Origin of the sequence: Streptomyces sp. NPDC059248, from assembly GCF_042753905.1 — a bacterium.
Classification (GTDB): Bacteria; Actinomycetota; Actinomycetes; order Streptomycetales; family Streptomycetaceae; genus Streptomyces.
In genome coordinates this window covers 1-56,497 of the sequence record NZ_JBHYZV010000022.1, presented here as the reverse complement: position 1 = coordinate 56,497, position 56,497 = coordinate 1, and the positions used below count along the sequence as shown (strand labels likewise).

At 72.1% G+C, this 56,497-nt stretch carries 51 protein-coding genes, 1 tRNA gene and 1 riboswitch (1 of these 53 cut by a window edge); of the genes, 19 read left to right on the top strand and 33 right to left on the bottom strand.

The features are described 5' to 3' along the window. The 14 genes from ACFXG1_RS12085 to ACFXG1_RS12020 form a co-directional block, all read right to left on the bottom strand. Window positions 1-971, bottom strand: partial view of an NAD(P)/FAD-dependent oxidoreductase gene (locus ACFXG1_RS12085; RefSeq protein ID WP_384717888.1) — the 5' portion only. It extends 412 nt beyond the left edge of the window; the window shows 971 of its 1,383 coding nt (coding positions 1-971); its start codon is at window positions 969-971; its stop codon lies beyond the left edge, outside the window. A 433-nt stretch (window positions 972-1,404) separates the two neighbouring features. Then, entirely contained in the window at window positions 1,405-2,319 is a 915-nt protein-coding gene (locus ACFXG1_RS12080) for an exopolyphosphatase (RefSeq protein WP_384717890.1), read from the bottom strand. Next, window positions 2,316-2,912, bottom strand: a complete 597-nt coding sequence (locus ACFXG1_RS12075; protein WP_384717892.1) for a DUF501 domain-containing protein — start codon at window positions 2,910-2,912, stop codon at window positions 2,316-2,318. Before ACFXG1_RS12075 ends, ACFXG1_RS12080 begins: the two co-directional genes overlap by 4 nt. Before the next feature lie 62 nt (window positions 2,913-2,974). Then, the gene (locus ACFXG1_RS12070; protein WP_384717894.1) at window positions 2,975-3,457 is read right to left on the bottom strand and encodes a septum formation initiator family protein; all 483 of its coding nucleotides are present in this window, start codon (window positions 3,455-3,457) and stop codon (window positions 2,975-2,977) included. A 116-nt stretch (window positions 3,458-3,573) separates the two neighbouring features. Next, window positions 3,574-4,854, bottom strand: a complete 1,281-nt coding sequence (eno, locus tag ACFXG1_RS12065; protein ID WP_384717896.1) for a phosphopyruvate hydratase — start codon at window positions 4,852-4,854, stop codon at window positions 3,574-3,576. A gap of 413 nt (window positions 4,855-5,267) precedes the next feature. After that, window positions 5,268-5,981 (bottom strand): transglycosylase family protein, encoded by a 714-nt coding sequence (locus ACFXG1_RS12060; protein WP_384723850.1) that lies wholly within the window; start codon window positions 5,979-5,981, stop codon window positions 5,268-5,270. Window positions 5,982-5,985: 4 nt separating this feature from the next. Next, window positions 5,986-6,166: riboswitch (cyclic di-AMP (ydaO/yuaA leader) on the bottom strand. Between the two features lie 288 nt (window positions 6,167-6,454). Next, the gene (locus ACFXG1_RS12055; RefSeq protein ID WP_384742260.1) at window positions 6,455-7,417 is read right to left on the bottom strand and encodes a transglycosylase family protein; all 963 of its coding nucleotides are present in this window, start codon (window positions 7,415-7,417) and stop codon (window positions 6,455-6,457) included. 142 nt (window positions 7,418-7,559) lie between these two features. Next, entirely contained in the window at window positions 7,560-8,852 is a 1,293-nt protein-coding gene (locus tag ACFXG1_RS12050) for a cytochrome P450 (RefSeq protein WP_384721187.1), read from the bottom strand. 565 nt (window positions 8,853-9,417) lie between these two features. After that, window positions 9,418-10,365: a nucleoside triphosphate pyrophosphohydrolase gene (locus ACFXG1_RS12045; protein WP_384721191.1), complete on the bottom strand. Its 948-nt coding sequence runs from the start codon at window positions 10,363-10,365 to the stop codon at window positions 9,418-9,420. Between the two features lie 393 nt (window positions 10,366-10,758). Next, on the bottom strand, window positions 10,759-11,421 hold the full coding sequence (locus ACFXG1_RS12040) for a SurA N-terminal domain-containing protein (RefSeq protein WP_384719316.1): 663 nt from the start codon (window positions 11,419-11,421) through the stop codon (window positions 10,759-10,761). Window positions 11,422-11,508: 87 nt separating this feature from the next. Next, window positions 11,509-11,964, bottom strand: coding sequence for a GtrA family protein (locus ACFXG1_RS12035; RefSeq protein WP_384719318.1), 456 nt, complete (start codon window positions 11,962-11,964; stop codon window positions 11,509-11,511). A gap of 145 nt (window positions 11,965-12,109) precedes the next feature. Then, window positions 12,110-13,612 carry a serine/threonine-protein kinase gene (locus ACFXG1_RS12030; RefSeq protein WP_384719320.1) on the bottom strand — a complete coding sequence of 501 codons (1,503 nt, stop codon included), beginning with the start codon at window positions 13,610-13,612 and terminating at the stop codon, window positions 12,110-12,112. Then, window positions 13,609-14,313 (bottom strand): hypothetical protein, encoded by a 705-nt coding sequence (locus ACFXG1_RS12025; protein WP_384719322.1) that lies wholly within the window; start codon window positions 14,311-14,313, stop codon window positions 13,609-13,611. The genes ACFXG1_RS12030 and ACFXG1_RS12025 overlap by 4 nt, the downstream gene beginning before the upstream one ends. A 152-nt stretch (window positions 14,314-14,465) precedes the next feature. Continuing rightward, on the bottom strand, window positions 14,466-16,616 hold the full coding sequence (locus tag ACFXG1_RS12020) for an N-6 DNA methylase (protein WP_384742257.1): 2,151 nt from the start codon (window positions 16,614-16,616) through the stop codon (window positions 14,466-14,468). 294 nt (window positions 16,617-16,910) lie between these two features. Here ACFXG1_RS12020 and ACFXG1_RS12015 point away from each other — a divergent pair, with 294 nt between their 5' ends. Beyond that, complete coding sequence (locus ACFXG1_RS12015; RefSeq protein ID WP_384742255.1) at window positions 16,911-18,161, top strand: DUF4352 domain-containing protein; 1,251 nt, start codon at window positions 16,911-16,913, stop codon at window positions 18,159-18,161. 86 nt (window positions 18,162-18,247) lie between these two features. Further along, the gene (locus ACFXG1_RS12010; protein WP_384723542.1) at window positions 18,248-19,036 is read left to right on the top strand and encodes a hypothetical protein; all 789 of its coding nucleotides are present in this window, start codon (window positions 18,248-18,250) and stop codon (window positions 19,034-19,036) included. A 10-nt stretch (window positions 19,037-19,046) separates the two neighbouring features. On the opposite strand, the gene ACFXG1_RS12005 is transcribed toward ACFXG1_RS12010, so the two are convergent. Genes ACFXG1_RS12005 through ACFXG1_RS11995 form a run of 3 tightly spaced genes read right to left on the bottom strand, consistent with a single transcriptional unit; the run spans window position 19,047 to window position 21,548 of the window. Further along, window positions 19,047-20,177, bottom strand: coding sequence for a nucleotidyl transferase AbiEii/AbiGii toxin family protein (locus tag ACFXG1_RS12005; RefSeq protein WP_384742253.1), 1,131 nt, complete (start codon window positions 20,175-20,177; stop codon window positions 19,047-19,049). 5 nt (window positions 20,178-20,182) lie between these two features. After that, the gene (locus ACFXG1_RS12000) at window positions 20,183-20,758 is read right to left on the bottom strand and encodes a hypothetical protein (protein WP_384742251.1); all 576 of its coding nucleotides are present in this window, start codon (window positions 20,756-20,758) and stop codon (window positions 20,183-20,185) included. 40 nt (window positions 20,759-20,798) lie between these two features. Next, window positions 20,799-21,548, bottom strand: coding sequence for an HNH endonuclease family protein (locus ACFXG1_RS11995; RefSeq protein WP_384708890.1), 750 nt, complete (start codon window positions 21,546-21,548; stop codon window positions 20,799-20,801). Between the two features lie 145 nt (window positions 21,549-21,693). On the opposite strand from ACFXG1_RS11995, the gene ACFXG1_RS11990 reads away from it, so the two are divergent. Then, window positions 21,694-22,113, top strand: a complete 420-nt coding sequence (locus tag ACFXG1_RS11990) for a DUF4259 domain-containing protein (RefSeq protein ID WP_384708893.1) — start codon at window positions 21,694-21,696, stop codon at window positions 22,111-22,113. 93 nt (window positions 22,114-22,206) lie between these two features. Further along, on the top strand, window positions 22,207-23,361 hold the full coding sequence (gene tgmC / locus ACFXG1_RS11985) for an ATP-grasp peptide maturase system methyltransferase (protein WP_384742249.1): 1,155 nt from the start codon (window positions 22,207-22,209) through the stop codon (window positions 23,359-23,361). Window positions 23,362-23,392: 31 nt separating this feature from the next. On the opposite strand, the gene ACFXG1_RS11980 is transcribed toward tgmC, so the two are convergent. Beyond that, entirely contained in the window at window positions 23,393-23,953 is a 561-nt protein-coding gene (locus ACFXG1_RS11980; RefSeq protein WP_384708902.1) for a GNAT family N-acetyltransferase, read from the bottom strand. A gap of 96 nt (window positions 23,954-24,049) precedes the next feature. Here ACFXG1_RS11980 and ACFXG1_RS11975 point away from each other — a divergent pair, with 96 nt between their 5' ends. Genes ACFXG1_RS11975 through ACFXG1_RS11965 form a run of 3 tightly spaced genes read left to right on the top strand, consistent with a single transcriptional unit; the run spans window position 24,050 to window position 26,210 of the window. After that, complete coding sequence (locus ACFXG1_RS11975; protein ID WP_384708905.1) at window positions 24,050-24,721, top strand: HEAT repeat domain-containing protein; 672 nt, start codon at window positions 24,050-24,052, stop codon at window positions 24,719-24,721. 5 nt (window positions 24,722-24,726) lie between these two features. Beyond that, window positions 24,727-25,740, top strand: coding sequence for a HEAT repeat domain-containing protein (locus ACFXG1_RS11970; protein ID WP_384708908.1), 1,014 nt, complete (start codon window positions 24,727-24,729; stop codon window positions 25,738-25,740). Beyond that, complete coding sequence (locus ACFXG1_RS11965) at window positions 25,737-26,210, top strand: GNAT family N-acetyltransferase (RefSeq protein WP_384708911.1); 474 nt, start codon at window positions 25,737-25,739, stop codon at window positions 26,208-26,210. Before ACFXG1_RS11970 ends, ACFXG1_RS11965 begins: the two co-directional genes overlap by 4 nt. Here ACFXG1_RS11965 and ACFXG1_RS11960 read toward each other — a convergent pair. Genes ACFXG1_RS11960 through ACFXG1_RS11945 form a run of 4 tightly spaced genes read right to left on the bottom strand, consistent with a single transcriptional unit; the run spans window position 26,200 to window position 26,973 of the window. Next, window positions 26,200-26,400, bottom strand: a complete 201-nt coding sequence (locus tag ACFXG1_RS11960) for a hypothetical protein (RefSeq protein ID WP_384708914.1) — start codon at window positions 26,398-26,400, stop codon at window positions 26,200-26,202. The genes ACFXG1_RS11965 and ACFXG1_RS11960 overlap by 11 nt on opposite strands. Then, the gene (locus ACFXG1_RS11955) at window positions 26,401-26,532 is read right to left on the bottom strand and encodes a hypothetical protein (protein ID WP_384708917.1); all 132 of its coding nucleotides are present in this window, start codon (window positions 26,530-26,532) and stop codon (window positions 26,401-26,403) included. Continuing rightward, complete coding sequence (locus tag ACFXG1_RS11950) at window positions 26,529-26,771, bottom strand: hypothetical protein (RefSeq protein WP_384708920.1); 243 nt, start codon at window positions 26,769-26,771, stop codon at window positions 26,529-26,531. Before ACFXG1_RS11950 ends, ACFXG1_RS11955 begins: the two co-directional genes overlap by 4 nt. Beyond that, the gene (locus ACFXG1_RS11945) at window positions 26,761-26,973 is read right to left on the bottom strand and encodes a hypothetical protein (RefSeq protein WP_384742245.1); all 213 of its coding nucleotides are present in this window, start codon (window positions 26,971-26,973) and stop codon (window positions 26,761-26,763) included. Before ACFXG1_RS11945 ends, ACFXG1_RS11950 begins: the two co-directional genes overlap by 11 nt. Window positions 26,974-27,064: 91 nt before the next feature. Between ACFXG1_RS11945 and ACFXG1_RS11940 the strand changes: the two genes are divergently transcribed. The 3 genes from ACFXG1_RS11940 to ACFXG1_RS11930 are packed head-to-tail and all read left to right on the top strand — an operon-like array spanning window position 27,065 to window position 28,334. Continuing rightward, window positions 27,065-27,904, top strand: a complete 840-nt coding sequence (locus tag ACFXG1_RS11940) for a helix-turn-helix domain-containing protein (RefSeq protein WP_384708947.1) — start codon at window positions 27,065-27,067, stop codon at window positions 27,902-27,904. Continuing rightward, entirely contained in the window at window positions 27,901-28,116 is a 216-nt protein-coding gene (locus ACFXG1_RS11935) for a DUF397 domain-containing protein (RefSeq protein WP_384742243.1), read from the top strand. The genes ACFXG1_RS11940 and ACFXG1_RS11935 overlap by 4 nt, the downstream gene beginning before the upstream one ends. Window positions 28,117-28,130: 14 nt before the next feature. After that, entirely contained in the window at window positions 28,131-28,334 is a 204-nt protein-coding gene (locus tag ACFXG1_RS11930; protein ID WP_384742241.1) for a DUF397 domain-containing protein, read from the top strand. Between the two features lie 88 nt (window positions 28,335-28,422). Here the strand turns inward: ACFXG1_RS11930 and ACFXG1_RS11925 are convergent, their stop codons facing one another. Together ACFXG1_RS11925 and ACFXG1_RS11920 are read right to left on the bottom strand one after the other, a co-directional pair. Next, window positions 28,423-29,403 (bottom strand): phosphotransferase, encoded by a 981-nt coding sequence (locus tag ACFXG1_RS11925; RefSeq protein WP_384742239.1) that lies wholly within the window; start codon window positions 29,401-29,403, stop codon window positions 28,423-28,425. Next, window positions 29,363-31,975 carry an ATP/GTP-binding protein gene (locus ACFXG1_RS11920; RefSeq protein WP_384708932.1) on the bottom strand — a complete coding sequence of 871 codons (2,613 nt, stop codon included), beginning with the start codon at window positions 31,973-31,975 and terminating at the stop codon, window positions 29,363-29,365. The genes ACFXG1_RS11925 and ACFXG1_RS11920 overlap by 41 nt, the downstream gene beginning before the upstream one ends. A gap of 144 nt (window positions 31,976-32,119) precedes the next feature. On the opposite strand from ACFXG1_RS11920, the gene ACFXG1_RS11915 reads away from it, so the two are divergent. Further along, on the top strand, window positions 32,120-32,866 hold the full coding sequence (locus tag ACFXG1_RS11915; RefSeq protein ID WP_384708950.1) for an ATP-binding cassette domain-containing protein: 747 nt from the start codon (window positions 32,120-32,122) through the stop codon (window positions 32,864-32,866). A gap of 9 nt (window positions 32,867-32,875) precedes the next feature. Here ACFXG1_RS11915 and ACFXG1_RS11910 read toward each other — a convergent pair whose 3' ends face one another. Continuing rightward, the gene (locus tag ACFXG1_RS11910) at window positions 32,876-33,565 is read right to left on the bottom strand and encodes a nitroreductase (protein WP_384708935.1); all 690 of its coding nucleotides are present in this window, start codon (window positions 33,563-33,565) and stop codon (window positions 32,876-32,878) included. A gap of 104 nt (window positions 33,566-33,669) precedes the next feature. Here ACFXG1_RS11910 and ACFXG1_RS11905 point away from each other — a divergent pair, with 104 nt between their 5' ends. Next, window positions 33,670-34,269, top strand: coding sequence for a TetR/AcrR family transcriptional regulator (locus ACFXG1_RS11905; protein ID WP_384708938.1), 600 nt, complete (start codon window positions 33,670-33,672; stop codon window positions 34,267-34,269). A 58-nt stretch (window positions 34,270-34,327) separates the two neighbouring features. On the opposite strand, the gene mfd is transcribed toward ACFXG1_RS11905, so the two are convergent. The 4 genes from mfd to ACFXG1_RS11885 form a co-directional block, all read right to left on the bottom strand. Next, the gene (gene mfd, locus ACFXG1_RS11900) at window positions 34,328-37,858 is read right to left on the bottom strand and encodes a transcription-repair coupling factor (RefSeq protein ID WP_384742236.1); all 3,531 of its coding nucleotides are present in this window, start codon (window positions 37,856-37,858) and stop codon (window positions 34,328-34,330) included. A gap of 443 nt (window positions 37,859-38,301) precedes the next feature. Beyond that, a complete protein-coding gene (locus ACFXG1_RS11895) occupies window positions 38,302-40,881 on the bottom strand; it encodes an ABC transporter permease (protein WP_384742234.1) in 2,580 nt (859 codons plus the stop codon). Then, entirely contained in the window at window positions 40,878-41,663 is a 786-nt protein-coding gene (locus ACFXG1_RS11890; protein ID WP_384742232.1) for an ABC transporter ATP-binding protein, read from the bottom strand. Before ACFXG1_RS11890 ends, ACFXG1_RS11895 begins: the two co-directional genes overlap by 4 nt. 411 nt (window positions 41,664-42,074) lie before the next feature. Next, window positions 42,075-43,637: an alpha/beta fold hydrolase gene (locus ACFXG1_RS11885; protein WP_384713949.1), complete on the bottom strand. Its 1,563-nt coding sequence runs from the start codon at window positions 43,635-43,637 to the stop codon at window positions 42,075-42,077. A 439-nt stretch (window positions 43,638-44,076) separates the two neighbouring features. Between ACFXG1_RS11885 and ACFXG1_RS11880 the strand changes: the two genes are divergently transcribed. The 4 genes from ACFXG1_RS11880 to ACFXG1_RS11865 all read left to right on the top strand — a co-directional run bounded on the left by ACFXG1_RS11880 (window position 44,077) and on the right by ACFXG1_RS11865 (window position 48,265). After that, window positions 44,077-45,006, top strand: a complete 930-nt coding sequence (locus ACFXG1_RS11880) for an endonuclease/exonuclease/phosphatase family protein (RefSeq protein ID WP_384713955.1) — start codon at window positions 44,077-44,079, stop codon at window positions 45,004-45,006. A gap of 65 nt (window positions 45,007-45,071) precedes the next feature. Continuing rightward, a complete protein-coding gene (gene cseB / locus ACFXG1_RS11875; RefSeq protein ID WP_384742230.1) occupies window positions 45,072-45,839 on the top strand; it encodes a two-component system response regulator CseB in 768 nt (255 codons plus the stop codon). A gap of 5 nt (window positions 45,840-45,844) precedes the next feature. Beyond that, window positions 45,845-47,095, top strand: a complete 1,251-nt coding sequence (locus tag ACFXG1_RS11870; RefSeq protein ID WP_384713943.1) for a sensor histidine kinase — start codon at window positions 45,845-45,847, stop codon at window positions 47,093-47,095. A gap of 168 nt (window positions 47,096-47,263) precedes the next feature. Beyond that, window positions 47,264-48,265 (top strand): D-alanyl-D-alanine carboxypeptidase family protein, encoded by a 1,002-nt coding sequence (locus tag ACFXG1_RS11865; protein ID WP_384713941.1) that lies wholly within the window; start codon window positions 47,264-47,266, stop codon window positions 48,263-48,265. A gap of 106 nt (window positions 48,266-48,371) precedes the next feature. Here ACFXG1_RS11865 and ACFXG1_RS11860 read toward each other — a convergent pair whose 3' ends face one another. The 3 genes from ACFXG1_RS11860 to ACFXG1_RS11850 all read right to left on the bottom strand — a co-directional run bounded on the left by ACFXG1_RS11860 (window position 48,372) and on the right by ACFXG1_RS11850 (window position 52,933). Next, the gene (locus ACFXG1_RS11860) at window positions 48,372-49,385 is read right to left on the bottom strand and encodes a cellulose-binding protein (RefSeq protein WP_384742228.1); all 1,014 of its coding nucleotides are present in this window, start codon (window positions 49,383-49,385) and stop codon (window positions 48,372-48,374) included. A gap of 145 nt (window positions 49,386-49,530) precedes the next feature. Next, window positions 49,531-51,858 (bottom strand): SUKH-4 family immunity protein, encoded by a 2,328-nt coding sequence (locus tag ACFXG1_RS11855; protein ID WP_384742226.1) that lies wholly within the window; start codon window positions 51,856-51,858, stop codon window positions 49,531-49,533. A 7-nt stretch (window positions 51,859-51,865) separates the two neighbouring features. Then, window positions 51,866-52,933, bottom strand: coding sequence for an SMI1/KNR4 family protein (locus ACFXG1_RS11850; protein WP_384720428.1), 1,068 nt, complete (start codon window positions 52,931-52,933; stop codon window positions 51,866-51,868). 350 nt (window positions 52,934-53,283) lie between these two features. Between ACFXG1_RS11850 and ACFXG1_RS11845 the strand changes: the two genes are divergently transcribed. Beyond that, window positions 53,284-53,799 carry a YwqJ-related putative deaminase gene (locus tag ACFXG1_RS11845; protein ID WP_384720425.1) on the top strand — a complete coding sequence of 172 codons (516 nt, stop codon included), beginning with the start codon at window positions 53,284-53,286 and terminating at the stop codon, window positions 53,797-53,799. Between the two features lie 10 nt (window positions 53,800-53,809). Then, on the top strand, window positions 53,810-54,304 hold the full coding sequence (locus ACFXG1_RS11840; protein WP_384720422.1) for an SUKH-3 domain-containing protein: 495 nt from the start codon (window positions 53,810-53,812) through the stop codon (window positions 54,302-54,304). A 412-nt stretch (window positions 54,305-54,716) separates the two neighbouring features. On the opposite strand, the gene ACFXG1_RS11835 is transcribed toward ACFXG1_RS11840, so the two are convergent. Further along, a complete protein-coding gene (locus tag ACFXG1_RS11835) occupies window positions 54,717-56,033 on the bottom strand; it encodes a sensor histidine kinase (RefSeq protein ID WP_384742224.1) in 1,317 nt (438 codons plus the stop codon). A gap of 354 nt (window positions 56,034-56,387) precedes the next feature. Between ACFXG1_RS11835 and ACFXG1_RS11830 the strand changes: the two genes are divergently transcribed. Beyond that, window positions 56,388-56,458 (top strand) — tRNA-Gln (locus ACFXG1_RS11830). The last annotated feature ends 39 nt before the right edge of the window (window positions 56,459-56,497 follow it).

Sequence of the window (56,497 nt, the reverse complement as noted above, 5' to 3'; positions counted from 1 at the left end):
GCGTTCTCGACCCCGGCCTTGCGGGCGGCGACGTCCGGGATCTGGGCGTTGTCGCCCGCGGCCCAGATGTAGTCGGTGCCCTGGACCTGGAGGGTCGTGGCGGTGTCCACGTGGCCGCGGGGGCCGAGCGGCAGACCGAAGCGGGCGAGCGCCGGGTTGGGCTTCACACCCGCGGTCCACACGATGGTGTCCGAGTCGACCTCCAGGCCGTTCTTCAGCACCACGTGGCCGTCGACGCAGGAGTCCATGGAGGTCTGGAGGTAGATCTCCACACCCCGCCCCTCCAGGTGCTCCTTGCCGTACTGGCCGAGCTTCGGCCCGACCTCGGGAAGGATCTTGTCGGCGGCGTCGACGAGGATGAACCGCATGTCCTCGCGCTTGACGTTGTTGTAGTACTTGGCCGCGTCGCGGGCCAGGTCCTCGACCTCGCCGATGGTCTCGGCACCGGCGAAGCCACCGCCGACGAAGACGAAGGTCAGCGCCTTGCGGCGGACCTCCTCATCGGTGGTCGAGTCGGCCTTGTCGAGCTGCTCCAGCACATGGTTGCGCAGGCCGATGGCCTCCTCGATGCCCTTCATACCGATGCCCTGCTCGGCGAGGCCGGGGATCGGGAAGGTACGGGAGACCGCGCCGAGCGCGATGATCAGGTAGTCGAACGGCAGCTCGTAGGCGTCGCCGACGAGCGGGGCGATCGTGGCGACCTTGCGGTCCTGATCGATCGTGGTGACCCGACCGGTGAGCACCTCGGCCTTCGGCAGCACGCGTCGCAGCGGGACGACGACGTGCCGGGGCGAGATGCTGCCGGCGGCGGCTTCGGGGAGGAAGGGCTGGTACGTCATGTACGAGCGGGGGTCGACGACCGTGACGGTCGCCTCTCCGTAGCGCATCTTCTTCAGGATGCGCCGGGCCGCGTACAAGCCAACGTACCCACCGCCTACGACGAGGATCCTGGGACGCTCCGTGGTGCTCATGCCATCGAGTATCCACCCCCCTCGGAGGGGGTGCTCGTGAGCCCCTTCACAAGAACGGTGGGCACCTCTGCTACACTGCGCGGCCCTCGTGATCCATCTGACACGGCGGACGGGGAACGCGGCCGGTGGTTCAGTCGTTGGGCACCCCTCTGAGCTGGCCCCTTGAGCCCGCACAGGGCGTTTGCCGGGCGTCTGGTCCACCCGGCGAAAACGGGCTCAAGTCCCCCACCTCAGGGGCCCGGAGGGCCCTCCGGCCCCCCGGACCGGGCCTTTCGGCCCCCCGGGGCGCCCATCAGGTCGTTTTTCCTTGTGAAGAACTTCACGAAGCTCTTTGCGGACCGCCCGCCGACCGGTGCGCAGGACCGATTTATACGGCCCTTATGTCGGATTTGACCCGTCGGACCCTCGCAAGAGACCCCGTGCCCCGAGAGGGTCAGACCAGCGACCAGGCGATGCCGTCGAGGATGTCGTGCTCGCTCACCACGACCTCCCGGGCCCCGGTCCGCTCCATGATCGCCAGCAGGACGACGGCGCCCGCGACGATGACGTCGACCCGGCCCGGGTGCATCACCGGGATCGCGGCGCGCTCGTCGTGCGTGGCCGCCGCGAGCCGCCGGGTGATGTCGGCGACCGTCTCGTACGGGATCCGGGAGTGGTGGATCGCGGCCCAGTCGTAGCTGTCGAGCCCGAGCGCGATCGCCGCGACCGTGGTCACCGAACCGGCCAGACCCACCAGGGTCGCGGCCCGGCGCAGCGGGACGGTCTCCTCGGCCAGGTCCAGCGCCGCTTCCGCGTCGGCGCGGATCACGGCCAGCTCGGCCGGGGTCACCGGGTCGGTGCGGACATGGCGTTCGGTGAGCCGTACGCAGCCGATGTCGACGGAGCGGGCGGCCTCGACGTGCTCCCGCCCGACGACGAACTCGGTGGAGCCGCCGCCGATGTCGACGACCAGCCGCTCCTCGTGTCCCGGCAGCTCCTTCGTCGCGCCGGTGAAGGAGAACTCGGCCTCCTGCTCCCCGGTGACGACCTCCGGCTCCACCCCGAGGATGTCGAGGACGCCGCGCACGAACTCGTCGCGGTTCTCGGCGTCGCGCGACGCGGAGGTGGCGACGAAGCGCACCCGCTCCGCCCCGTGCTCCTTGATCACCGCGGCGTACTCGCGGCAGGCGGCGAAGGTCCGCTCCAGCGCCTCGGGCGCGAGCCGCCCGGTCCGGTCCACGCCCTGGCCGAGCCGGACGATGATCATCCGGCGGTCCAGTTCGGTCAGCCGCCCGGTGGCCGGGTCGAGATCGGCGACGAGGAGCCGGATGGAGTTCGTACCGCAGTCGACGGCGGCGACCCGGGTCACGACGCGGCCCCCGCACCGGCACCGGACCCACCAGCGCCGGCACCAGCACCGGACTCGGCACCCGCGCCGGCGCCGGCGCCGCACGGCGTCACGCACGGGCCCTTGCGCCACCACTCGGGCAGCATCGCGATCGCCTCGTCGCCCAGCGGGTTCACCCCGGGGCCCGCGGCCAGCGAGTGGCCGACCAGGACGTGCAGGCACTTCACCCGGTCCGGCATCCCGCCGGCGCTGGGGAAGTTCTTCAGCTCCTCGATCCGGTCCCGGCGCGCGATGTAGTCCACATGCGCGGCCCGGTAGGCGGCGGCCAGCTCCGGGTCGCTCGCCAGCCGCTCGGACATCTCCTTCATCACGCCGTTCGCCTCCAGCGTGCCGATCGCGGACGCGGCGCGCGGGCAGGTCAGGTAGTAGAGCGTGGGGAAGGGGGTGCCGTCGGGCAGCCGGGGCGCGGTCTCGACCACGTCCGGCAGTCCGCAGGGACAGCGGTGGGCGATCGCGCGCAGCCCGCGCGGCGGCCGTCCGAGCTGCTCCTCGAAGGCCGCGATGTCCGCGTCCGTGGGGGCGGTGTGCTCGGTGGTGGGAGGAGGGGTTTCCATGCCTGCCTTGGGTCCGGATGGTGCGTACGGGTACTACGGGGGAAGGGGTCGTACGGGACGCGTCACTCACGGTCCGCGGTGTCGACGCCCTCCCAGACGTTCGAGTACCAGGGCCGGTCGCCCGAGCCCTGGTCGGTGCGGCGCCGCTCGGCCGCCTCGGGGTCGATCATCGTGTAGCCGGTCTCGCCGGGCTCCACGTAGTGCAGATGTTCCCGGGCAAGACGCCGGACGTACATATCGTCCCGCAGCCGGGCCTTCTCGTCGCGCAGCCGCTCGACCTGCTGCTCGGCCTCGGCGCGCCGCTCCCGCTGCTCGGCGATCTCGCCCCGCTGGGAGACGTACTGCCGCATGGGGTAGGCGAGGGCGACCACGAGGGAGCAGACGATCAGGGCGAGGAACGCGGCCCGGCCGGTGAGCCGGGAGCGGCGGGCCTGCCGCTTGTTCTGGGAGCGGTAGACACGGGCGGCCGTCTGCTCGCCGAGCAGACGCAGCCTGGTCGCGGTGGAGAACCGGTCACCGCCGGCTCCGGCGCTCTTCCGGGCCATTCCGTCCGCCTCCCCTGCTCCGTCCATATGTGCGTACGTCCCCGGACACGGTACGGGACCGCGGCCGGGGACGTGGCGCACGACGGGCTGCCGGGGCGCCGGTCAGCCGTGCGGCGTCAGCCCTTGAAGCGGGGGAACGCGCTGCGGCCGGCGTACACGGCGGCGTCGTCGAGGATCTCCTCGATACGCAGGAGCTGGTTGTACTTGGCGACGCGCTCGGAGCGGGCCGGGGCGCCGGTCTTGATCTGGCCGCAGTTGGTGGCGACGGCCAGGTCGGCGATGGTGACGTCCTCGGTCTCGCCGGAGCGGTGCGACATCATGCACTTGAAGCCGCTGCGCTGGGCCAGCTCGACCGCGTCGAGGGTCTCGGTGAGGGACCCGATCTGGTTGACCTTGACGAGCAGGGCGTTGGCCGAGTTCTCCTCGATGCCGCGGGCCAGCCGCTCCGGGTTGGTGACGAACAGGTCGTCGCCGACGAGCTGCACCTTGGTGCCGAGCTTCGCGGTGATGGTGTTCCAGCCGTCCCAGTCGTCCTCGAACAGCGGGTCCTCGATGGAGACCAGCGGGTAGGCCTCGACCAGCTCCGCGTAGTACTCGGTCATCTCGGCGGCCGTGCGGGACTTGCCCTCGAACTCGTAGACGCCGTCCTTGTAGAACTCGGAGGCGGCGACGTCCAGCGCCAGCGCGATGTCGCGGCCGGGGGCGTAACCGGCCTCCTTGATCGCTTCCAGGATGAGGTCGAGCGCCTCACGGTTGGAGCCGAGGTTCGGCGCGAAACCGCCCTCGTCGCCGAGGCCGGTGGAGAGGCCGCGGCCCTTCAGCACCTTCTTGAGGGTGTGGTAGACCTCGGTGCCCCAGCGGAGCGCGTCGGAGAAGGACTCGGCGCCGATCGGCGCGATCATGAACTCCTGGATGTCGACATTGGAGTCCGCGTGGGATCCGCCGTTGAGGATGTTCATCATCGGAACGGGCAGCAGGTGCGCGTTCGGGCCGCCGAGGTAGCGGAAGAGGGGCAGGTCGGAGGCCTCGGAGGCGGCGTGCGCCACGGCGAGGGAGACGCCGAGGATGGCGTTGGCGCCGAGGGAGCCCTTGTTGTCGGTGGCGTCCAGGTCGAACATGGCCTGGTCGATCAGCCGCTGCTCGGTGGCGTCGTAGCCGACCAGCTCGGGGCCGATCTGCTCGATGACGGCCAGGACGGCCTTCTCGACACCCTTGCCCAGGTAGCGGTTCGGGTCCCCGTCGCGGAGCTCAATGGCCTCGAAGGCTCCGGTGGATGCACCGGAGGGCACGGCAGCACGGCCGGTGCTGCCGTCGTCGAGGCCCACCTCGACCTCGACCGTGGGGTTGCCCCGGGAGTCGAGGATTTCCCGGGCTACGACGACGTCGATGGACGGCACGAGCATCTCCTTCTGGGATGTGACGCGTGGGATGCGGGTTTTGTTTCGGCCCTTGCGGTCACGAGCCTAACCGGACGGGGGGTGTCGGCCCGCCGATGCCCGCCCCCTGGGACGAAAAAGAGTGCGAAGAATCCCGATGGGCGGCGCACCCGCGCCGCTACCCGCCGGTAAGGGCTCTCACCTGCGCCCCTGCCCGCTCAGACGGGTGTAAGGACCGGCTGTCGGCACGGCCGTCCGGCGCGGAAAAGGGGGAGCCCCGGACCGGCGCGTACGGGGGAAGTCGCGCCGGCCCGGGGCGGGGGCGTGCCCGCGCCGGAGCGCCCGGGGGCGGCTCGACTGTCGGGCACAGGGGGACGGACCCGTGGGGGGTGGGCCGCCGCGGGGACGGCGGCGGCCCGGGGTCCGTACGGGGATCAGCCCAGGTGGAGAAGCTGGCCCGGGAAGATGACGTCGGCGTTGTCGACGATGTCCTCGTTCAGCGTGAACAGCTTCTGCCAGCCGCCCTCGACCTGCTCGGCCTCGGCGATCTTGCTCAGCGTGTCGCCGGCCTTGACCTCGTAGGTGCCGTCGCCCTTGAGGAAGCTCTTGGCCGGACCCTGGGCCTTCTTCGACTCGGCCTTCTTCGGGGCCTCGGCGCGCTCGGAGCGGGTGGTCGGGGCCTCGGCGCGCTTCTCCTGCTTCGGCGCGGCCTGCTGCTTCGGCTGCTCCTGCTTCGGCTGGGCGGGGGCCTGCTCGGCCGCGCCGCCGCCGTACGGGGCGTTGGACAGGCCGACACCACAGGAAGGCCAGGCACCCTTGCCCTGGCCGTCGAGGACCTTCTCGGCGATCTCGATCTGCTGCGCCTTGGAGGCGAGGTGCGCGTTGGACGCGTACGCCGTGCCACCGAAGGCGGCCCAGGTGGACGGCGAGAACTGGAGTCCGCCGTAGTAGCCGTTGCCGGTGTTGATGGACCAGTTGCCGCCGGACTCGCACTGGGCGACCTTGTCCCACTCGGCGGCGGTGGCGGCGGAGGCGGAGGTGGCGCCCATCAGCGGGGCGGCGATGGCGGCACCGGTGATCCCGGCGAAAGCGGCGAACTTGGCGGCCTTGGACGGACGGCGGTGCTTGCCCTTGCTGGCGAACAGCATGACGGATCTCCCTCACCGACGCCTACGAGGTGAGCTGTCGGGTTCGGGCGTGGTGAGTTGCCCGGCCGTACGACCCCCGGGTCGTACGGCTTCACCCCGAGCCGGGTGCCCTTCGCCCTCACGGGCTCCGGACGGGACCGGCACAAACCTGGGTCCCCCGCTCCTGCCTTCGGCGCTGTCGCGACGACTGTTCCCCCCGACCGACGGCAGGATTCGGCGTGACGGTCAGTGGTGCCCGCTTTGGCGAGCGGTCCAGACCGTAGTCACAGCCGTCCCCGTTCTTCAAAGACGGAACATCGGGGTCAAATCACCCATCCCGCCCCTCCGGAACCTTGCGTTTCCGCAGGTGACACACGGAATCGCCGATTCCGGAAGGGCCGGAGGCGCGATCGGGCCGAAGAGACTCATGTCTCACTTATGCGAAACCCGACATTTAGCAGCAAACCACTACGTCAGTTCGGTCTCGCCGGAGGCTACTTCGGCTGAAGATCGAGGCTCTGGCCAGGCAGGATGAGGTCCGGGTCAGCTCCGACCACCTTCTGATTGGCCTCGTACAGCGCCGGCCAGCCGCCGGGGACGTCCCTCTCCTCCGCGATGGCCCAGAGGTTGTCGCCGGAGCGGACGGTGTACGTACCGTCCTTCGGCCCGGCTTCAGCCGTACTGTCCCCACCGGCCTTGTTGTCCGCCATACCCGTCTTGCCCGCGGTGCCCGGGTCGCCCTGGTTCCGCGCGTCGGCGCGCCCGGGAGTGTCACTCCGGGATGTCCGGTCCGGACCGGACATCCGGGACGGGTCGATGGTCTCCACGGCCGACGCGTCCGGGGTCGCCCCGGCCTCGGCGCCCGCGGTGCCCTCCGGGGCGCCGTCCGCCGCCGTACCGGGCTCCTGCGCGGCCGGACCGCGGTGCTTGCCGGTGCCGGACGCCTCCTTCTTCTCCTTGGCGGCGTCCGGCGCGCCCGCGGCGTCCGTTTTCGGCTTCGCGATCCCGGCGGGCTTCCCACCCGCCTCACGCGGCTCCGCCGGAGCGGTCTCCTTGGCGGCGTCCGCCGCACGCTTGGCGGCCGGCCCCGTCGGCACCGGCTCGGCGCCCGGGTCGACCCCGGTCCCCGCGTCGGCCCCGAGCCCGGCGTTCGCCCCGCACGACGGCCACGCCTTCTCGCCCTGCGCCGCGAGCACCTTCTCGGCCACGGAGATCTGCTGCGAGCGGCTCGCCAGGTCGGGCCGGTCCGCGTACTGCGCACCGCCGAAGGCGGCCCAGGTCTCCTGGGAGAACTGGAGACCGCCGTAGTAGCCGTTGCCCGTATTGGCGCTCCACTGCCCGGCGCTCTCGCACTCCGCGACCCGATCCCAGACCGCGGAGTCCGCCGCCGACGCCGAGGTGGCGCCCAGGAGCGGGATCGCTATCGCGGATCCCGTCACCCCCGCGGCGACGACCAAGGCCGGGGCCTGTCGAGGACGGCGATGTCGACCATTCCCGGAGAGCATGCGCACTGCCTTTCGCGTGAGGGCTGGAACGGGGGTGAACGTAGCCGCACTCGAACGTCTGTCACAAGTCGATGCAGCGGAGATCACGCGAACATCACATTTTTGATAGTCCGTCAGTTTCAGCGGGGGTGAACTCCACCGGAAGGGTGCGCAGTCCACGCATGATCAGACCGCCGCGCCATCGCAAATCGTGATGATCCACCGCCAGTTGCAGGTCGGGAAGGCGGCGCAACAGCGTGGCGATCGCGGTCCGCCCCTCCAGCCGGGCCAGCGGGGCGCCGAGACAGTAATGGATGCCGTGCCCGTAGCCGAGGTGCTGATTGTCACGCCGCGCCAGATCCAGGACATCGGCCCGGTCGAACCGCTCCGGGTCACGGTCGGCCGCCGCCAGCACCACGAGAACCGGGTCGCCCGCCGCGACCCGCGCCCCGCCGATCGTCAGCGCCTCCGTGGCGTACCGCCAGGTCGCCATCTCCACCGGGCCGTCGTACCGCAGCAGCTCCTCCACGGCCGTCTCCAGCAGCGCCGTCTCCCCCGCGGCGAGCGACTCCTGGAGACGGGCGCGCTGCGCCGGGTGCCGCATCAGGGCGTACAGCCCGTTGCCCACCAGATTGATGGTCGTCTCGAACCCCGCGAAGAGCAGCACGAAACACATCGCGACGACCTCGTTCTCGGTGAGATGCTCACCGTGGTCGCTCGCCCGGATCAGCCCGGAGATCAGATCGTCCGCGTCCTCAGGGCCGAGGGTCTCGCGCTTGCGGTGGATCAGCTCCGCCAGATATCCGCGAATGCGCTTCACCGACCGGGCCACACCACCGCGGGGCCCGCCGCCGTGACGGATCATCATGCCCGCCCAGTCCCGCAGATCGTCCTGGTCCTCGGCGGGCACGCCCAGCAGATCGCAGATCGCGTAGATCGGCAGCGGGAACGCGAACTCGTGGATCAGATCGGCGCTCCCCCGCGCGGCGAACCCGTCGATCAGCCGGTCGGTCAGCTCCTGCACCCGCGGCTCGAACGCCGCGACCCGGCGCGGTGTGAACGCTTTCACGACCAGCCGGCGCAGTCGGGTGTGATCCGGCGGGTCGATATTGAGCAGATGCGTCATCAGCCCGGCGCTCCGCTCCCCCGGGATCCCCGTCTTCCCCCGGGCGTGCGCGGGCTCGTCGTGATGCACGGGGTTCTTCGAGAGCCGCGGGTCGGCGAGGGCCTGCCGGGCGTCCGCGTACCGGGTCACCAGCCAGGCCTCGACCCCGCTCGGCAGGGTCGTCCGGCGCACCGGCGCGTGCTCCCGCAGCCAGGCATAGGCCGGATACGGATCCGTGGCGAACTCCCAGCTGAACAGCTCGGGCATCCCATCGGGCATCGGTACGTCGGAGGCGGTGCGCATACCGTGACGCTATCCCCCGGGCGGGGTCCGTTTCCGGGTGCGGCCCGGTGAGTGGCTGGTCGCGCAGTTCCTCGCGCCCCTGGATATCGCGGTTCACGTCGCCGGTGTCGTGCAGGGTCTCCGGGTGTCTTGTCGGCAGACCGCTGCTCTGGACCCTGCGGGTCCTTGCTGTGCGCGGGTTGGTCGGGCGTCTCCGGGGTTACCTCCTCGCCATCGGCGGAACTCGGGCCCTTGGCAGCGGTCACCGCTGCACACCGCCGACGGCTGCGGGGGCAACCCCGGAACCACCCTCCTCACGACGATGGACATGACCGGCCGGCCCAGGATCTTCAGGGGCGCGGGGAACTGCGCGACAAGCCCAGGGCGGCCCGCACCCGAAACACAACCCACCCCCGGAAGGGCGACGCCTCCGCAAGGGCCTTGAGGTGGGCATCCAGGGGCGCGGGGAACTGCGCGAACAACCACGGACGGACCGCACCCGAAACACCACCCCGCCCGGAGGGGCGAGCCATGGCCAGGCGGGGCCGGCCCGGGGCGCGGGAAAAGGCGCGGAGCGCAGGCGGCGTCAGGACTCCGCGGCGCGGATCGCGTCGTAGTACGTCCGCGCCGCCGCCCGCAGCGCCGCCTCCGGGTCCACCCCCGCCGCCTCGGCCCCGGCCGCGAGCGCCAGCAGCTCGTACCCCACGCCCTCGCCGGACGGCAGCGCCACGTCCAACCCGCCCGTCCGTACCCGGGACGCCAGCTTCGCCGCGAGCGCAAGACCCGGCTGCCCGAGCGGGATGCCGTCGGTCACGGAGTCGCGCCGCTTCTCCTCGGCCTTGGTCCGGAGCCAGATCCTCCGGACGTCCTCCGGGGTCTCGGCCTTCTCGTCCCCGAACAGATGCGGATGCCGGTTGATCAGCTTCTCCACGATCGTGGCTGCGACGTCGTCCACCGAGAACGGCTCCTCGGGGTCCTCCTCCGCGATCCGCGCGTGGAAGACGACCTGGAGGAGTACGTCGCCCAGCTCCTCCCGCAGCTCGTCCCGGTCGCCCCGCTCGATCGCCTCGACCAGTTCGTACGACTCCTCGATGGCGTACCGGGCCAGATCCCGGTGCGTCGGTACGGACGACCACGGGCAGGTCTCGCGGATCCGGTCCATGATCTGTACGAGATCGAGCAGCCGGGCACCGGGCAGGTCGTACGAGCCGGGCAGCAGCTCCAGATCGGGCACCGCGGTCCGGCCGGATCCGGCGAGCCGGGCGAGCCCGTCGGTCAGCGCCCGGTCGCCCTCGCCCCCGACGAGCACGACGACGGTCGCGCCCCCGGCGCAGATGTCCACGAGGGTGTGCGCGTCGGGCACGGTGATCTCGACGTCGATCCCGGCCTCGCGCAGATACGGCAGCTGGGGATGCCCGGGGTCCCCGCACCACACCCGGTCCGCGGCGCGGAGCGTGCTCCAGGCGTCCCAGGACAGGAGCCCGGGGGCGACGCGATGGCTGGTGGTGAGCAGAACGATACGACTGTTGTCCACCACGTCAACGCTACCCGCCGGCGGAGGGCGCGTGCCCCCTGAGCCCCGCGCCCCTGAAGATCCTGGGCCGACGGCCGCATGTCCGTATGCGTGAGGAGGGGGGTTCCGGGGTTGCCCCCGCAGCCGTCGGCGGTGTGCAGCGGTGACCGCTGCCAAGGGCCCGAGTTCCGCCGATGGCGAGGAGGCAACCCCGGAGACGCCCGACCAACCCGCGCCGCACAGGCAACCCGCAGGGTCCAGAGCAGCGGTCTGCCGACAAGACACACCGGGGCCCCGCACCCCACACAGCACGTGAACCGCAATATCCAGGGGCGCGAGGAACTGCGCGCCCAGCCACCCACCGCCCCGCACCCGAGCGCGAGGCTCAGGCGGCAACCACCTCCAACCGCGGGCTCAGGACGCGGCGGGAGGCGCGGCAGGCGGCGCGGCCGGGGGCGACTTCGTGAGCTGGGAGATCCACGGCGCCTTGTAGTCGCCCAGCTCCAGCTTCTGGTTGTCCCAGGTCCCGTACCGCGGGTTCACGTCGATATCGAGCGACTTCGCCGCAGCGGTGAAGGTGCGGTTCAGTCGCTGCTGGCCCTCCGGGGTGTTCGCGGCGCCGATGGACTCGGCCAGTTTGCCGATGAGGATCTCGCGTTCGACGACGGCGTCGACCCGGTCGGGCGCGACTCCCCGCTGCTGGAGGAACATCGCGGCCAGGGCCTCCTCGCCGCCCGCCTGGGCGGCATACCCGGCGCGGCCCTCCTGGAGTTCCTTGCGGGTGACCGAGACGCCCGCGTCGTCGGCGGCCTTCCTGACCACCTTGTCGACGATCAGGTCGAACAGCTTGGCCCGGCCGAGCTGCCCGGTCTGCTCGATCAGCTGGTCGCCCTGCGGCGACTTCGCCTGGGCGTCGCGGACGTCGGCGACGGTGGCCTGGAGGGTGGAGACCTCGATCCGCTCGCCTCCGACGACGGCGGCTGCCCCCGGGTGGGCGTCGTTTCCGCACGCGGCGAGCAGCGGTACGGCGACGAGAGCGGCGGAGACGAGGATCGCGGTGCGACGGCGGCGGTGCAAAGGAGCCTCCAGACGAGGTTTGTGCGACGAGTCACAAAGTCCTGCGGTGACCGATGGTAGGCAGTCCACGGGACTGGGGCCACTACTTCACCGCGACTGTTTTGGTCCAACGAGCCGCTTGTTACGGGAGGTACGGACGAGATGCCCGTCGCCGTGCCCGTCCCGCCGTCCCGGCTCGGGCCTGAGCATGATCGTGCGGGAGACCACGAACGTCACGGGGATCGCCGCGCCCGCCGCGATCAGCGGCGCGTACCGGTCGTCGAGTCCGAGGACGTCCACCAGCAGATAGACACCGGCCGTCGTGATGACGAAGTTGGCCGCGTTGGTCAGCGGGAAGAGCAGGAACTTCCGCCAGGTGGGCCGGGTCCGGTAGGTGAAGTAGGAGGTCAGGAAGAAGGAGCCGATCATGCTGAGGACAAAGGCCAGGACATGCGCGGCGACGTACGGCAGCCGGGTCAGGAAGAGCAGGTACAGGGCGTAGTACGTCGCGGTGTTGACCACGCCCACGAGGGCGAATCGCACGAGCTGGCCGCGGATGGTCATGGTCTCGCCGGATCCTCAGATGCTCGTCGGGGGCCTGTCGGGTTGCTCGTCGGCTCGTCGCCGATGGCCCGGTAGGGGCCGATCCGTCCGGAAGCGTACGGCATGCCGGGCCGCCCGCCCGGGGAACCGGGGCGGGCTTCCCCCGTCAGGGGTGGAACCGGCTCTGCCGTTCGAGCGCGCGGCGCAGGTCCGCGGGGAGCTGGTGGTACGGCCCGTACGCCCGCTCCGCGTCGAAGAGCAGGGCCTGGAGCTGGTGCCGGGCGCCCGCGTGGTCGCCGACCGCGAGCATCAGGTTGCCGACGCGGTGGCGGACGTCGAAGGCGCGGGCGGTGTCCCCGGCGCGTTCGTAGTACGGCAGTACGGCGCGGTACTCGGCGACGGCCGCGGCGGCCTCGCCGAGCTGTTCGAGGCAGTGCGCGGCGTCATGGCGGAACTGGAGGGTCCCCGGGTCCGCGGGCCCGGCCTCCGCCGCCCGGTCGTCGGCGAGTCTGCGCAGTTCGGGCAGGGCACGGCGGTACTGGCCGTCGTCCATCAGGGTCGCCGCGTACTGCTTGCGCAGGATCCTGACGACCGGGGAGCGCTCGCCGTGCTCGGCGGCGGCGGCCGGGAGGATGCCGCCGAGGATGTCCACGGCCTGGGTGATGCTGCCCTCGCCGAGGAGGCGCTTGACCTCGTCGACGGCGGCGGCGACATCGGGCTCGGGCGGGGTGGGGACCACGGCCGCCGAGGCCGGCGCGGCGGCCCGGTCGGGCCAGGGGGCGTGCGGGCGCAGGAAGGGGCGCGTGGGGTCGAGGGGTCCGCCGGGGTTGCCGTGCCGGGGCAGCAGCGGGGCCAGGGTCTCGTACACCTCCTGCGCGCCGGTGGGCCGGTGCTGCGGGTCCTTGGCGAGCAGCGTCAGGACGAGCGCCTCCAGCGGCTCGGGGACGTCGGGGCGTATCCGGCGGACGGGGAGCGGGGCCTCGTACAGATGGCGGTGGAGGACACCGAGGGCCGTGGAGCCCGCGAAGGGGACGTTGCCGCTGAGGAGTTCGTGCATCAGGACCCCGAGCGCGTACAGATCGGTGTACGGGCCGACCGCGCCGCCCATGGCCTGCTCGGGCGCCATGTACGCGGGGCTGCCGATGGGGGATCCGGTGTGGGTGAGGCGGGTGGTGTCGGTGTCGATGACGGAGGCGACGCCCAGGTCGAGGACGGTGACCGTGCCGTCCGGCTTCACCATCACGTTCCGCGGCTTGAGGTCGCGGTGGACGATCGGCACGGCGTGGACGGCGGCGAGTACGGCGCACAGCTGGGCGGCGACGGCGACGGTCCACTGCCAGGGGTAGGGCTCGTGCTCGGCGAAGTGGTCGGCGAGGTCGGCGCCCTCGACGTACTGCATCACCAGATACAGGTCGTCGCCCGCGCTGCCCGCGTCGTGGACGGTGACGAGCCCGGGGTGGGTGACCTGGGCGGTGACCCGGCACTCGCGGACGAAGCGCCGCCGCATCTCGTCGGCGTCGGTGCCCTGGGTCATATGGTCGGGGCGGAGGAGCTTGACGGCGACCCGGCGGTCGAGCCGCCCGTCGTAGGCGGTCCATACCTGGCCCATGCCGCCCTGACCTATGAGGGTCGACAGCTCGTACCGGTCCGCGATGACGCGTCCGTTCACCGGCCGTGCCCCCCGTTGTCCCCGTTGTCCCTGCTGCCCTTGCGGAGGTAGTCGCTCAGTTCGTCGAGTTCGGCGCGGACCTGGTCGATCCGGGGCGCGGGCGCACCGGCCTGCGGCTGCGGCTGCGCGGGGGCGGGCGGCGGACCCGGGGCGGGCGGCGGCGGGGTGTTCACGGCGGGATAGCCGTAGCCCGGGCCGGGCACGGTGGCCGCCGGGGGCGGATAGCCGTAGCCGGGCGGGACGGGACCCGGCGGCGGTCCGAACCCTCCGGCGGGGTGCGTGGCCGGGTGCGCGGCGGGCGGCGCGGCATAGCCCTGCGGGCGGCCCTGTGTCCGCTCCCACTCCAGCCGCATCAGGTCTATCCGGCGCAGGTCGGCGACGAGGAAGTGGACGGCGACGGCGACCCCCGTCGCGATGAGTCCGATGGCGACGAACCCGTCGACGTTGTTGCCTTCCTTGGCGTCCGTGTCGGAGCCCCAGGTGGCGATGGTGAAGACGAGGGCGGCGGTCAGGACGATGGTCGCCACGAACAGGGCCCAGTCCAGGGGCCTGCGGCGCAGGACGGCGAGACGGAGCATCGCGGCCCAGGCGAGCAGCCCGCAGGAGAGCAGCGCGAGCGCCATGAACATCGCGCGCAGCAGGACGACCGCCGCGCTCGACGGCGGCCCTTCACGCGGTGGGGCATAGCCGGGGCCGTGCATCGCTGCTCCTGGTGACGAGGGCCGTGGGTACGGACGAGGGTATACACCGACGCCCCCCACGTCCTCGGGGATCCGGGGACCGGCGGGCCCCGCGGTGTCGCACGCGCTGTCACCCGCGCCGTCGCGTCCGCCGGTTCCGGGGTGCCCCGCTCTTACAGAGGGTCCCGTTCCGGGGCGACCGTGCCGTCGGTGAGACCGTCGTACAGGCCCTGGACGAGCTGTTCGCCGAGGCGCCCCGCGAGTCGCAGCGCGTCCTCGAAGGCGGCGAGCGCGCGGAAGCGTTCCCCGTATCGGTGCTGGTCGTCGAGGGGGACGCGGGGCAGTTGCAGTCTGCGGACGTCGAGCCGGGTGGCGGTGGACGCGTAGCTGCTGGCCTGCCGGTTGTTGGCGGTGCCGCGCAGGAATCCGGCGAGGAACCAGGGGTCCAGCGCTTCGGGTACGGGGCGCAGGAGCTGGAGGTTGCGGCCGAGGACGGCGCCCGCCGTGGTGTCGTCGACGACCCGGACGACGGAGGCGCCGCCGAGTACGGGGACGACCACGTCGCCCGCGTGGACGCGGACGGGCTCGTCGTCGGGGGTGTCGGGGAGCACGCCGGTCGGCGGGCCGCCCTGGAGGACGTCGTGTTCGGTGAGGACCGCGTTCTCGAGGGTTCCGGGCGTTCCGGGGGGGCCGGCAGCGCCGGTGCCCGGGTGGGCGGGGCCCGGGACGGCCGCGGTGGCTCCGGCGCGGATGGTCAGGGCGCCCGCGCGGGCGAGTTCGCCGACGGTGGTGGAGGGCCGGGGCGCGGGCGTCGCGGCGGCGGCGGGCGCGGGGGTCAGCTCGCCGGTGAGCCGGAGGGTGTCGGTGAGGCGTTCCCGTACCCGCTCCAGGTCCTCGGCGTCGCCGCCGCCCGCGGCGGGCGGGACGTGCCGGGCGGGGGCCAGGTCGACGTCGTCGTCGAGCAGTTCGATGACGGGGACCGCGCGGCTGGTCCCGGGCCGGTCGGCGGCGGCTCCGGCGGCCTCGCCCGCTCCGTCGAAGGGGCGCCAGACGTCGAGGACGGCGGTGTGGACGGCGGCCCAGTCGACCCGGTCGCGTCCGCCGCCGGGCTCGCCGAACTCCGTGGTGTCCACGAGCAGCAGCGCGGAGGCGGGCGGGCGGCCGGGCTCGGGGCGCCGCAGCACCCAGAGGTGGAGGGGGATGCCGTACGGGGGCGCGGCGCCCGCGGGCAGGGCGACGACGGCGCGCAGCGCGCCCCGGCGCAGCAGTCCGGCCCGGATCCGGCGGCCGGAGCGGCGGGACGCGGCGGCGGGCGGCATCAGCAGGACGGCGGTGCCGCCGGGGCGCAGCCGGGCCAGGGCGTGCTGGACCCAGGCCAGTTCGGACTCGGTACGGGCCGGGAAGCCGTACTCCCACCGCGGGTCGTAGGCGAGTTCGTCGTGGCCCCAGTTGCGTTCGTTGAACGGCGGGTGGCACAGCACGGCGTCGGCCCGGACGTCGGGGAAGGCGTCGGCGCGCAGGGTGTCCCCGGCGCGGGCGGAGACGGCGACGGCCGGGTCGTGGCGCAGGGCGAGCCGGAGCGCCGTGAGGACGGTGAGGCCGGGGTCGGTGTCCTGGGCGCGCAGGGCGGCGGGGTGCTCGACCGCGCACAGCAGTCCGCCGGTCCCGGCGGCCGGGTCGAGGACGGTCGTGTCGCGCGCGGTCTCCGGCGGCAGGGCGATGGCGGCCATCAGGGCGGCCGGGCCCGGCGGGGTGGGCGTGTACTGGCGGATGTTGGCGTCGAGATAGCGGCCGAGGAGGAACTCGTACGCCTGGCGGGGGCCGAGTTCGGCGGAGAGTTCGCCGACGGAGCGCAGGAAGGGCAGGGCGTCGGGGGCGAGGGCGCGGCCCGCGCGCAGGGCCGGGAGGAAGGGTTCGAGCCGGTCGTCGGCGAAGCGCTGGGCCAGGACCTGCTCGACGGCGGTGGGCAGCAGTTCGGCCATCCGCTCGTCGTCGCCGAAGGTCAGCTCCTGCCAGGTGACGGGCCGGTCGTGGTCGACGAGGAGGACGAGTCCGGCGCCGACGAGGGCGTCGGCGGCGGCGGTCGCGGGCCGGTCGGCGAGCTGCTGCCAGACGCGTTCACGGAGCGGGACCTCGGCGAGTTTGCCCTGGTCGCGGAGCCATCGCTCGACGTCGGTGAGGGCGAAGGAGGGGCTGGTGTCGGTGCCGCCGACGGGTTTGGGGAAGTCGGTGTGGCGGCGGCGCCAGTTGCTGACGGCGGCACGTCCCACGCCCGCGAGCCGGGCGATCCCGGCCGCGGTGACTTCACTCGCGCTCTCCGGCACGTGGCTGCCTCCGTGATCCGTTCCCGATGTCCTCGGACTCCCCTGCTGTGTCGCCGATCATAGCCGCCTCCACCCGAGAGCCCCATTCACATGTGCAGAACCTTGTACACGGATTCAGATGTTGACTCCGTTCACAGGCTCTGCTCTTATTGACCCGTCGCTACACGGGACAGCGCAACCGGCCCGGATGCGGCGTGAACTGCCTCGTGCCGTGCTTCGGTGCGGCCGAGTCGGTTCGCACCACGGCGCTCGCCGTGGTTCTTCCGCCACCGTCCTGTCCGGGAGGGCACGACCATGTCCCACTCCATGCAGCAGCCGCCGTACGGCGGAGGTACGGGCAACACACCTCACGGCGGATCCGCCCACCCGGGCGGGCCGGGGGGTCACGGGGACCCGAGTTGGGGTCACGGGGACCCGGCTTACGGGCACCCCCGGCACTCCGGCCCCGACTGGGAACCGGGCTACGCGCAGTCGGCCGGCGGGTACGGGGGTCCCGCCGGTCCGACCGGCCCCGGCGGTGCCGACGGGGGGTTCGGCGCGGGCCACCAGGGCTTCGGGGGACCGGGGGGATCCGGAGCGCCGGGTGGACCGGGGGGACCGGGAGTACCGGGCGGATCCGCCGGACCGGGGGGATCCGGCGGCTTCGACTCGGGCCCCGGGGCCCCCGGCGGTCCCGCCGGCCCGGGCGGCGGCGGTCGCGGCCCGCTCCGCAACGGCCTGGGTACGGCAGCCCTCGTCATCGGTCTCATCGGCGCGGCCGTCGCCTGGATCCCCTTCGTCTTCTTCGTCGGCGGGACCCTCGGCCTGATCGCCTTGATCATGGGCCTGAAGGGCCGCGGCCGGGCCCGGCGGGGCGAGGCGTCCAACGGCCGGGCCGCCGCCGCGGGGGCGGCGATCGGCGCCGCCGCGATGGCCCTCGCAACCGTCGGCACCTATTTGACCGTCCAGGTGACGAGTGACGCCGTCGACGAGGTGAAGAAGGACATCGCCGCGTCGGGCTCGCCGAGCACGGAGCAGGGCGGCGGAGGCACCGGCGACGCGGACGGCGCCGAAGGCGACGGGTCCGGCCTCGGCGGCGACAAGAAGGGCAAGGGGAAGAAGGGGAAGGGAAAGAGCAAGGGCCTCGGCGGCGGGGATTCGGGCGGCTCGGACGGCCCTCTCGCGGTCGGCGGCAGCGCCACGTACCCCGACGGGGTCAAGGTCACCGTCACCACCGCGCCCAAGGATTTCCGCCCGAGTGATTACGCGGCAGGCCACAAGGCGGGAAATCAGGCATATAAGGTGACCGTGGTCATCGAGAACACCGGGGACAAGGGTTTCGACTCCACCCTCACGACAACGGAGGCGCGAGCCGGGACCGAGGGCGTGACGGCGGAGCAGATCTTCGACGACACCGTCGACACCGGCTTCGAAGGAACGATTCTTCCGGGCCGCAAGGCCACCGTCACCTACGGTTTCTCGACCCCGGCCACCGCCAAGGACCTGACCCTGGAGATCAGTCCCGGAATGAGTCACGACCCGGCCCAGTGGGAACTGGCCCTCTGACGTCCGACCAGGACCGCCCGCTCCCGCTGCCCCCTCCGCCGGTCACCATCACCAGCACCACCAGCACCACGACTCGGAGAACCAAGATGTCTCGTACCTTCCGTACCCGCCGCAGCACCATCGCGGCCGCCGCCCTGGTTTCGGTGCTCGCCCTGACGGCGACCGCCTGCGGCGACGAGGGCAAGGACGACACCGGCAAGGGCAAGGACGACCCGTTCGCGGGGAAGACCGACGCACAGATCGTCGAGGCCGCCATCAAGGCCACCAAGGGCGCCCAGTCCGTGACCGTCGCCGGTCAGGGCCCGATGGACCCGGAGCCGGGACAGCCGAAGCTGCGTACCGACATCAATCTCTCCATCCACGCCGACGGCCGGTGCACGGGCAGCATGGGCGTCAAGGGGCAGGGCAGCATGGAGATCGTCAGCACCGGCACGGCCGCCTACATACGCCCCGACGAGACCTTCCTCAACACCCAGATCAAGGACCCGTCCATGCCCGCCGGCCAGGCGGAGCAGGTCGTGAAGATGATGAAGGGCAAGTGGCTCACCGGCAGCAAGGACGGCGACTTCGCCACCTTCGCCGAGATCTGCGACCTCGAGAAGATCATGAAGGAGGACGCCGGCGACAAGAGCGTCAAGCCCACCGACGCCCGCCGGGCCGGAGAGACCACGGTGAACGGCCAGAAGGCGCTGAAGTTCACCGGCCCGGACGGTACGGAGGCGTATGTCGCCGCCGAGGGCGAGCCGTACCTCGTCAAGATCGTGGGCAAGAGCGATGGCGAGCCGTACACCCTCAACTACAGCAACTACGGCAAGGCGCCGCTGCCGAAGGTCCCGTCCCCGGACGACGTCCTGGACACGGACCAGATGGGCTGATCACCCGGTATCACCGCGTGATGGGGGGAGGGGTCGCCGACGGCGGCCCCTCCCCCGCCGTTTGTACGCCCCCGCCCGCCTCCCCATCCGCCTTCCCCTCCATCAGCGCGTCCCCCGGCCCGCCGCGCCGGTACAGCACCTGCCGCCCGTCACTGGCCCCGGTTCTGGGCCGCGGGGTCCGGCGCTCGAAGACGGGCGCCAGGGCGGCCGTCAGCCGACCGGGGAGGGTCTGGACGGCGGCTTCGGCGTCCGGGTGGTCCCGGAGGAAACCGCTCCAGTCCACCTCGTCCGGTAGGGACTGGAACATCCCGGGGCCCAGCGGCGAGTCCGGCGACCCCGGCCACTCGTCCGCCGTCCGCAGCACCGTCTCCAACAGGCCGAGCGGCATGGCGCAGCTCTCGGCGAGGAGGACGGCGTCGTACAGGTCCTTGCCCTGGGGGTGGATGTCGCAGCTGATCCACAGGAGTTTCCAGGCGAGGGACAGTTCCCGGGTGGCCGCCGCGATCCGTACCCCCGCGACCTCCGCGGGCTCGGCGGGCACCGGCAGCCGCTCCTGGAAGACGAAGTCCAGCTGCACCTGACCGCCGGGCAGGCCGGGCGCGGTCCACGGGAGCACCAGCCGCTGCCCCGGCACCCGGTCGTAGGTCCAGATGTACTCGGATACGGCGCCGGAGGCGGGGAGGGCGAGTCCCGTGCCGCCCTCCAGGGCGAGGCGTTCGGCCGCCGCGGCGACGTCGTGGAGGAGTTCCCGGGTCCGGAGGTCGTCGATACGCCAGGTGTCGGGGACGACGACGAAGTCGATGTCCCGGGGCGTCCGGGCGGCCGGGCCGAACCAGGCGGACATCAGCATGCTGCCGCGCAGGACGAGCGATTCGGCCCAGGGGGTCGCGGCGACGGCCGCGAGCACGAGTTCGAGGGCGGCGCGCCGGGCCGTCCGCCAGCGGTCGCGGAGTCCGGGGTCCCCCACCACGTCGTCGGCGGGCCGGTACGCGTCGTGGAAGTGCAGCAGGGCCGGATCGAAGACACGGTGGCGTACGGCTCCGGAGCCGACGCCCGCGGTCAGGGTGTACGGCGGCTCCGACTTCCGGCGCCCGTACTCGGGCGGTCGCCGGTCCTCGGGATGCCACGGGGGTCGGGTCATACCGCTCATCGGATCTCCTCAAGCCAGCCGTCGTCGACGGACACATCGCTGTCGGAGAGGACGAACTCCCGCTCCTCCGACAGATGCTCGTACCCGGCCCCGGCAAGTGCCGCGACCAGGGTGTCGCAGGCCCGTCCCGCCGCGTCGGCGGGCCCGGGGTGGCGCTGCGTCACAAAGCGTTCGTGCCGCGCGCCGGGCCCCGGCAGGACGCGGCGGGCGTTCCACGACAGATGGGCGCCGTGCGGGACGACGAGCGCCTCCAGGGCCGCCCGGTCGTAGTCGGCGGGCAGGCTCAGCTTGAGGTGGTGCTCGTAGTAGCCGCCGCCAGGTCCCGCCGGTTCACCGCTCCACGGCACGGTCTCCACCTTGACCCGTACGGGCTCGAATCCGGCGCCCCTGAGGGCGGCCACGACGGCGGGGTGCCCGGTTCGGTCGGGCAGCGTGAGCATGGGCTGGGACGGGGTCCGGCCACGGGCCAGCACTATGTGGGTGACTTTGAGCCCTCGGTCGGCGGCCCACGCGTCCAGGGCGGCCAGCTCGGCGTCGGTGCGGCAGCGGACCGTCACATGCGTCTCGTACACCGGTACGATTCTGGCACAACGCTCTTTTCGGGGCGCTGCTTTAAGCGGCGCCGCACTGACGGAGCATGGTCCGCTTGTCGGGCCCGGTCACCGGCAGGTCGTACTCCGCCGCGACCTGCGCGAACCGGACGGCGTACGAGCACCGGATCGACTTGTTCGACGGCAGCCAGGACGCCGGTCCTGAGTCCCGTTTCGCCTGGTTGGCGGCGCCGTCGACGGGGAGCAGATTGAGGGCGTCATTGGCGAATCGTTCCCGCTTGTCGGCTGGCCAGCGCGCGGCGCCCATCCGCCAGGCGTAGGCGAGGGGCACGACATGGTCGATCTGGACCTCGGCGGCGGCCGCCTTCTTCCAGGCGATGTCCTTGCCGGTATACGGGTCGGCGAGGGTCATCGCGACCACGACGCAGTCGGAGCCGTCCCGGAACCGCAGCTCGCGCCCGTCGCGCCGGATGAGGTCGTTCCGGGTGTCGCAGCCGTTGCGGGCGAGGGGCACACCGTCGGCGGTATCGATCCAGGCCCGCCCGAACCGCTCCCGCTCGTACCCCGTCCCGGCCCCGCGCCCCTTGGTGCCGAGCCCTTCGATCAGCTCCCGGGCCCGCGCCCGGTCCCCGTCGGCGACGGGCCCGAGACCGGGCCGGGTCCCTTCGGGATTGACGAGCGGACTGACCGCCCCCGGAGCAGCCCCGGGGCGGCTCGGAGCCGCGACGGTCTCACAGCCGGTGAGCAGGAGGGCGGCCGTCCCGGCCAGGGCGATCGCACCCGATATGCGGGTCTTGTGACTGTTCTTCACATACGAAGCCTACTGACGGCACCGGAAGGAGCCCGGCCCTGGCGGGCTTGTTGTCGGTGCGCCGTGTCACGATCGGGGGCAGCAGACTTCAAGGGGTGCGGGGCGGACGCGGTGACGTGTCCGGCGCCTGCGGGAGGGACACACGATGGGCGCCTGGGACATTGGACCTTTCGACAACGACACGGCGGCGGACTTCTCCGGCCATCTGGACGACGCGGATCCGGCGGCCCGCGAGGAGCTGATCCGCCGCACACTCGCCGAGGCGTCGGACACCGCCCTCGACGGCTACCTCGACAGCTACGAGGGCAATCGCGCCCTGGCGGCTGCCGCGCTGGTGGCGGCGCAGTGCCCGGACGGCGAGACGGTCAACCCGAACTACGGCCCGAAGAAGCCCCTCCCGGTCCTCACCCCGGCCCTCCGCCCCCTGGCGATCGCCGCCCTGGACCGCGTCACGGCCCCCGCCTCGGAATCGGCCGACCTGTGGGAGGGCGAGGACGCGGTGGAATGGCGCAAGCTGGTCGCCGGCATCCGCGGAATCCTCGCGGCGAACATCATCGTGCCGTAGCGGCGCCGGGGGCTCCCGCCGGTGGCCCTGCGCCTGCCGGTGCCTCGGCACGCCTCTTTCGGCGGCTCCGGGAACGGGGAGATGGTCGCGTTCATGGCCGATCTACCCATGTATTTCCCCTCGATGACCGACGACAGATGCGAAGAGCTGGCCGACGAGATCACGGCCAGTGGTGATCTGCGTTCACCGGAATGGCGTCGCGCGGTGCTGGACACCCCCCGGCACGAGTTCCTGCGCGGCGGGTTCTTCCGGCGCGAGGACGGTGGAGGACGTACCGGGTGGGAGCCGGTACGGCCCGGGGACGAGGAATGGCTGCCGGGCTGCTACCGCAACGAGTCCCTGGTGACGCAGATCGCCGGGACGGTGGTGCCGACCGATCTCGACGGCCGGATCTACCGTCTGCCGACCAGTTCGAGCACGCTCCCGGGCCTGGTGGTCCGGATGCTGGAGGAACTGAACGTCCGGGACGGTATGAGGGTCCTGGAGATCGGTACCGGCTCGGGCTACTCCACCGCCCTGTTGTGCCATCGGCTCGGCGACGAGACGGTGACCTCCGTCGAGGTCGACGAAGAGATCTCCGGCCGTGCCCGGGTCGCGCTCGGTACGGTCGGCCACCACCCCGATCTGGTGGTGGGGGACGGGCTGGAGGGGCATGCCGCGAACGCGCCGTACGACCGGCTGATCGCCACCTGCGGAGTCCTGGACATTCCCGCCGCGTGGCCGGCGCAGGTCAGACCAGGCGGTCAGATCCTGGCGACCGTGGGCGGCTGGCTGTACTCCTCCGAACTGGCCGGTCTGACGGTCGGCGAGGACGGCACCGCGACCGGTCGCCTCCTCGGCGGACAGGTGTCCTTCATGCTGGCCCGCCCGCAGACACCACCGCCCCTCGGTGTTCTGCCGGACCTCGGTGACGGCCCCGAACGCGAGAGCTCGGTCCCGTGGGACGTCATGGACGACTGGACGGCGCGCTTCGTCGTGCAGCTCGCGGCCCCCGCCGCGCAGCGCTTCGGCCTGAGCCTTCCGGAGGGCGAACTGAACGTGCTGCTGGACGTGGAGTCCGGCTCCTGGGCCGCGTTGCGGCGCGACAAGGGCCGCTGGATCGTCCGCGAGGGCGGACCGGAGCCGTTGTGGCGACAGGTCGAGGACCACATCGCCCGGTGGCGCGCGGACGGCTCCCCCGGGCTCGACCGCTTCCTGATCACCGTGGCGCCCGGACGACGGACGATCACCTGGGCCGCCCGGCCGTGACGGCCCCGACCTGCTCGCCCGTGAGCCGGTGCTATCGGCGCCGCTGCCATGCGGTCCGGGTGAGCTCGTACTCCACATCGCCGTGTTCCGAGCCCTCGATCGCCTCGGGCCACTCCTCGGTGTAGCTCCGCAGGAAGGAGAGGCCCGCCTTCTCCATGACCCGTCGGGACCGGGTGTTCACCGCCATCGTGTTCGCGGTGACCCGTTCGATCCCGAGGTCGGTGAACCCCTTGTCGATCAGGGCCAGCGAGCCCTCGGTGGCGTACCCCTTGCCCCAGGCGGCGCGGTTCAGCCGGTAGCCCAGTTCGACCACGGACGCGTCGTCCTCCGCGAGCGGCCGGAATTCGAACCAGCCCAGGAAGGTCCCCGTGGCCTTCTCCTCGGCGGCCCAGTAGCCGCGCGTCCCGAGGCCCGGGTGGTCCTGGAGCAGCCGGGGCAGGACGGACCCCACGACCGTCTCGCGGCTCACGGGTCGGCCGCCGTTGATGAAGCGCATGACGCCCGGGTCGTTGTCGAGGGCGAGGAGATGGTCCGTATCGGCGGTGGTGAAGGGGCGCAGGGCGAGCCGTTCGGTTTCCAGGAAGACGGGCATGCCGCGATCCTCACCACCCGCGCCCGGACCCCGCCACCGGATATCCGGCCCGCTCGGCCTTGACCTTGGCACGGTGACAACCGCTTCCCTGGCCCTATGCCGACACAGGACACCACCCCGCCACCGGCCCTCGTCCTGGGGCTGGAGAACAGCCACGCCTCGGTCCGGCTGCGGGCCGCGCTCACCATCGGGACGACCCCGGAGCCCCATTTCGTCGCGCCTCTCCTCGCGCGCTGCGCGGTCGAGCCCAATTTCTCCGTACGCGAGATGCTGACCTGGGCCCTCACCCGCCACCCGGCGTCCCTGACCGTGCCGGGGCTCGTCGCCGAACTCGGCTCGGAGCGCGCACAGGCCCGGAGCCAGGCCCTGCACACCCTGTCCAAGGTCGGGGACCGCCGGGCCTGGCCCGCGATCACCCGCGCGCTGCTCACCGACGCCGACGACGAGGTCGCCAAGTGCGCCTGGCGGGCGGCGGTCGTCCTCGTGCCCGAAGATGGGGGGCGAGAGCTGGCCGAGGTGCTGGCGACCCAGTTCGGACGTGGTGGACGGGAGACCCGGCTCAGTCTCAGCCGGTCCGTGATCGCGCTCGGCGAGGCCGCCGTACCGGCCCTGCGTACCGCGATGACCGACGCCGACCCCGGCGTACGGGAGCACGCGATCGCCACGGACCGGCTGTCGCGCGACCCGGACGCCGGTTTCGAGTTCGCGGTGGAGGAGGCGAAGCGCGTCGTGGCCCTCGGCACGGGCGGCGGCGGCCAGGAGGGGTGACGGGCATGCTGATCGGCGACGTGGCACGGCGGTCGGGGGTGAGCGCCCGGATGCTCCGGTACTACGACCGCCTCGGTCTGGTCCGGCCCTCGGGCCGTACCGGTATCAACTACCGGGAGTACGCCCCCGAGGACGTCCGGCGGCTCTTCCACGTCGAGTGCCTGCGGTCCCTCGGGCTGTCGCTGCGCGATGTCGGCCGCGCGCTGGACGACCCCGGCTTCCGGCCGCCGGAGCTGGTGGACGATCTCCTCCGCGAGACACGGGAGCGCCTGGCGCGCGAGACGGAGCTGCTCACCCGGCTCCGCCGGATCGACGCCGCAGGGCCCGCCGACTGGGAGGACGTGTTCCAGATCGTCACCCTCCTCCAGGACCTGCGTTCGGAGAGCCCCGGAACTCGCCAGCGCGCCGCCCTGGCCTCCGCCGACGGGGAGCCCGCGCCCGTGGAAGCCCTGGCCGAGGCGGCCCTCGCCGAGTCGGACCCGAATGTCGCCGGGGCCATCCGCTGGGCCCTGGCCCAATCGGGCGGCGACGGTACGGCCCTGCTGGCGGACGGCCTCGCCTCCCCCGACCGCGAGGTCCGCACCCGTGCCGTCCGCAGCCTCGCGGAGCTCCCGGGCGCCGAGGCGACCGCCGCCCTGCGGGCCGCCCTCGCCCACACCGATGACGCGGTACGGGGCTATGCGGCGCTGGCACTCGGGGAACGCGGGGACGCCGACGCGGTCCCGGCGCTCATCGACATGATCGTCACCGGCATGAACGACACGGACGCGGCCGACGCCCTCGCGGGCCTGGCGGGCGACGCGGTTTCGGCGGACCGGATCGCGACCGCCCTGACCGCCCGTCTGACCCTCGACCCCGGTGTACGCGGACGCCTCACCCAGGCCCTCACGGACATCCCGGGCCCGGAGTCCACCCGCGCCCTCACGACCCTCGCGGCCGACGAGGACCGCGCGGTGGCGGTGACGGCGACGTACGCCCTCCGGATGCGCGGGGCGGACGGGCCGGCCTGCGGGGCATGATGGCGGCCATGGGGATACGTATCGAACCCGCCGAGGTGTCCGACTTCCACCAGGTCGTGGCGGATCACCCCCGCTACTGGGGCGACCGCGACCTCCGGTCGCTGCACCTTCTGGCCATGGTCCAGGAGTTCGGCGCCACCTGTTTGACCGCCCGGGCCGAGGACGGCATCCACGGCTACGTCTTCGGTTTCGTCACCCCGGACGGCACCGGGTACGTCCATCTGATCGCCACCCGCGACGACGCCCGCGGCACCGGCCTGGGACGTCGCCTGTACGGGGCGTTCGCCGAAGCGGCGGCGGGCCAGGGCGCCGAGCGCCTGAAGGCGATCACGTCGGTGGAGAACACCGGCTCGATCGCCTTCCACCGCGGCCTCGGCTTCCACACCGAGATCGTCGACGACTACGACGGCCCCGGCCGGCCGATGGCCGTCTTCCACCGGGACCTGCCCCTCGACGCCCTCAGGGGCTGATGTCCTCGTCGGGCGTGGGCCCCGCCGCGCACCGGACGACGCAGCGGGGGCAGGCGTACAGGACGACGGCCGGCCCGTCGATACGCTCTATGACGCCGACTTCGACAGGTGCCAAGGTCTGTGTCGTGCAATGGACACAGACGGCGTCGAAGGGTTCCGGCGCTTCGGTGGTGAGAGCGTCGCGGGTCATTCAGTGTTCGATTTCCTCGTGCCGTCGACGCAGGATGCGGCAGTCGACGGCGCGGGAGTAGTCCCCGGCGGCGTCGGCCTCCCGCTCCTGCTCGATGAGTTCACGGCAGCGGGCGCAGGTTTCGTGGCTCATGCGAGGGTTCCTCCGCTGCTGCGCTGGTTGACCTCGGCGACGGCGTCGGCGAGGAGTTCGGCGGTGGTGACGGGCCGCAGGTCGGCGGTGGGTACGTCCCACTCGATGCCGCCGCCGATGGGGCGCAGCCAGTAGCGCCCGTACGTACGGTCCATCACGCGCCCGACCTTGTTCCGGACCGCGTCCCGTGCCGTCCCGCCGATCTCCGGCACCCAGGGGTTCGTCTCGTCAGTGGACATGGGCCCGCCCTCCCCGCCGCAGCCGGATCGCCTCGTTCTGAAGCGCCCGCCGCAGGGCCGCGAGGGCGGAGACCAGGGTGTTCCGGTCCCGCGCATACCCGGTACGCGGCACCCAATCCGGCGCAAGCCCCCAATAACCGCCCACGACGAGCAAGGCATCGAGCTGGGACTGGGGGGAGGTCCCGTGAACAGCAGCAGGCATGACCGCTCCTCTCCGTAGCGTTTCCACTACAAGGAGCTTCAGAGTTGCCTAGAGTTGGACACCCCTCAACGTGGCGGGACCGGAGGAAACCTTGGTAAACCGCAAGGAGTTGAACCCCGAAGCATCGCCGGAAGCAGCGTTTGGAGCACGTTTGCGCAGCTCGCGTGAGGCGCGCGGCTGGACACAGGACGAACTCGCCGAACGGATGGGCTACACGGGGAGGCACATTTCCGGGGTCGAAACTGGTCGTAAGCCCCCAACCCGTCGATTCGCGATCAGTGCGGATGTGGCCTTAGGTATCGAAGGAACGGGCGATACGTTCGAACGCGCGTGGGGGGAGATCCGCCATGGCGTCTTGCTGGAGGGATTCCCGGAGTATCTGTCCTACGAAGGTCGTGCCGTTGAGGTTCGAGTCTTCGAAGTCGGGATCATTCCAGGACTCCTCCAGACACCGGACTACGCCCGAGCGCTGGCGGACAGTGCCGTACATCGGGGTGCCATTACCCATGAACAAGCAGATGAACGACTCTCGCTCCTGGCCGAGCGGCAAGCGGCGCTTGAACGGCCAAGTCCACCCGTACTCATCGTCGTCATGGACGAGAGCTGCATTCGGCGCCCTGTCGGCAGCCTAGAGGTAATGAACGACCAGCTCGACCGGCTCACAGAACTCGCGATGCTCCCGAACTCCATGGTCCTGATTGCCCCGTACGCCATAGGGGAGCACAGGACATTCGATCGGCCCGTGAACCTTTTGACACTCACGGACCGCTCCGTCATGGCCTATGTCGAGTCCCAGACTCAGGGGCACTTGGACCGTGAGACCGCTTCTGTGTCGCCCCTGTTCACGGCCTACCATCAACTCCAGAAGCACGCGCTCCCCCTGACGGCCTCCGTCGACCTGATCAATCTGGCACGAAAGGGCTCCCCGTGACCACCACGACCGAATCCCCCCGCTGGTTCAAGTCCTCCTACAGCAACAACGGCGGCACCTGCGTCGAGATCGCCACCAACCTCGCCATACCCCACGGCATCGTCCCCGTCCGCGACAGCAAGCGCCCCGGCGGCCCGGTCCTCACCGTCACCGCCAACGCTTTCGCCGGGCTCGTCACGGGCATCAAGACCGGAGACCTGGGCACCGCCTGACGAAAGGACTCCCCGTGACCGAACCGCAGTTCTTCACGTCCTCCTACAGCGACAACGGCGGCACCTGCGTCGAGATCGCCGCCAACCTCGCCATACCCCACGGCATCGTCCCCGTCCGCGACTCCAAGAACCCCGCCGGACCGGTCCTTGCCCTCCCCGCCCCCGCCTTCAGCGCCTTCGTCCAGGGCGTCAAGGCCGGCGGCTTTCGCGGCGCCTGACCGCACCCGCGAGCGCACACAGCCCCGCCGCTCAGTCCCCCGAAGCGGCGGGGCTTCATCGTGGTGCGCGACGCGACCGGTGACCGTGTCAGCTCAAGGCGTACGCGGCTTCCTCCACGGAGTCCACGAATCCCATCATCTCGATGTGCAGCGTGCTCTTGTCCGGATCGGGGAAGCGGATGTTGTGCCGGTGGTACCGGTGGAACGCGATGATCAGCGCCGCGTGCTCGATCTCCGTGGCGAGCGCGGCGGTGGTGGTGTCCGACATCGGGACCATCTCCCGATAGCCGGTGACGAGCGCGTTGAAGCGCTCGGGAACCAGCACGCCGTCCACCTTGGCCAGTCCGATGGCCGCCATCCCGAGGTCGAGGAGCGGGTCGTCGAGCGAGACGGTCTCCCAGTCGAGAACGGAGAGCCGGCCGTCCGGGCGGACGATGATGTTGTCGTCGAAGAGATCCCCGTGGACCACCGCGACGGAGCGCGCCCTGCTCGCCTCCAGCCGGTCCACCCGATCGAGCCGTTCGGTCAGCCAGGCGGCGAAAGCCCTGTCCGCGAAATCGGGAATGGCCGCCCGGTGTTCGTCCGAGAGGCGTCGGCCTCCGACCGGGATGTCCGAGAAGCCCGGAGCCTGCGGGGAGAACGTGTGCAACCGGCCGAGAAGACGTCCCGCCTCGGGCAGCAGCGCCAAAGGCAGTGGCTGCACGACCGTGCCTTCGATCCACTTCTTGAGGATCACCGGGCGCCCTTCGAGCTCGGTGATCAGTGATCCGTCCACCGCTGCGACGATCTCACTCGTGGGCATGCCCTGCTGGAACGCGGACTGGGTATGCGCCGCAAGGCACCCGGCGCTCGGCGCATCGTGGTTGTCGAGAATGGTCAGCACGAACTCGCCCGAGGCGCTCACCAGGTGGAAGCTGGAGTTCGCGGCGCCTCCGGACAACGGTTCCAGCCGGATATCGGCCAGCCCGTAGCTCCGGGCGACCGCGGGCAGATCAATGCGGTCGATCGTGGTGTAGTTCGCCACCCGTTCATTCCCCTCTGATTGCGGCGACTTCCCGGCGCCGATCATCGACAAGAGCCGTCCAGCGTGCCTGTACCTGTGCCTGCCCGTCCAGCCACTGTGCGAGTGGCAGGTCACCGGGAGGGGCCTCGCCCTCCATGAGGTGGGCGAGTTCCAGCAGGTAGGCGAACTCCTCGCCCCGGACGCAGGCGCTCAGTCTGCCTCGGGCCTCTTCCCGCGACTGGGCTGATCCGAGTACCGCCGCGTGCACGCACTCGGCGAACCGTACATACGCCACCGAGGACGTCAGCCCCGACTCCTGTGCCTGGCGGGCCACGTCCTCGGCCCGTTCCGGCAGATCCGCCGCGACGCCCGCGTCCCGGACGAGGGCGGCGATCCGGGTGTGTACCTCGGCCCAGCGGATCGAGACATGGCCCAGCATCTCCTCGGCGCGGGCGATCTGCTCGGCGGCGCGTGGCCTGTCCTGGAAGGCGGCGGCGAAGGCGAGGCATGCCTGGGAGAGCGCCGCTTCGCCCGGCTGGCCCGTCTCCAGGGCCTCGTCACGGCTCGTCGCGTAGGACGAGCAGGCCAGTGCCGCGTTCCCCTGGCTCCACCACAGGTCTCCCAGGACCCGGTCGCGGCGGCCTTCCGTGCCCAGGCTCTCCGCCGCCGTGCGTACCTGCGGGAAGCGCCCCACGCGGCGGGCGAGGTGGGCCAGACCACGGGCGGCTGTCGGGGCGAGGCGTCCGCCCAGGTCGACCACCTGCCGCATACCGGCGAGGGAGAGCTCGAACCGCCCCAGGTCGCGCTCGCACTCGGCGAGGAAGTACAGCGGAAGCTCCCGGAGGGCGTCCGGAAGCTGCCCGGAGTCCAGGACGGCCCGCAGCTGCTCGGCCGTACGGCCCCGGTGCTGCCGCTGGCGCAGGGCGATCGCGGAGAGCGCCGCCGCCAGGGCCTCGGTGGGGCCCTCCACACCGCGCCCGCTCTCCCCACTGGTCGCGGATACCGGAATCTCCAGGGGCTCCCAGACGAAGTCCTCGACATAGCGGAACGCGGCGTCCGCGAGCCACCCGAGGTCGAGGTCGTAGTCCCGGGCGAGGCGCATGCCCTGGCGGAGCGCTGCCACCAGGCGCCTGCGGTCGCCGACCGCCTCGTGCTCCAGCGCGTCGAAGACCCGTTGCGCCGCCCGGCGCCAGTCGGCGTCGCTCCAGCGGTCCTCACTCGTGGAGTCGGCCTCCCGAACGGCGTCCCGGACCAGCTCGTGCACCCGGTGGGGCCAGGGTGCCCCGGAGTCGGTGTCCACGAAGGGCCGTTCCACCAGCTCCAGAGCAGGCGCGTCGTGGTCGAGCCCGGCGGCGGCGGTGGCGAGCCCGAGGGAGAAGGCGTCCAGCAGGCTCACCGCGCGCAGTACCCGCCGTACGTCCGGAGTCAGGTCGCGGAAAGTCCGCGTCACCAGGGCCGGAAAGTCGAGATTGAACTCGTCCGGCTCCGGCGCGCGGCCGTGGTGCCGGTACAGGTCGAGGAAGCGCATCACCGCGAGGTCCAGATACAGCGGCAGCCCGTGCGAGTTCGCGGTCACCAGATGCCGGGTGCGCCCGTCCATCAGTGGCCGGCCCGCGACAGTGAGCCGCTCGCACAGATAGGTCTCGCAGTCCTCGGCCGAGAGATAGCCGACGGTGTGCTGACGCGGTTCCCCCTGGGCACCGCCGGTGAGCAGGGGCCAGAACCGGGGGCCTGCCCAGTCCAGCTGCCCTTCGAGCTTCGTGTCGTCCCACTGGAGGCGGTTCCGGCCGGTGATCACGAACAGGACGTTGGGCATCAGCCACACCACCCGCTGGATCAGACGTTCCAGATCGCGGTGGGTACGGTTCCCGACGTCCTCGAAGGTGTCCAGTAAGACGACGAGCGTCCCCCGCCGCTTGGCCGGGACCCTGCTGAGGTCCCAGGCGAGCAGATGGGCGTAGTAACTCAGCGCCTCAGGATCGGGATCGGCCTCCAGCAGATCGGCCAGCCGACGGCACTCCGCCAGGCCCCGGACCTGGTGCCGGCGCTCCCGCAGCGCCTGCACCAGCACCTGGAATCCGCTTCCGACCACCGCGCCGACGGTGCCGGGGAGCGCCACGGCCTGGGCGACGTCGGCGAGTGCGGACTGCATCTGCCCCGACAGGGACTCGGAGCCGGGGAAGCGGCTGAACCAGGTGCGCCGTCGCAGATACTCGTCGATCGGCTCGCCGGGGTGATTGCGTTCCCAGTAGCGCTGGAAGGCGAGATCGAATGTCGGCATGGGCTGCCCCAGCTCTGCCGCGCCGAGCCGGACGGCCAGCATCAAGGACTCGAAGTCCCCACCCGAGTCCCGGGACAGATCGACCCGGACCGGCACCACCCGGCCCACTTCCGGATCGAGGGCGGGCCAGTCGCTCCGGTGTCCCTCACCGTCCACCAGGTGCTCGGCGATCCCCCGCGACAAGGTGGACTTGCCGATGCCGCCGACTCCGTAGAAGACGAGTACGTTGCGCCGGGCGGTCTCCAGATCCTCCACGTCGAAGCCGGGGCCGCGCACCCGTTCGGTGTGGTTCGCCAGACTGACCGCGACCGTCCGCCATTCGTCGCGCCGGTCGGCGAAGTAGTCGACCGCGTTCACCTCGCGGTCATTGGACCTGAAGAGCGCCCGTAAATCCGACCGAGTCACACGGCCCCCCGTCATCGTTGATGTAATGACCTGGCGCGGAAGGGCCAGGAAGCCCAAGTCAAGCAGGAGTCGGTCCCCCAGGACATGAGGAGCAGTGTGTTCGTCGACCGGGTCTCCGTACCGGCCGGGCTCGTGCCGGATCGGGATGAGCGGGGGCGGTGGCCGTTCACCGTGCCCGCCGTGGCGCAGTTGCTCGACGAGGGGCTGGTCTTCGAACGGCCGGTGACGTTCCTCGTCGGGGACAACGGGTCCGGGAAGTCGACGCTGGTCGAGGCCGTCGCGGAGAGCTTCAAGCTGGACGCGTACGGCGGGCGGCTGGCCCGGTTGTACGGTCGGCCGGACGCGACGAAGACGGCCCTGGGCGAGGTGCTGCGCGCGGGCACCACCCGGGCCGGGGCGCGGATGCTCGCCGGGCCCCGGAAGAACAAGAAGGGCTTCTTCCTGCGGGCCGAGACCGCGTTCGACATGACCGAGAACCTGGGCGGTGTGCCGGGGTACTGGGACGAGGACACCAGCGCCATGAGCCACGGCGAGGGCTTCCTCACCGTCTTCCGCGCCATGTTCGACAAACCCGGTTTCTACGTCATGGACGAGCCGGAGGCGGCGCTCTCGTTCACCTCGTGCCTCCAGCTCGTGAGCCTGATGCACCAACTCGGCGAAACCGGCGCACAGGTCGTCTGCGCCACGCACTCGCCGATCCTGGCCAGCACCCCGGGCGCGGACATCGTCGAAGTCGGCGAGCATGGATTCCACCGGACCCGGTGGGAGGACCTGGCGCTGGTCGACCACTGGCGCCGCTATATGAGCGACCCGAATGCCTATCTGCGTCACATCGTGACGTGACCCCCGCCCCTATGCGTGGAACGCCGTGGTCGACGCGAGGGCGGCGCGCTTCGTCATGACCCGGTTCACCGGCGCGGTGTCGTCGGCGTAGCCGAAGGAGACGCCCACCAGCAGCTTCCCCTCCGTGACGCCGAGTTCGGCGCGGACGGTGCCGGCGTAGAAGCTCAGCAGGCCCTGCGGGCAACTGGCCACGCCGTACGCGGTCATCGCCAGGAGCAGGGTCTGCAGATAGGCGCCCACGTCCGCCGCCAGCCGGGGCCCGCCGTCGCCGGTGACGAAGAGGAACGCGGCGTGGGGCGCGCCGTAGAAGCCGAGGCTCTCGGCGTCGTAGGCCGCGCGGGCCGTGTGGTCGGCGGGGCCGATGCCGAGGGCTCCGTACAGCTCGGCGCCGAACTCGGCCCGCCGGGCCTGATGTTCCGGTGTGTACATGCCTTCGGAGTACGGGACGTCCACCGAGACGCGCTTCTCGGCACGGGCCGCCCGCAGGGCGTCCGCCAGGCGGGCGCGCGTCGCGCCGCTCACCACCTCCACCCGCCACGGCTGGGCGTTGGAGTTGGACGGCGCGGCGCCGGCCAGCGCGAAGATCGCACGCATCGTGTCGTCCGGTACGGGATCGGGGCGGAACGCGCGCGTGGCGTGACGGCCGCGTATCAGCCTCTCCGCCCAGCCGCTCGACCCGGCGGGGAATGGCCTGCTCATCGAAGGCTCCTCTGCGAGAGTCACAAGTAAACGGGATCGTTTACCTGCGAGGAGAACCTAGCAGGGCGCCTCGGCGAAAGTAAACGGATACGTACACTTGAGGGATGAGTGCGACGACGGCGACGGCATCCCAGCGGCGCGGGCGCGGAGGGCGGGAGCGCATCCTGGCCGCCGCCGCCCGGCTGTTCGCGAACCAGGGAATCAACGCGACCGGTATGGAACAGGTCGCGGGGGAAGCGCCGGTGTCCAAACGGACGCTCTACGCCCACTTCCGGACCAAGGACGACCTGGTCATGGCCCACCTCCAGGGCCTCGTATCGTCGGGCGTCACGCTGGAAGGCGTGCTGACCCGGGAGGACGTCCCGGCCCGGGAGCGGATCCTGCGGCTGTTCGACCCGCCGACCGCGAACGCGGATCCGGTACGCGGGTGCCCCTTCATCGACGCCGCCGCCGAGTTCCCCGATCCGCGGAGCGCCGTCCACTCCTACGCCCGCGAGCAGAAACTGCGGATGGTGACGCTGATCGCCGCCCTGCTCACGGAGTTGGGCTGCCGCGAGCCCCGCGTACTCGCCGAACAACTGGCCACCCTCGCGGACGGGGCGGCCAGCCGCGCCATGGTGCTGGACGAAGCGGACTACGGGCGGCACGCCCGGGCGGCGGCGGAGGTACTCCTCGATCGGGCCCTGGGGCAGGCGGGCGCGTAGAGACGGGAGGGCCCGCCCGCCTCAAGCCCACCGCCCCAAGGCCCGCCGCCCGGAGGCGCTAGCTGCCCAGGATCGTCGTCAGGAACTCGCCCGTCCACGCCAGCAGCTCACGGCCCACCACCGGCTTGCCGCCGATCTTGCCCGTGGTCGGGCGCGGGACCAGGATCTGGTGGGCCGCCGGCTTGACGACCGTACGCGGGTAGAGCCGCGTCAGGCGCAGCTCCTGCGACTCCCGCAGCTCCACCGGGGCGAAGCGGATGTTGTTGCCCTGGAGGACGATCTCGCCGACGCCGCACGCGCGGGCCAGCATCCGCAGGCCCGCGACCAGGAGGAGGTTCTCCACCGGCTCGGGGAGCTTGCCGTAGCGGTCGGTCAGCTCCTCGCGGACCGCCTTGACGTCCTCCTCCGAGTTGGCCGCCGCGATCGAGCGGTACGCCTGGAGGCGCAGACGCTCGCCGGGGGCGTAGTCGTGGGGGACATGCGCGTCCACCGGGAGTTCGATCTTGACTTCGAGCGGGGGCTCCTCCTGCTCGCCGCCCTCCAGGGAGGCCCGGTAGTCCGCGACGGCCTCGCCGACCATCCGGACGTACAGGTCGAAGCCGACGCCCGCGATATGGCCCGACTGCTCGCCGCCGAGGAGGTTGCCCGCGCCGCGGATCTCCAGGTCCTTCATGGCGACGTACATACCCGCGCCCATCTCGGTGTGCTGGGCGATCGTCGCGAGACGCTCGTGCGCGGTCTCGGTCAGCGGCTTCTCCGGCGGGTAGAGGAAGTACGCGTACCCCCGCTCCCGGCCCCGGCCGACCCGGCCGCGCAACTGGTGGAGCTGGGAGAGGCCGAAGTTGTCGCCGCGCTCCACGATCAGGGTGTTGGCGTTGGAGATGTCGATACCGGACTCCACGATCGTCGTGGAGACCAGGACGTCGAACTTCTTCTCCCAGAAGTCGACCACGACCTGTTCGAGCGCGCCCTCCGACATCTGGCCGTGCGCGGTGGCGATCCGGGCCTCCGGCACGATCTCGCGGAGCCGGGCCGCGGCCCGGTCGATGGACTCGACCCGGTTGTGGATGTAGAAGACCTGGCCCTCGCGGAGGAGTTCACGGCGGATCGCGGCGCCGATCTGCTTCTCCTCGTACGGTCCGACGAAGGTGAGGACCGGGTGCCGCTCCTCCGGCGGGGTGGTGATCGTGGACATCTCGCGGATGCCGGTGACCGCCATCTCCAGCGTCCGGGGGATCGGCGTCGCGGACATCGTCAGGACGTCGACGTTGGCGCGCAGCTTCTTCAGCTGCTCCTTGTGCTCGACACCGAACCGCTGCTCCTCGTCGACGACGACCAGGCCGAGGTCCTTGAACTTGGTCTCCGACGAGAACAGCCGGTGGGTGCCGATGACGACGTCGACCGTGCCGTCCCGCAGGCCCTCCAGCGTCGCCTTGGCGTCCGTGTCGGACTGGAACCGGGACAGGGCCCGCACCTTGACGGGGAACTGCGAGTACCGCTCGGAGAACGTGCCGAAGTGCTGCTGCACCAGCAGGGTCGTGGGGACGAGGACCGCGACCTGCTTGCCGTCCTGGACCGCCTTGAACGCCGCCCGTACCGCGATCTCCGTCTTGCCGTAGCCGACGTCGCCGCAGATCAGGCGGTCCATGGGGACCGACTTCTCCATATCCTCCTTCACCTCGGCGATGGTGGAGAGCTGGTCGGGCGTCTCGGCGTACGGGAAGGCGTCCTCCAGCTCGCGCTGCCAGGGCGTGTCGGGGCCGAAGACATGGCCGGGGGCGGCCATCCGGGCCGAGTAGAGCCGGATCAGGTCGGCCGCGATCTCCTTGACGGCCTTCTTGGCGCGCGCCTTCGTCTTGGTCCAGTCGGCGCCGCCGAGCCGGTGCAGGGTGGGGGCCTCCCCGCCGACGTACTTGGTGATCTGCTCCAGCTGGTCGGTGGGGATGTAGAGCCGGTCGCCGGGCTGGCCGCGCTTGGCGGGCGCGTACTCGACCACGAGGTACTCGCGGGTCGCGCCCTGGACCGTACGCTGCACCATCTCGATGTAGCGGCCCACGCCGTGCTGCTCGTGGACGATGTAGTCGCCGGTCTCCAGCGTCAGCGGGTCGATCGTCTTGCGGCGGCGCGTCGGCATCCGGCGGCCGTCCTTGCCCGCCGCCTTCTGCCCGGTCAGATCGGTCTCGGTGAGGACCGCGAGCTTCAGACCGGGGTCGATGAAGCCGTAGTCGATCGAGCCGCACGCGACATGGACGACGGACGGGGAGATCGTGGCGAGGTCGGCGTCGAGCCGGGCCGCGACGCCCTCGCCGCCGAGGACCTCGACGGTACGGGCGGCGGGGCCGTGGGCCTCGGTGACGAAGACCGTACGCCAGCCGTCCGCGAGCCAGCCCTTGGTGTCGGCGAGGGCGCGGGCGGTGTCGCCCCGGTACGACTCGGGGGCGTGCATGCCCAGCTTGATGGTGTCGTCGGACAGCTCCTCGTCGGCGGCGAACGGGGCCACGGACCACCACATGACGCCCAGCTCACGGGCCCGGTCGCGGACGTCCGCGATCCCCCGCAGGGACGCGGCGCCGACATCGATGGGGGCCTCGCCGCCGCCCGCCGTCGCCGCCCACGACGCCTGGAGGAACTCCTGGGAGGTGGCGACGAGATCGGCCGCGCGGGTACGGACCCGTTCCGGGTCGCAGACGACGGCCATCGCACCCTCGGGGAGCACGTCGAGCAGCAGCTCCATATCGTCGACGAGGACCGGCGCGAGGGACTCCATGCCCTCCACCGCGATCCCCTCGGCGATCTTGCCGAGGAGTTCGCCCAGCTCGGGGTGGGCCTCGGCGAGCGCGGCGGCCCGCTCCCGAACCTCCGGGGTGAGCAGCAGCTCACGGCAGGGCGCCGCCCACAGGCCGTGCTCGGCGACCTCCAGCGACCGCTGGTCGGCGATCTTGAAGTAGCGGATCTCCTCGACGTCGTCGCCCCAGAACTCCACCCGCAAGGGGTGCTCCTCGGTGGGCGGGAAGACATCGAGGATGCCGCCGCGTACGGCGAACTCGCCCCGCTTCTCGACCAGCTCGACCCGGGCGTAGGCGGCGGCCGCCAGGGCGTCCACGATCTCGTTCAGATCGGCCTGCTGCCCGGTCCGCAGGGCCACGGGCACCAGCTCGCCGAGCCCCTTGACCTGCGGTTGCAGTACGGACCTGATGGGCGCGACGACCACCGAGACCGGCCCGGCGGACGGGTCGTCGGCGGACGGATGGGCCAGTCGGCGCAGTACGGCGAGCCGGCGGCCCACGGTGTCGGAGCGGGGCGAGAGCCGCTCGTGCGGCAGGGTCTCCCAGGCCGGGAACTCGGCGATCGAGTCCTCGGGCAGCAGCGTCCGCAGGGCCGCCGCCAGGTCCTCGGCCTCCCGGCCGGTCGCGGTGACCGCGAGCACGGTCCGCCCGGCGTCCCGGGCCAGCGCCGCCACGGCGAAGGGCCGCGCCGCGGGCGGGCCCACCAGGTCCACATGCATCCGTCCGGCGCCCCGGGCGGCCTCGACGGCCTCGGCGAGCGCGGGATCACGTACGACTGCGTCCAGCAGACCGTGCAGGCTCATGAAAGACGTTCCATCCCGGTGATGCGATACGAGGAGTACGGGCAGCGCTGCGGCTACGGGCAACGCGAACGACCCGGCACGTGCGACGGGCCGGGGTTCCCCCCAGCGTACGCCCGCCCCGGGGGCCCCGCTCGCGCGACGGCGAACCGGCGCGGGACCTGCGGCGGACCGGCGCGGGACCACGGTGACACCGCCGACAATCCGGCGGTGAAGGGATGACGGAAGTGAGCGGGCGATGAGCGGAGGCACCCACCGCAACACCGTCGAGATACACGGCGGTACCGGCAAGACCGGGATCCACGACGACTCCCGGACCCTCCCGGACCAACCGTTCGATTCCCCGGCTGACCGCGATCCGGGGCACAACACCGGGCCCGGTGTCCGAGCGTCGTGCGCTCGGGCGCCGGGCCCGGTTCTTCCTCAGGGGGGTGAGGCTCTCGTCCCTAATCGGTGGCGATGGCGTTCAGGACGTTCATCCGGCCCGCGCGGAACGCGGGGACCAGCGCCGCGAAGAGACCGACGAAGGCGGAGGCGACGAATACCGTGATGATCGTGGGCCACGGGATCTCCAGCACCCCCAGTCCTTCGAGGGCCAGCAGCTTCTGGGCCGCCGTACCCCAGCCCATGCCCAGGCCGAGGCCGAGGAGGGCGCCGAAGAGGGCGATCACCACGGATTCGAGGCGGATCATCCGGCGGAGCTGGCGGCGGGAGAGGCCGATGGCCCGCATCAGGCCGATCTCGCGGGTCCGCTCCACGACCGACAGCGCCAGGGTGTTCACCACACCGAGCACGGCGACGATGATCGCCAGGGCGAGCAGACCGTAGACGATGTTCAGCAGCTGACCGACCTGGTCCTTCAGGTCCTTCTTGAAGTCGGCCTGGTCGGCGGCCTTGTACTGCGGATACGGCTCCAGGGTGGCCTTCAGCGCCGCGTACGCCTCCTTCTCCTGGCCGTCCTTCGCGGAGGCGAAGAGCATCAGGTTCTGCGGCATCTTCTCGGCGGGCAGATACTTCCGCGCGGTGTCCGTACTGATGATCATCACGCCCTGCTCCATGGCGCTGTCGTCCGAGGTGATCGCCCGGACCTTCAGCTTCGCGGTCTGCCCGCCCTTGAACGCCACGGTCAGTTCGGAGCCCAGCTTCACACCGTGCTTGTCCGCGTACTCCTCGCCGACCGACATGGAGTCCGCGGCGTACGCGTCCCCCTGCTTGCCGGCGGTCGTCTTCTTCCGCAGGTCCTCGGCGTACGACGGGTCGGTGGCGACGATCGTCACCTTGGCGCTCTCGCCGTCGGGGGCGGTGATCCTCACGGGGACGTCGCGGTACTGGGTGACGTGCGCGATGCCTTCCGACTTACGGATCGCCTCCAGCGCCTTGGGCACGATCGGCTGGCCCGAGGTGGACTGGATCACATAGTCCGCGCCCACCGACTTGTCCAGCTCCTGCGTCGCCGAGGCGACCAAGGAGGAGCCGACCACGGAGAGGCAGGCCACCAGGGCGAGCCCGATCATCAGGGCCGCGCCGGTGGCGCCGGTGCGGCGCGGGTTGCGCAGGGCGTTCCGCTCGGCCATCCGGCCCACGGGGCCGAACGCCCGGAGGACGACGACGCTGAGGATCCGTACGACCACACCCGCCAGCAGCGGGCCGATCACGATGAAGCCGAGGAGGGAGAGGAGGACACCGGCACCGAGGAGTACGGAGCCCTCACTCGCCTCGTCCGCCCGGGACGCGGCGACCAGGCCGACGGCGCCGCCCGCGGTGAGCAGCAGGCCGATCCCGGCCCGGATCCGGCCCGCCTTGGCGTCGGCCGGCGCGCCGACCTCGCGCAGGGCCGCCATCGGGGAGATCCGGCCGGCGCGGCGGGCCGGGATGTACGCGGCCAGGACCGTCACCACGACGCCCAGGGCCACACCGACGACGGGGGTCGTCCACTTGACCGTCAGGTCCTCGGTGGAGAGCTGCATCCCCATGGTGCCCATCAGCTCCATCAGGCCGACGGCCAGGCCGACACCGGCGGCCACGCCGAGGGCGGAGCCCACGACACCGAGGATGATCGCCTCGATCAGGACCGACCGGTTGACCTGCTTGCGGCTGGAGCCGATCGCCCGCATCAGACCGATCTCGCGGGTCCGCTGCGCCACCAGCATGGAGAAGGTGTTGACGATGAGGAAGATGCCGACGAGCAGGGCGATACCGGCGAAGCCGAGCATCGCGTACTTCATGACGTTCAGGAACGAGCCGACTTGCTCGCGGCCCGCGTCGGCGGACTCCTCCGCCGTCTTCATGTCGTAGGCGCCGGGGGCGCCGCCGAGGGCGGCGGCGACGTTCTTCTCCAGCTGGATGTCGGAGACACCGGGCTTCCCGGTGACCGCGATCTGGGTGAAGCGGTCGTCTCCGCCGAGCAGCTTGGTCTGCGCCGTCCTCGTCTCGAAGACGACCATGGCCGCGCCCGGGTTGGTGACCTTGAAGGACATGATTCCGGAGATGGTGGCGGTGAAGTCGCCGTCCACGGTGATCGTGCGCAGCTGGTCACCGATCTTGAGCTTCTTCTTCTTGGCGGTGTCCGCGTCCACCATCACCTCGGTGGGGCCGCGCGGGGCCTTGCCGGAGCTGATGTCGAAGGTCTTGAGGTCCATATCGGACCAGTTGCCCGCGATCGTCGGGGCGCCGGTGGCGGCGCCGATGTTCTTGTTCTTCTGGTCGACGATGGTCACGGACGCGCTGACGACCGTGCCGATGGCGGTCTTCACGCCCTCGGCGCCGGCGGCCTTCGCCACGAGGGAAGCGGGGAGCGTCTCGGGGCGGCCGGTGTCGGGTCTGTCGTCGTCCTCGATCCCCTTGGGCGAGACCGTGACGTCGGGCGATGTGACCGCGAAGAGCTTCTCGAAGGTCGTGTTCATCGTGTCGGTGAATACGAGGGTCCCGCAGACGAACGCCGTGGAGAGCAGGACGGCGACCGCGGAGAGCGCCATCCGGCCCTTGTGGGCGAAGAAGTTGCGGAACGAGGTCTTGAACGTGGTCACGACGTACGCCCCCGGGCGTCGAAGTCCTTCATCCGGTCCAGCACGGCCTCGGCGGTGGGCCGGAACATCTGGTCCACGATCCGGCCGTCGGCGAGGTACAGCACCCGGTCCGAGTAGGAGGCGGCGACGGGGTCATGGGTGACGATCACGATGGTCTGCCCCAGCTCGTCCACCGAGCGGCGCAGGAAGCTCAGGACCTCGGCGCCCGCGCGGGAGTCGAGGTTGCCCGTGGGCTCGTCCCCGAAGATGATCTCCGGCCGGGCGGCGAGGGCGCGGGCGACGGCGACGCGCTGCTGCTGACCGCCGGAGAGCTGGGTCGGCCGGTGCTTGAGCCGCCCGGCGAGACCGACGGTCTCCACGACCCGGTTCAGCCAGGCGCCGTCGGGCTTGCGGCCCGCGATGTCCATGGGGAGGGTGATGTTCTCCAGCGCGTTGAGCGTCGGCAGCAGATTGAACGCCTGGAAGATAAAGCCGATCCGGTCGCGGCGGAGCTGTGTCAGCTTCTTGTCCTTGAGACCGGTGATCTCCGTGTCGTCCAGGTAGATCTCGCCCGAGGTGACCGTGTCGAGCCCCGCGAGGCAGTGCATCAGGGTCGACTTGCCGGAACCCGACGGGCCCATGATCGCCGTGAACTGCCCGCGGGCGATGTCCACGTCCACCTGGTCGAGGGCGACGACCCGGGTCTCCCCCGCCCCGTACGCCTTCACGATCTGCCGTCCGCGAGCGGCGACGGCTGTGCGTCCTCCGGTGGCCCCGGGCGGAATGGTCGTAGCCGTTGTCACGGTGGTTCTCCTCAGTGGTCACTCGGTGAGCGGTCTGCTGTCGCCGTGGCGCATGTCCCTACAGCCAAAAAGTCTGTCGGCCGGGGAGCTTCGGCGCGCTGGGGCGGGTCACCGTCTTGATGCGGGGGTTTACCCCACCCCTTGGGGGTGGATCCCCGGCGGTGGGCCGAGCGCCCGGGTCGGGTGCCCTGGGAATACGCTAGAAAACAAAGGCCGTTGGTCTCCTCGTCCGCGCGAACGAGGAGGGGTCTGTTCGATCTCAGGAGATCCCCCTACCCCGCCTCCACCTCAGGGTGGAGACCCCTCTCCACCTCCCCTGAGGTCCCCGGGTTCCCGCCCGGCACGGGAAGGCCCCTCCTTCTCGCGCCTGGAGCGAGAAGGAGGGGCCGGTTCCCATGATCCGTGGCCCTGTCAGGGACGCGGTTCTCCGTCACAGGTGCCCTCGGCCTTGCGGCCGGTGCGGAAGAAGTCGACCGCCTTCTCGGCGCAGCGTGTGAGGGGCAGGTCGGCGTGCCCGCCGTTCAGGATGGTGAACAGGGTGCCTCCGGTGGCGTCCCTGGCCTGCTCGGCCCATATGTACGGGGTGACGAACTCGTAGAGGTGGCCGGAGAGCTGGAGCGCGCTGTTGCCGGGGGCGGGCTCGGCGGCCGGCGCCTTCAGCGGCCATTTCGCGCACGGGGAGCTGAAATGCGTCCCTCCCGTCAGGGGGTTGGCCGCACGGCGGGTCTCACGGGTCGCCCACAGGTCCGCGAAACCGCGGCTCGCGCGGTCGGTGTTGCAGAACATGGCCTGCCACTGGAGCGCGTTGGCGAGGTAGCGCGGTTCTTCCGGCGCGAGAGGGCGTACCGGTGCCGGTTCGGCGGTGGCCGCCGGAGGCACCGTCGGGGACGTCGCCGGGGACGCCGGGGGCGTCGTCGGGGGTGTGCCGCCGTTGCGCACCGTGACCAGGTCCTTCGCCGCTTGGTCCCACTCCTCCCGGGGACGGTAGGCCTGGCCGACCACCCAGTGTCCGTCGATACGCACTCCGCCGGCATCGGTGCGCGGCTTCTTCTCCAGCCGGCCGCGCAGCTCGCCCAGCCGTCCCCGGACGGCGGCGTCGTCGGCGCCCCAGCCGTACTCGGCGTCGCGCCCGGCCAGCCAGTCGACGAACGGCGCGGTGTCCTCGGTGGAGCTCGCCTCCTGGTCGGCTTCCATGGTGGGCAGGTGGCGGGTCGGAGGCACCGGTGAGTCCAGCCACATCCGTTCCGTGCGGCGGTCGAACAGGGCACGGTAGGCCATTCCGATGGCGGTGCCGAAGGAGGACCCGTAGAAGTTGATCTTCTCGGTGCCGAGCGCCGCGCGGAACCGGTCGATGTCGCGGGCGGCGTTCTCCGGGGTGATCTGCCGTACGAACTCGGGATCGACGGCCGCGCAGCGCTTGTTGTACTCGGCCTGGTGGTCGAAGGAGACCTTCTGGGTGTCCTTCTCCGACATCGTCGGGGCCGGTTCGGGCCAGGGCTTCTGTTCGCAGGGGATGCCGTCGCTGTAGCCGCTGCCCCGGAGGTCGAGACCGATGAAGTCGTGTTCGGTGTTGAGTCCGGCGAGTCCGCGCTGCGCCATGGACGCCGGGTCGCTGATGTTGGAGAACCCCGGTCCGCCCAGAACGGAAACCATGGGCGCCGCGGACTTCTTCGGCCGGTCGGCCTTGACCCGGCTCACCGCGATCTTGATCTGCCGGCCCCCGGGCTTCGCGTAGTCCATCGGCACGGACAGCTCGGCGCACTCGCTGCGGGTGTCGTTCTTGATCGGCCAGCCCGGCTTCACGGCCGAGCAGAGCTGCCACCGGAATCCCGCCCCGGTGGCACGCTCACCGCCTTGCGCGGCGACGACGCCGGTGCTCGCCTGCAACCCGGCCAGCACCACTGCGGAGACGGCCAGGGCGCGACGGCGTACGACCCCGTTCGGGCCGGACTGCTCACTGCGGTGATCGGTCATCGGTGACACGAGAAGAAGCCTCCGTGAGGGGGGAAGGTGAGGGAGTCCGCGGCGTCCGCGGACCGTCCCACTGTGGACACCGTGTGTAGCCGCCACACCCGGATACGGCATCGGCCGCCCTTCGGTTCTGTATCACCGGGGCATCCGCGACACGGCGCCACCGCTCCGCCCGGCGGCCGCCGGACCCGGCCCCGCCCACTCCCCCGCCCACTCCTGCGCCCCCGCCCACGCCCCGGACGGGCAAACGCGCCGACACCCGGTTGATACAGAGCCGCGCGACCGCTGAAGCACTCCGTTGACCAGGCAGAAGTCCATCTCCCCGAGGCTGGTGGCGTACCCGGCGGGCGTATCCGGCCCCGGGTGGTCACCAGATGGGGAGACACCGCACGTGCCGAGCGCTCCGACAGTCCTCGAACCCGCCACCGACCCGCCACCGGAGGTGTCGGGCGCCACCGCCTGGACCCGCGGGCGGGTGCTCGCCGCCGCCGGGCCGCTCTGGGCGGGGCTGATGGCACTGCACGACCGGATCCCCAACGAGTTCGGCAATCTCGGCAGCCTCTTCCAGACCCTGCTGCCCTGGACGATCGTCGGCGTACCCGTACTGCTCGGTCTCGCCGCCGTGCGCCGTTCCCGGCTCGCGGCCGCCACCGCCCTCGTGCCCGCCGTCGTCTGGGTGGTGCTCTTCGGCGGCACCCTCACCGACAAGAGCGCGGGCGGCGGCGATCTGACCGTGGTGAGCCACAACGTCGACGAGGGCAACCGGGACCCGGCCGGCACCGCGCGCGCCCTGGCGGCGGTGGACGCGCACGTACTGGCGCTGGAGGAGCTGCCCACGGACTCCGTGGAGGTGTACGAGAACGCGCTGGCCGGTGCCTACCCGCACCACGCGGTCATCGGCGGGGTCGGGCTGTGGAGCCGCTATCCGCTCAAGGACGTGGCGGCGGTGCCGATCATGCCGTGGACCCGGGCGATACGGGCCACGGCCGACACCCCGCGAGGGCCCGTCGCGCTCTATGTCGCCCATCTCGCGTCGGTACGCGTCCATCCCGCCGCCGGTTTCACCACCGGGCGCCGCAACGAGGCCGCCGGGGCCCTGGCCGCGGCGCTCCGCGCGGAGCCCCTGCCCCGGGTCGTGCTGATGGGCGACTTCAACGGCACCTCGTGGGACACGGCGCTCGACCCCGTCTTCTCGCCGCTCCGCTCGGTCCAGCGGGAGGCGGGCGACGGGTTCGGCTTCACCTGGCCCGCCGCCTTCCCCGTGGTCCGTATCGACGACATCCATGTGAAGGGCATCACGCCCCGCTCGTCCCGGACCCTGCCCGCGACCGGCAGCGACCATCTGCCCGTCGCCGCGTCCCTGCGGCTGTGACCCCCTTCTCCGGCGCCGGAGCCGCCGCGGCGACTGATTACGATAAGACGGAGGGTCGGATTCCGATGAACGAGGGTGCCCAGGTGAGCGGTGTGTCGGAACCCCGGGTCCCGGACCCTCTCCATGTGCTTCTCGTCGAGGACGACGACGCCATCCGGCGCTCCGTCCAGCTCGCCCTGGAGCGCTACGGCTACCGGGTCACGGTGGCCGCCGACGGACTCGGCGGCCTTGAGGCCTTCCGCGACGGCGGCCACGATCTGCTGATCCTCGACGTCATGCTGCCCGAGCTCGACGGGATCGGCCTGTGCTGCCGGATCCGCGAGCAGAGCCAGGTACCGGTGCTGATGATGTCGGCCCGCGGCGACGCCCTCGACGTGGTCGCAGGGCTTGAGGCGGGCGCCGACGACTATGTGGTGAAACCCGTCGATACCGCGATCATGGTCGCCCGTATCCGCGCCCTGCTGCGCCGCGCCACCTTCCAGCCGCCCGGGTCACCCACCACCGCCACGGCCACCGCACCCGCCCAGCCCCCGGGACACGGCGACAAGCCCCTCGTCTTCGGCGACCTCAGCGTCGACACCCGGGGAATGGAGGTGCGCCGGGCCGGCGAGCTGATCCCCCTGACCCCCACCGAACTGCGCCTGCTGCTGGAGTTCGCCGCCTCCCCCGGAGTGGTCCTCGACCGCCGCAAGCTGCTGCGCGACGTCTGGGACTACGGCTGGGAGGGCGACACCCGCGTCGTGGACCTCTGCGTCCTGCGGCTGCGGAAGAAGATCGGCGGCGGCCGGATCGAGACCGTCCGCGGCTTCGGCTACAAACTCGTCCGCGGCTGACCGCCGTGGGCCTGCTCAATCCCCGCGCCCTGCGCTGGAAGATCGCCGCACTGACCGCCCTCACCTGCTGTGCCGTCGCCGCCGTGATCGCCTTCCTGGTCCGGGACGACAACCAGGACCGACTGCTCAGGGTGGGCCGCGAGCGCGTCACCACCGAGCTGGAGACGGCGGTCGAGCAGTACGAGCGGTCGGAGAGCCGGCCCGTGAAGTTCGATCTCCGTACCCCGGAGGAGACCCCCGCCCCGCTGCGGGACGCACTCGCCGAACAGCGCCGCCAGGGCGGCGACATCGGTATCTGGTACGAGGTCGACAAGCCCAACAGGCACTGGATGTGGGCGGCGACCACCGTCGCCGACGGCAGGATCCTGATCGCCGGGGCCGATATGTACATGGAGGAGCGCAGCCTCCAGCTCCAGGACCGTTCCATCGTCACCTCCGTCCTCGTCGCCCTCGCCGTCGTCGTCCCGCTCGCCGCGCTGGCCGCGGAACCGGTCGTCCGGCGGCTCGGCCACGGCGCCCGTACCGCCCGCGCGATCGCCGACGGCGATCTCGACGCCCGGATCGGCCGTCGCGGACGCGCCCGCGACGAGGTCACGGAGATGTCGGCCGCCGTCGACGAGATGGCCGCGGCCCTCCAGCGCAGACTGGAGAACGAGCGGCGGTTCACCGCCGATGTCGCGCACGAACTGCGCACCCCACTCATGGGCCTGGTCACCACCGCCGGACTGCTGCCCGACGACGACGAGGTGGCCGTTCTGCTCCGGGACCGGGTACGGGCCCTGAACGCGCTGGTCGAGGATCTGCTGGAGATCTCCCGCCTCGACGCGGGGATCGAGCGGGCCGATCTCGACGCCGTACCGCTCGGCGAGTTCGTCACCGATGTCGTACGGCGCCTGGAGGCGGGCCCCGGAATCTCCGTCACGGTCCCGGACGGAGAGGACATCCGGGTGGAGACCGATCCGCGCCGGGTGGAACGGATCGTGGTGAACCTCGTCATCAACGCCCAGCGGCACGGCGCAGCGCCCGTCCGGATCACCGTCGCCGGAAACCGGATCACGGTCCGCGACCACGGCCCGGGGTTCCCCGCCGCACTGCTCGACGAGGGCCCGCAGCGGTTCCGTACCGGCGCGAGCGAGCGGGGGCGCGGGCACGGGCTCGGACTGACCGTCGCCCAGGGGCAGGCCGAGGTCCTCGGCGCCCGGCTGGCCTTCGCCAACGCCCCGGACGGCGGCGCCGTCGCCACCCTCGACCTCTGACGCGTCCCGCGTACCCCGCACGGCGTTACGGCCGTCGGCGCGGGATGAAACGTAACGGCAACGCAGCTACGCGGCGGTGGAAACGGCGCCGCACCGGTGCCGAAGAATGCCTGACCGAAGGTGATTCCGGGTGCCCGACCGCACCCGGAATCACCGGAGGTATCCCCCATGTCCGACGTCCGCCGCCCCACCCGGCCCGGCCCCGGAGCCCGGCCCGCCGCGCTCCCCCGCCGCCGTCCGCTCCTCGTCGCCCTGGCCGCCGCCGGCGCGCTGTTCGCCGGGGCGTGCGCCGGGCCCGCCGACGCGGGACTGCCCGACGCCGACGTCCCGGCCGTCGCCGCCGTCGCCGACTCCATGGACCTGCCCTGGCCGGACGAGGGCCAGGCCAGTGTGTCCGTCGAGGGCATCGGCAGCCTCGGCACCAAGGGCAGGCAGACCCCGGTCCCGATCGCCAGCGTCACCAAGGTCATGACCGTCTATGTGATCCTGAAGGACCATCCGATGAAGGACGGCCGGGCCGGCGCGAGCATCGTCGCCGACCAGCAGGCGGCCGACGAGGCGTTCTCCTCCACCGAATCGGCCGCACCCGTCCTGGCCGGACGCACCTACACCCAGCGCGAACTGCTGGAGATCATGATGGTCTCCTCCGCCAACAATGTGGCCCGGCTGCTGGCCCGCTGGGACGCGGGCGGCCAGGAGGCGTTCGTCGCCAAGATGAACCGGACCGCCGCCGCGCTCGGGATGGACCGCACCACCTACACCGGGGTGAGCGGTATCGAGTCCGACACCCGCAGCACCGCCGCCGACCAGATGAAACTGGCCCGCGCCGCCATGAAGGACCCGGCCTTCCGCGCGATCGTGGCCACGCCCGCCGTGACGCCGCCCGGCGGTGTACGGATCCCCAACACCAACAAGCTGCTGGGCCGGGACGGTGTCGTCGGACTGAAGACCGGCTCCTCCACCCCGGCGGGCGGCAACCTCGTCTGGGCCGCCACCCAGGAGGTCGCCGGCACCCCCCGGCTGGTCCTCGGTGTCGTTCTGGGCCAGCGCGCGGGCAGTACCCCCGCCCAGGGCAGCGCCGCCGCGCGCGACGCCAGCCGGGCCCTGATCACCTCGGTCCGCACGGGCCTCCCGGCCGCCGTCACCCGTGCCGCCGCCGCGGGCAAATGACCGGCCGCGGGGAAGAACTTCCAGAGGCGCGACAAGCCACTCACCGGGCCGCGGGCCGAAAACACCTGCGGACGCCGGACATGTCCGGTCCCGGGCCATAAGCAGCTCAAGGGGCGAGGGGACCCCCGGGATTGTCCGGCCTACCCCTCGGCGCCTCGGCGGGAGGCGAGCCGGCCGGAGGCGAGAGGCTGTCGTGGAGGAGTTTCAGGGGCTCCAGCGCCTCCGCGCGGGCCGACGCGTGGTGGGTCAGGACGCGGTCCGTCTCGCGCGCCACCCCCTCCGCCTCTTCCGCCGCGGCCCGCAGCAGCGCCTCCGCCCGCGCCCCCGCCGCCTCGTCGGTGCGGCGCGCGTGCTCCTCCGCGTCGGCGAACTCCCGCTCGGCCTGCCGCAGCAGTGCCTCCGCACGCCCCTCGCCGCCCGCCCTGAGGTCGTCCGCGGCGGCGGACCGGCGTTCGGCTTCGCGCTCGACCTCGGCCCACCGCTGCGCCTGCTCCGATTCGAGCGCCGCGAGCAGATCCTCGGCGCGCCGCCGCATACCGTCCCAGACCACGGTCGCCTCGGCACGGTACGCGCCCGCGTCGCGGCGGGCGTCCATCAGGAGGCGTCCGCCCGCGATACGCGCCGCGGTGACCAGCCGCCGGGTGTGGTCCTCGGCCTCGGCGAGCGCCGCCCCGGCCGCCGCGCCCGACTCCTCGGCGAGCCGCCGGGCCGCCGTCTCGGCCGCCTCCGCCCCGCTCCTGGCCTCGTCACGGGCGGTGGTGCGAATGTGGTCGGCGGTCTCCCAGACCGCGGCGAGGAGCTCCCGGGCGGGCGCGCCCAAAGACTCGTACGTCTGCGGTCCGAGCCCTTCCACGGCCTCCCGCAGCCGCGCCGCCTCCGCCGTCATCTCCCTGGCGAGGACGGTGAGCCGGGCCGCCCGTTCCCATGCCTCGTCGCGTTCGCGGGACACCGCCGCGAGATGGTCGTGGACCTGGTCCGCGCGATAACCGCGGCGTACGACGTCGAACCCGTGCTCCGGATCGCACAACACCTCACAGGACGGATCGGGATCGGGCCCGAAGGAGGACGGTTCGGCTGCTGCGGCGGTGGTCATCTCGCGGGCCCCTTCGTCGTCCGTCACCGCCGCATATCATCCGCGATACGGACGAAGCGACCGGTCGTCGACACCCGGGAAGCCCCGGAAGTACCCGAAAAGCAGAGGAGACGGGGCGCCGGTCCCGTCGGACCCGCGCCCCGTCTCCGCCGTACGACCGCCGTCGCCGTCGTTACAGCAGCCCGTCCCACATCTGTTCGAGCAGTACGGACCACCAGCTCTCGGGCGACGCCAGTGCCGCCGGGTCGAGCGCGGCCAGATACGCCTGGAAGTCGACGGTCCAGCGGCCCGCCTGCTCCGGCGTGAGCCCGTACCGCAGGCGCCACATCTGGCCGAGCAGGGCCAGGCAGCGGATGAATTCCGGCAGCCCGCTGTTGACGAACTGCGGTGCCGTCGGCGCCCCGCCCGGACCCGCCTCGACGGGCACGGCCACGATGTTGGCGGTGCCGTACTGCACACAGATCGCCCGGCCGAAGTCGCTGCCGACGACCAGATACGAGGACGCGTCGGCGGCGGCCCGCACCTGCCGCTGGGCGGCGAGTTCGGCCAGGGTCGGGATTACCGGCCGCGCGGGCTGCGCCCAGAAGAAGGGGTTGAAGTCCCCGGGCAGCCCGGCGTAGACGAGGGTCGCCGCGACGACGTCGGGGACGCCCTGCCTGGAGACCGCGCGCTGGTCGAAGCGGAGGACGCCCTGCGGACCGAAGGCGTTGAGCAGCTCCTGGGCGACGCCCTGCGGCGGCACCGGCGGCGCGGGCTGGACCTGCGGCAGCGGTACGCGGACCGGGGCGGGCCGCGCGGGGCCGTCGGCGACCTGGTGCAGCTCGCCCTGGTGGGTGATCAGCTGCCGCATGCCGTCCTGGCGTCCGGCGTGGTCGCGGCCGTACGGCGCGATGCTGGTGATCCGCGCCTGCGGCCACTGCTCCCGGATCATCCGGGCGCAGTAGCCGCCGGGCAGATCGCACGACTCCAGCTCGGTATGGAGCCCCAGGACCTGGTCGGACGGGATGTTCATGGCCCGCAGCTCGTGGAAGATCTGCCACTCGGGGTGGGGCGTACCGGGCGCGCTGCGACGGATGATCTGCGCCTCGGAGCCGTCCGGGGCGCGGTATCGCAGCACGGCCTGGTAGCCGGGTCCGACCGTGGGCAGGCCCGACGGCTGGGGATGGCCGTACGCGGGCGGGGCACCGGGCCCGGATACCGGCGGCGGCGGTCCCGGCGGCGCGGGCGGGCCGGAGTTCGGGCGGGGTGCGGACGCGGGTACGCCGGGGGGTCCCGGCGGCGGGGGCGTGGCCCCGGCTCCTGGCGCACCGGGCGCACCGGGCGGCGGCGGGGGCGCGCCGGGGCCGAGCGGATTCGGCCCGGCGAGCATGGTCGCCGCGTGGTGGACCTGGTCCGGCGCGGCGGGCGGCGGCACGGGCGGGCCGGGCGGCGGGGTGTGCCCGGGGCCCACCTGGGAGACGAGCTGCGTCGGTACGTAACCGGCGCCGGTCCCACCGGGAGGCGCGGGCGGTCCGGGCGGAGGTCCGGGCGGTCCGGGCGGCGGCGGGGCCGCCGGGACTCCGGGGCGGCGCGGGGGCGGGGCCTTCGCGGTGGCGGCGTCCGCTATATCGGCGGCGCCGGTACCGGGGCCCGGCGGCGGCGTCGAAGCGGCCGACACCGGGGGTACGGGCGGCGGGGTCGCGCCCTGCGGAGGCGCCACGGACACCGGCGACGGACCGGGGCGCATCGCGCCCTCGACCGCCGTCGGCGGCAACTGGCTGCCGCCCTCCATCAACGCGGTGGGCAGCTCCGCGCCCACCGCGCCGGCGCCCGGGGTGACCGGCGATTCGAGCACGGTCACGGGCAGGGGTACGGAGCCGTCGTCGGGCCCGGCGGCCGTGCCGCGGCTGGGCGTGGGCCAGGCGCCGTCGGCCGACGCGGCGCCGGACGCCACCGCCGGAGGAGCATCCTCCGGTTCGGCGTCGCGCGGCTCGGCGTCACCCGGTCCGACGTCCCGCGGTTCGGCATCGCCCGGTGCCGCATCGCCCGGTTCCGCGTCCCGGGGGGCGTCCTCCGGGGCCGCGTCCTCCGGACCCGGGTCCGGGGCCGCGTCCTCGGGCGGCGCGTCCTCGTGAGCCGTATCGCCGCTCCTCCGGTTCGCCGCCTCCTGGAGCCACTCCGGCGGGGTGATCAGGAACGACGTCTGATGGAGGTCGATCCGTTGCGGCTTCTCGGGCGCGGCGGGGGGCGGCGCGTCGGCGGAGCCGCCGTACTCCTCCTCGTACCGCCGGATGACCTCACCCACCGGCAGCCCCGGCCAGAGCGTGGCCTCGCCACCGTCCCGGGCGATGACCAGCCGCTGTGTACCGCCGCCGGACCGGACACCGCCCTCGCGGTCCTCCGCCCACACCACGAAACCGAGATCGAACTCCCGTACCCGCACCTCGCGGTGCTGGTACGCGGGCAGCTCGCCGTTGATCCACTCCTCGGCGCGCTCCTGCGCCTGTGCGAAAGTCACCATCGCCGTCTCACTCCCCATCCGGCGCGTCGTTCACGGAACCAGTCCCAGTCCCGGAACCGGACCCGGGCGTTCCCGGAGGGACGGAACGGGCGAAGCCGCCCTCGACCATCAGGCCCGCCACGGTCTCCAACTCCGGCGGATCGCCCGCCAGCCGCCCGAGGAAGTCGTCGAAGTCGTCGCCGCAGGGCAGCAGCAGCGCCTCCGCGCGCTCCTGGGCGGTCCAGTCGTCCCGGTCGCGGACGTCGTCGTACGCGCAGAACCAGACGGAACCGGTCGAACCACCCCGGACCTTGACCGCCAGCAGGCCGCCCTGGACATAGCCGACGCCCAGATAGTCCTTGGTGAGATGGTCGCGCAGGCACTTGTTGGCATAGACGAGGTCGTTGACGGCGGCCTCGTCGCGGACCGTGAGGAACGGCTGGTCGACGAGGAGTCCGAGCCGGGGATCGAGCGCCGCGCCGACGGGCGCGCAGCCGCCCGCGGCCTTGAGGAAGTCGCGGTAGGCGCCGGGCAGTCGGTAGCCGAGGTCCTCCTCCACACCGAGGAGTTGCGTCTCGGTGACGGCGAGACCGCGCCGGGGCAGCCCGATATGGGCGGGGCGGGCCTCCTGCAACGGGCGGGTGCCGCGCTTGCCGTGGTCGGCCGCGGCGGTGGCGAGACCGCCGTGGTGCCGCAGCAGGGCCTTCACCTCGACCGGGACCAGTTCGAGCCGGCGGGTACCGCGGACGTGGTGCCAGGTCCAGCCGTGCGGGGTGGCGACGGCGGGCAGGGCCTCCCACAGTTCATGGCCGTCGGCGTGGAGGACGGCGTTGGCCGAGACGTAGTCCGTGAGCCGGAGTTCGTCGATGCCGAAGCCCTCGGGCGGTTCGGCGATCTCGGCGGCGGCACGGGCGTACGGCGAGAAGTCCGGGTAGCCGTCGGCGTCCACCCGCACCCCGCGGGGGTGGCGGGCGGCCCGTACCGGATCCGGGAAGTGCACGACCTGACCGGCGTAGGCCGCGTTCGGCGGCGCGGCGGGCGGCTGGGCACCGGCGCCGGGAGGTGGGGCTCCCAGCCCCTGCCGACCTGTCGTCATGGGTTCTGCCCCCTGCTGGCTACTGGCTGTTCGGGACAGCCTATGCGGTGGGATGGGCTCCGTCGCCAGAGCGCTTCCCCCGCCCCAGGACCCGCCGCGCGCCGTGGCCGCGCCCCGTGTTCACGCCGCCGCGCCCCGTGTGCGTACCGGCCGCCCGCCACCCCGGAACCGATACCTCCGCTCTCGTATGCCAGTTCCCTCTCGGGCCCCGACCGCTCACCAACTGTCACGATCGAGTGACCGAACGCCGACGGGGATACACGTTTTTTCGCCCCAGCTTCCCCAGAAAGCACAGCGTTTGGCAGGCTGTTCCCGCTCGGGGGGAGTGCAGGGGAGGGGACGACGGCACCATGCACACAGCGCAACCGCGTACACAGAGCGACACGGGTGATCCCCGTCTCAGCTGGAGCAGCGACGAGACGACGCGCCCGCCGACGCTCGGGCACCGCCGCGACGGCATTCTGCCGACGGTCGCGGCGGCCCTTTCCGTGCGCGGAACGGTCTTCACCTCCACCGCCGCGAAGGCGGACCGGGCACCGGTCCTCCACCCCCTCGTCCAGGACTTCCTCGACACGCTCACCAGCGGCCAGCGCGAACGGGTCACCGGGCGCTGCGCGGAGACACTGGTGCTCTCCCGGCATCTCACCGAGGCGGACGGCAGGCGCTCGAAACGGGCCCAGCGCCGGGCGATGACCAACACCGAGGCCAAACGCGCCCTGAAGAGCGCGAAACTGACGGCGCGACGGATCCGGGAGGACGGCGACCCGCTGCACGGCAGCTACGCCCCGCCGTGCCGGTCCTGTACCGCCATGCTCGACCACTTCGGCGTCCGCGCCGTCGACCCCGGCACACCCGAGAACGGCTGACCACCACCCCATGCCCGACAACCTGAGCACGACACGCTTCCCCGTCGGCGTCGACGCGGCCCTCCGGGAGGCGGGCTGGCGCCCCGGCCGCTGGGACATCAAGCTGGCCGAGCACTGGGCGGACACCCTCAGGGCGTACGTCTCCCCCGGCGGACACCGGCACTCCCTGTTCCCGGCGGCGGTCGAGGCCTGGGCCGAATTCGGCGGACTGCGCGTCACGGCGCTCGCCCCCGGGCGCCAGGTGGCACCGCCCGAACTGCGGATCGACCCGTTGTACGGGCTCCACCTCGCCCGCACCCTCGCGGACCTGGGCCGCGCCCTGGACACGGAGATCGCGCCCCTGGGCGTGGAGGGCGACGACCAGGCGGTCCTGGCGATCGACACATCGGGCCGGATGTTCAGCGTCGACCACACGGGCGACTGGTACGTGGGCAAATCGGTGGACGAGGGCCTGGAGTGCCTGCTGCTGGGCCGCACCCCCCACCGCCTGATCGCCTCCCACTGAGGACCCAGGGCTTCCGGAAAGCGCCGCGGCGGCGACCCTCACGTTCCCGACCGCGGCCCGTCTGTGGCTTGTCGCGCAGTTCCTCGCGCCCCTAAAAGCACGTGGTGTGCCGGTCATGTCCGTCGTCGTGGGGAGGGCGGGTGCGGGGTCGCCCCCGCAGCCGTCGGCGGGATGCAGCGGTCAGCGTTTCCAAGGCCCCGAGTTCCGCCGATGGCGAGGAGGTGGCCCCGGGACCGACCGACCAACCCGCGCCGCACAGGCAACCCGCAGGGTCCTGGAGCGCGGCCGGCCAACAAGACAAACCGGGGCCCGCACCCCACCAGCAGCCTGGATCACGACATCCAGGGGCGCGGGGAACTGCGCGACCAGCCACCCACCAAGCCGCACCCGGACGCACAGCGTGAGCGTCGCGTCAGCCCACCGGAAGCACGGCCGAGACGCGGAAGCCACCGGCGTCCGTCGGGCCCGAGACGAAGACGCCGCCCAGCGCGTGGACCCGCTCCCGCATGCCCACGAGCCCGTTGCCTCCGCTCGGGAGGTCCGCGCCGTCCCCGGACGCGTCGGGCGCGCCGTTCTCGACCTGCATGGCGACCTCGGTACCGCGGTGCGCCAGCCGGACGAGCACCTTCGCGCCCGCCGCGTGCTTGTGGACGTTGGTCAGGGCTTCCTGGATCACCCGGTACGCGGTCTGCTCGACCTCCGGCGGATAGTCGCGGGCTTCGCCCTGCACGGCGTACTCGACGACCATGCCCGCCTGCCGGGACTGGCCGACGAGCGCCTCCACGTCGGCGATGCTGGGCCCGTCGCCGTCACCCCCGGCTGCCGCCGCCGCGGCGGCCGCGGCGGCGGCGCCCACCGCCGCCAGCGGCACGGCCGCGACCGACGGCCGGTCGTCGCCCGAGCGCAGGACGCCGAGCATCTCGCGCAGCTCGGTCAGCGCCTGTCGCCCCATGTCGCCGACGAGCGCCGCGTTCTTGACGGCTTTCGGCGGGTCCTTGAGCGCGACGGCCTGGAGCGCCGCCGCGTGGACCACCATGAGGCTCACCCGGTGGGCCACGACGTCGTGCATCTCGCGGGCGATCCGGGTGCGCTCTTCCGTACGGGCCCATTCGGCGCGTTCCTCGGCCCGGTCGGCGAGGAGGGACAGCTCGGCCTCCAGGCTGTCCGCGCGTTCGCGGAGGCTCTCCATCAGCCGTCGCCGCGCACCTATATAGAGGCCGAAGAGGACCGGCGGCAGCGCGAGGCCGACCGCGACGAACGCGGACATCGCGGGGACGAACCAGGCCCCGGGGTCACCGAAGTCCTCCGGTGCCTCCCGGACGTCCTGTTCCATCTGTACGAACGCGATGATGAACATCCCCACCAGCGACATCCCGGTCAGCGTGGCGGTGATCCGCCGCGGCACCTCGGACGCGGCGAGCGAGTAGAGGCCGACGATGGTGAGCAGATAGCCCATCTCGGCCGGTGTGATCGCGATCCCCACGAGGACGACCGCGATGGGCCAGCGTCTGCGCAGGACGAGCGACGCCCCGGCGATCATTCCGAACAGCACTCCGAGGGCGACGGGGGTCGCGGTGCGTTCCGCGAATCGCCAGCCCTCGAGAGCGCACTCCAAGGCGGAGACGAGCCCGAGCCCCACATCAAGCGCGACGCTTCGCCGCCGTCCCCACCACAGCCAGGAACGGGGCGTCGTGCCCGTCGCTTCCTGGTGTGCCCCCGTTGTGGTCATGCGCTCCACCCTACGGGCGGCGGACGGCGAACACCCGGGGTGTTTCCCGCGATTCCGCCGTCGTCCCCGGGCAGCCCCGGCACGGCCCCGGCCGATCCCGCCACGACCCCCGGCACGGACCCCGGCCGAACCGGCACGGACCCCGGCACGGACCCCGGCACGGCCCCGGCCGAACCGGCACGGACCCCGAGCAGGCCCGGAGCAGCCCCCGGGCAGACCCCCCGCCGGCCCCGGCACCGTCCCGTACCCGCCACTATCCGGCTCGTACACCGTCGCGGGGGAGGCGGGCCGTACGGCATAGTAGGGGCTGTCCCGGTGATCGCCCGGTCGTGAGACCCGTCACCTCGGATGCCTTCCCAGGTCGTCTAATGGCAGGACAAATGGTTTTGGTCCATTGAATGAGGGTTCGATTCCTTCCCTGGGAGCAGCAAGGACGGCCCGGCCGTCCGCGTACGGGTCCCGAC

Excerpts from the sequence above, each read along its gene's own strand:
- mfd (WP_384742236.1), bottom strand. The coding sequence starts at position 37,858 with ATGAGCCTGCACGGTCTGCTGGACGCAGTCGTACGTGATCCCGCGCTC.
- ACFXG1_RS11845 (WP_384720425.1), top strand. The coding sequence starts at position 53,284 with ATGCACACAGCGCAACCGCGTACACAGAGCGACACGGGTGATCCCCGT.
- ACFXG1_RS11840 (WP_384720422.1), top strand. The coding sequence starts at position 53,810 with ATGCCCGACAACCTGAGCACGACACGCTTCCCCGTCGGCGTCGACGCG.
- ACFXG1_RS11905 (WP_384708938.1), top strand. The coding sequence starts at position 33,670 with ATGAGTGCGACGACGGCGACGGCATCCCAGCGGCGCGGGCGCGGAGGG.
- ACFXG1_RS11965 (WP_384708911.1), top strand. The coding sequence starts at position 25,737 with ATGATGGCGGCCATGGGGATACGTATCGAACCCGCCGAGGTGTCCGAC.
- cseB (WP_384742230.1), top strand. The coding sequence starts at position 45,072 with ATGAACGAGGGTGCCCAGGTGAGCGGTGTGTCGGAACCCCGGGTCCCG.
- ACFXG1_RS11975 (WP_384708905.1), top strand. The coding sequence starts at position 24,050 with ATGCCGACACAGGACACCACCCCGCCACCGGCCCTCGTCCTGGGGCTG.
- ACFXG1_RS12005 (WP_384742253.1), bottom strand. The coding sequence starts at position 20,177 with ATGACCCGACCCCCGTGGCATCCCGAGGACCGGCGACCGCCCGAGTAC.
- ACFXG1_RS11990 (WP_384708893.1), top strand. The coding sequence starts at position 21,694 with ATGGGCGCCTGGGACATTGGACCTTTCGACAACGACACGGCGGCGGAC.
- ACFXG1_RS11885 (WP_384713949.1), bottom strand. The coding sequence starts at position 43,637 with ATGACCGATCACCGCAGTGAGCAGTCCGGCCCGAACGGGGTCGTACGC.
- ACFXG1_RS11960 (WP_384708914.1), bottom strand. The coding sequence starts at position 26,400 with ATGACCCGCGACGCTCTCACCACCGAAGCGCCGGAACCCTTCGACGCC.
- ACFXG1_RS11980 (WP_384708902.1), bottom strand. The coding sequence starts at position 23,953 with ATGCCCGTCTTCCTGGAAACCGAACGGCTCGCCCTGCGCCCCTTCACC.
- ACFXG1_RS11850 (WP_384720428.1), bottom strand. The coding sequence starts at position 52,933 with ATGACGACAGGTCGGCAGGGGCTGGGAGCCCCACCTCCCGGCGCCGGT.
- ACFXG1_RS12035 (WP_384719318.1), bottom strand. The coding sequence starts at position 11,964 with ATGACCATCCGCGGCCAGCTCGTGCGATTCGCCCTCGTGGGCGTGGTC.
- ACFXG1_RS11945 (WP_384742245.1), bottom strand. The coding sequence starts at position 26,973 with ATGCCTGCTGCTGTTCACGGGACCTCCCCCCAGTCCCAGCTCGATGCC.
- ACFXG1_RS11925 (WP_384742239.1), bottom strand. The coding sequence starts at position 29,403 with ATGATCGGCGCCGGGAAGTCGCCGCAATCAGAGGGGAATGAACGGGTG.
- ACFXG1_RS11855 (WP_384742226.1), bottom strand. The coding sequence starts at position 51,858 with ATGGTGACTTTCGCACAGGCGCAGGAGCGCGCCGAGGAGTGGATCAAC.
- ACFXG1_RS11955 (WP_384708917.1), bottom strand. The coding sequence starts at position 26,532 with ATGAGCCACGAAACCTGCGCCCGCTGCCGTGAACTCATCGAGCAGGAG.
- ACFXG1_RS11865 (WP_384713941.1), top strand. The coding sequence starts at position 47,264 with ATGTCCGACGTCCGCCGCCCCACCCGGCCCGGCCCCGGAGCCCGGCCC.
- ACFXG1_RS11835 (WP_384742224.1), bottom strand. The coding sequence starts at position 56,033 with ATGACCACAACGGGGGCACACCAGGAAGCGACGGGCACGACGCCCCGT.
- ACFXG1_RS11970 (WP_384708908.1), top strand. The coding sequence starts at position 24,727 with ATGCTGATCGGCGACGTGGCACGGCGGTCGGGGGTGAGCGCCCGGATG.
- ACFXG1_RS11950 (WP_384708920.1), bottom strand. The coding sequence starts at position 26,771 with ATGTCCACTGACGAGACGAACCCCTGGGTGCCGGAGATCGGCGGGACG.
- ACFXG1_RS12015 (WP_384742255.1), top strand. The coding sequence starts at position 16,911 with ATGTCCCACTCCATGCAGCAGCCGCCGTACGGCGGAGGTACGGGCAAC.
- ACFXG1_RS11910 (WP_384708935.1), bottom strand. The coding sequence starts at position 33,565 with ATGAGCAGGCCATTCCCCGCCGGGTCGAGCGGCTGGGCGGAGAGGCTG.
- tgmC (WP_384742249.1), top strand. The coding sequence starts at position 22,207 with ATGGCCGATCTACCCATGTATTTCCCCTCGATGACCGACGACAGATGC.
- ACFXG1_RS12075 (WP_384717892.1), bottom strand. The coding sequence starts at position 2,912 with ATGGAAACCCCTCCTCCCACCACCGAGCACACCGCCCCCACGGACGCG.
- ACFXG1_RS12070 (WP_384717894.1), bottom strand. The coding sequence starts at position 3,457 with ATGGCCCGGAAGAGCGCCGGAGCCGGCGGTGACCGGTTCTCCACCGCG.
- ACFXG1_RS12010 (WP_384723542.1), top strand. The coding sequence starts at position 18,248 with ATGTCTCGTACCTTCCGTACCCGCCGCAGCACCATCGCGGCCGCCGCC.
- ACFXG1_RS12060 (WP_384723850.1), bottom strand. The coding sequence starts at position 5,981 with ATGCTGTTCGCCAGCAAGGGCAAGCACCGCCGTCCGTCCAAGGCCGCC.
- ACFXG1_RS12025 (WP_384719322.1), bottom strand. The coding sequence starts at position 14,313 with ATGCACGGCCCCGGCTATGCCCCACCGCGTGAAGGGCCGCCGTCGAGC.
- ACFXG1_RS12050 (WP_384721187.1), bottom strand. The coding sequence starts at position 8,852 with ATGCGCACCGCCTCCGACGTACCGATGCCCGATGGGATGCCCGAGCTG.